At 64.0% G+C, this 50,524-nt stretch carries 40 protein-coding genes, 3 rRNA genes and 1 pseudogene (1 of these 44 running past the window's edge); 17 read left to right on the top strand and 27 right to left on the bottom strand.

Annotated features, from left to right (window positions below):
• Positions 1-322 precede the first annotated feature (322 nt).
• From QFZ30_RS21905 to QFZ30_RS21860, 10 genes are all read right to left on the bottom strand, one after another.
• On the bottom strand, positions 323-3,337 hold the full coding sequence (locus QFZ30_RS21905) for a glycoside hydrolase family 2 TIM barrel-domain containing protein (protein WP_307079943.1): 3,015 nt from the start codon (positions 3,335-3,337) through the stop codon (positions 323-325).
• Positions 3,338-3,457: 120 nt separating this feature from the next.
• Positions 3,458-4,468 carry a LacI family DNA-binding transcriptional regulator gene (locus QFZ30_RS21900; protein WP_307079941.1) on the bottom strand — a complete coding sequence of 337 codons (1,011 nt, stop codon included), beginning with the start codon at positions 4,466-4,468 and terminating at the stop codon, positions 3,458-3,460.
• 422 nt (positions 4,469-4,890) lie between these two features.
• Positions 4,891-5,007, bottom strand: a 5S ribosomal RNA gene (gene rrf, locus QFZ30_RS21895).
• A gap of 224 nt (positions 5,008-5,231) precedes the next feature.
• Positions 5,232-8,357, bottom strand: a 23S ribosomal RNA gene (locus QFZ30_RS21890).
• 558 nt (positions 8,358-8,915) lie between these two features.
• A 16S ribosomal RNA gene (locus QFZ30_RS21885) occupies positions 8,916-10,439 on the bottom strand.
• Together the 16S, 23S and 5S rRNA genes form the textbook arrangement of a ribosomal RNA operon.
• Positions 10,440-11,122: 683 nt before the next feature.
• A complete protein-coding gene (gene rpsN, locus QFZ30_RS21880; RefSeq protein WP_307079939.1) occupies positions 11,123-11,428 on the bottom strand; it encodes a 30S ribosomal protein S14 in 306 nt (101 codons plus the stop codon).
• A gap of 3 nt (positions 11,429-11,431) precedes the next feature.
• On the bottom strand, positions 11,432-11,599 hold the full coding sequence (gene rpmG, locus QFZ30_RS21875; protein ID WP_011693743.1) for a 50S ribosomal protein L33: 168 nt from the start codon (positions 11,597-11,599) through the stop codon (positions 11,432-11,434).
• Entirely contained in the window at positions 11,599-11,835 is a 237-nt protein-coding gene (gene rpmB / locus QFZ30_RS21870; protein WP_108598676.1) for a 50S ribosomal protein L28, read from the bottom strand. The genes rpmG and rpmB overlap by 1 nt, the downstream gene beginning before the upstream one ends.
• A 250-nt stretch (positions 11,836-12,085) precedes the next feature.
• Positions 12,086-12,850 (bottom strand): SGNH/GDSL hydrolase family protein, encoded by a 765-nt coding sequence (locus tag QFZ30_RS21865; RefSeq protein WP_307079937.1) that lies wholly within the window; start codon positions 12,848-12,850, stop codon positions 12,086-12,088.
• A gap of 72 nt (positions 12,851-12,922) precedes the next feature.
• Positions 12,923-13,408, bottom strand: a complete 486-nt coding sequence (locus QFZ30_RS21860; RefSeq protein WP_307079935.1) for a MarR family winged helix-turn-helix transcriptional regulator — start codon at positions 13,406-13,408, stop codon at positions 12,923-12,925.
• A 71-nt stretch (positions 13,409-13,479) separates the two neighbouring features.
• Between QFZ30_RS21860 and QFZ30_RS21855 the strand changes: the two genes are divergently transcribed.
• Positions 13,480-13,767 (top strand): YciI family protein, encoded by a 288-nt coding sequence (locus QFZ30_RS21855; RefSeq protein WP_307080429.1) that lies wholly within the window; start codon positions 13,480-13,482, stop codon positions 13,765-13,767.
• Here the strand turns inward: QFZ30_RS21855 and QFZ30_RS21850 are convergent.
• Positions 13,764-14,612, bottom strand: coding sequence for an SGNH/GDSL hydrolase family protein (locus tag QFZ30_RS21850; protein WP_307079933.1), 849 nt, complete (start codon positions 14,610-14,612; stop codon positions 13,764-13,766). The genes QFZ30_RS21855 and QFZ30_RS21850 overlap by 4 nt on opposite strands.
• A gap of 647 nt (positions 14,613-15,259) precedes the next feature.
• Here QFZ30_RS21850 and QFZ30_RS21845 point away from each other — a divergent pair.
• Positions 15,260-16,081 (top strand): glycoside hydrolase family 16 protein, encoded by an 822-nt coding sequence (locus tag QFZ30_RS21845; protein WP_307079931.1) that lies wholly within the window; start codon positions 15,260-15,262, stop codon positions 16,079-16,081.
• Between the two features lie 166 nt (positions 16,082-16,247).
• Here QFZ30_RS21845 and QFZ30_RS21840 read toward each other — a convergent pair.
• The 6 genes and pseudogenes from QFZ30_RS21840 to QFZ30_RS21815 all read right to left on the bottom strand — a co-directional run.
• Positions 16,248-17,315 (bottom strand): annotated as a pseudogene (locus QFZ30_RS21840) (IS110 family transposase); the annotation flags it as partial.
• A gap of 366 nt (positions 17,316-17,681) precedes the next feature.
• Positions 17,682-18,722 (bottom strand): siderophore-interacting protein, encoded by a 1,041-nt coding sequence (locus QFZ30_RS21835; RefSeq protein WP_307079929.1) that lies wholly within the window; start codon positions 18,720-18,722, stop codon positions 17,682-17,684.
• Complete coding sequence (locus QFZ30_RS21830; RefSeq protein WP_307079927.1) at positions 18,719-19,546, bottom strand: ABC transporter ATP-binding protein; 828 nt, start codon at positions 19,544-19,546, stop codon at positions 18,719-18,721. Before QFZ30_RS21830 ends, QFZ30_RS21835 begins: the two co-directional genes overlap by 4 nt.
• A gap of 1 nt (position 19,547) precedes the next feature.
• On the bottom strand, positions 19,548-20,621 hold the full coding sequence (locus QFZ30_RS21825; RefSeq protein ID WP_373462905.1) for a FecCD family ABC transporter permease: 1,074 nt from the start codon (positions 20,619-20,621) through the stop codon (positions 19,548-19,550).
• An 89-nt stretch (positions 20,622-20,710) separates the two neighbouring features.
• Complete coding sequence (locus tag QFZ30_RS21820) at positions 20,711-21,811, bottom strand: FecCD family ABC transporter permease (protein ID WP_307079923.1); 1,101 nt, start codon at positions 21,809-21,811, stop codon at positions 20,711-20,713.
• Positions 21,812-21,820: 9 nt separating this feature from the next.
• On the bottom strand, positions 21,821-22,912 hold the full coding sequence (locus tag QFZ30_RS21815) for an iron-siderophore ABC transporter substrate-binding protein (protein WP_307079921.1): 1,092 nt from the start codon (positions 22,910-22,912) through the stop codon (positions 21,821-21,823).
• A 431-nt stretch (positions 22,913-23,343) separates the two neighbouring features.
• Between QFZ30_RS21815 and QFZ30_RS21810 the strand changes: the two genes are divergently transcribed.
• The 3 genes from QFZ30_RS21810 (at position 23,344) to QFZ30_RS21800 (ending at position 25,303) form a co-directional block, all read left to right on the top strand.
• A complete protein-coding gene (locus QFZ30_RS21810; protein WP_307079919.1) occupies positions 23,344-23,838 on the top strand; it encodes an FBP domain-containing protein in 495 nt (164 codons plus the stop codon).
• 290 nt (positions 23,839-24,128) lie between these two features.
• Positions 24,129-24,452, top strand: coding sequence for a helix-turn-helix domain-containing protein (locus tag QFZ30_RS21805; RefSeq protein ID WP_307079917.1), 324 nt, complete (start codon positions 24,129-24,131; stop codon positions 24,450-24,452).
• A gap of 47 nt (positions 24,453-24,499) precedes the next feature.
• Entirely contained in the window at positions 24,500-25,303 is an 804-nt protein-coding gene (locus QFZ30_RS21800) for an IS3 family transposase (RefSeq protein ID WP_307080427.1), read from the top strand.
• A 44-nt stretch (positions 25,304-25,347) separates the two neighbouring features.
• Here the strand turns inward: QFZ30_RS21800 and QFZ30_RS21795 are convergent, their stop codons facing one another.
• The 4 genes from QFZ30_RS21795 to QFZ30_RS21780 form a co-directional block, all read right to left on the bottom strand.
• On the bottom strand, positions 25,348-26,598 hold the full coding sequence (locus QFZ30_RS21795) for an IS256 family transposase (protein WP_307080003.1): 1,251 nt from the start codon (positions 26,596-26,598) through the stop codon (positions 25,348-25,350).
• Positions 26,599-26,950: 352 nt separating this feature from the next.
• Positions 26,951-30,412 carry an ATP-binding protein gene (locus tag QFZ30_RS21790; protein WP_307079916.1) on the bottom strand — a complete coding sequence of 1,154 codons (3,462 nt, stop codon included), beginning with the start codon at positions 30,410-30,412 and terminating at the stop codon, positions 26,951-26,953.
• Positions 30,409-31,290 carry a DUF4194 domain-containing protein gene (locus QFZ30_RS21785; RefSeq protein ID WP_307079914.1) on the bottom strand — a complete coding sequence of 294 codons (882 nt, stop codon included), beginning with the start codon at positions 31,288-31,290 and terminating at the stop codon, positions 30,409-30,411. Before QFZ30_RS21785 ends, QFZ30_RS21790 begins: the two co-directional genes overlap by 4 nt.
• Positions 31,283-32,752, bottom strand: a complete 1,470-nt coding sequence (locus QFZ30_RS21780) for a DUF3375 family protein (RefSeq protein WP_307079912.1) — start codon at positions 32,750-32,752, stop codon at positions 31,283-31,285. Before QFZ30_RS21780 ends, QFZ30_RS21785 begins: the two co-directional genes overlap by 8 nt.
• Before the next feature lie 251 nt (positions 32,753-33,003).
• Here QFZ30_RS21780 and QFZ30_RS21775 point away from each other — a divergent pair, with 251 nt between their 5' ends.
• From QFZ30_RS21775 to QFZ30_RS21765, 3 genes are all read left to right on the top strand, one after another.
• Positions 33,004-33,306, top strand: a complete 303-nt coding sequence (locus QFZ30_RS21775) for a hypothetical protein (RefSeq protein WP_307079910.1) — start codon at positions 33,004-33,006, stop codon at positions 33,304-33,306.
• Between the two features lie 62 nt (positions 33,307-33,368).
• A complete protein-coding gene (locus QFZ30_RS21770) occupies positions 33,369-35,354 on the top strand; it encodes an acyl-CoA dehydrogenase family protein (RefSeq protein WP_307079908.1) in 1,986 nt (661 codons plus the stop codon).
• A 51-nt stretch (positions 35,355-35,405) separates the two neighbouring features.
• Positions 35,406-36,206, top strand: coding sequence for a hypothetical protein (locus QFZ30_RS21765; RefSeq protein WP_307079906.1), 801 nt, complete (start codon positions 35,406-35,408; stop codon positions 36,204-36,206).
• Here the strand turns inward: QFZ30_RS21765 and QFZ30_RS21760 are convergent.
• On the bottom strand, positions 36,203-36,604 hold the full coding sequence (locus QFZ30_RS21760) for a YchJ family protein (RefSeq protein ID WP_307079903.1): 402 nt from the start codon (positions 36,602-36,604) through the stop codon (positions 36,203-36,205). The genes QFZ30_RS21765 and QFZ30_RS21760 overlap by 4 nt on opposite strands.
• 231 nt (positions 36,605-36,835) lie before the next feature.
• On the opposite strand from QFZ30_RS21760, the gene QFZ30_RS21755 reads away from it, so the two are divergent.
• From QFZ30_RS21755 to QFZ30_RS21740, 4 genes are all read left to right on the top strand, one after another.
• On the top strand, positions 36,836-37,624 hold the full coding sequence (locus QFZ30_RS21755) for a hypothetical protein (protein WP_307079901.1): 789 nt from the start codon (positions 36,836-36,838) through the stop codon (positions 37,622-37,624).
• Positions 37,625-37,836: 212 nt separating this feature from the next.
• Positions 37,837-38,886, top strand: a complete 1,050-nt coding sequence (locus tag QFZ30_RS21750; protein WP_307079899.1) for an aldo/keto reductase — start codon at positions 37,837-37,839, stop codon at positions 38,884-38,886.
• 81 nt (positions 38,887-38,967) lie between these two features.
• Entirely contained in the window at positions 38,968-39,972 is a 1,005-nt protein-coding gene (locus QFZ30_RS21745; RefSeq protein ID WP_307079897.1) for an aldo/keto reductase family protein, read from the top strand.
• Between the two features lie 102 nt (positions 39,973-40,074).
• Positions 40,075-41,184, top strand: coding sequence for a sulfite oxidase (locus tag QFZ30_RS21740; RefSeq protein ID WP_307079895.1), 1,110 nt, complete (start codon positions 40,075-40,077; stop codon positions 41,182-41,184).
• 13 nt (positions 41,185-41,197) lie between these two features.
• On the opposite strand, the gene QFZ30_RS21735 is transcribed toward QFZ30_RS21740, so the two are convergent.
• Positions 41,198-42,154: an SDR family NAD(P)-dependent oxidoreductase gene (locus QFZ30_RS21735; protein ID WP_307079894.1), complete on the bottom strand. Its 957-nt coding sequence runs from the start codon at positions 42,152-42,154 to the stop codon at positions 41,198-41,200.
• Between QFZ30_RS21735 and QFZ30_RS21730 the strand changes: the two genes are divergently transcribed.
• A complete protein-coding gene (locus QFZ30_RS21730) occupies positions 42,153-42,536 on the top strand; it encodes an RNA-binding S4 domain-containing protein (protein WP_307079892.1) in 384 nt (127 codons plus the stop codon). The two genes, QFZ30_RS21735 and QFZ30_RS21730, sit on opposite strands and share 2 nt — an antisense overlap.
• A 16-nt stretch (positions 42,537-42,552) precedes the next feature.
• Here QFZ30_RS21730 and QFZ30_RS21725 read toward each other — a convergent pair whose 3' ends face one another.
• Together QFZ30_RS21725 and QFZ30_RS21720 are read right to left on the bottom strand one after the other, a co-directional pair.
• The gene (locus QFZ30_RS21725) at positions 42,553-43,059 is read right to left on the bottom strand and encodes a hypothetical protein (RefSeq protein WP_307079890.1); all 507 of its coding nucleotides are present in this window, start codon (positions 43,057-43,059) and stop codon (positions 42,553-42,555) included.
• Positions 43,060-43,119: 60 nt separating this feature from the next.
• Positions 43,120-45,078: a glycoside hydrolase family 32 protein gene (locus tag QFZ30_RS21720; protein ID WP_307079888.1), complete on the bottom strand. Its 1,959-nt coding sequence runs from the start codon at positions 45,076-45,078 to the stop codon at positions 43,120-43,122.
• A 387-nt stretch (positions 45,079-45,465) separates the two neighbouring features.
• Between QFZ30_RS21720 and QFZ30_RS21715 the strand changes: the two genes are divergently transcribed.
• The gene (locus QFZ30_RS21715) at positions 45,466-46,083 is read left to right on the top strand and encodes a uracil-DNA glycosylase (RefSeq protein WP_307079886.1); all 618 of its coding nucleotides are present in this window, start codon (positions 45,466-45,468) and stop codon (positions 46,081-46,083) included.
• 65 nt (positions 46,084-46,148) lie between these two features.
• Here the strand turns inward: QFZ30_RS21715 and QFZ30_RS21710 are convergent, their stop codons facing one another.
• Both QFZ30_RS21710 and QFZ30_RS21705 read right to left on the bottom strand, forming a co-directional pair.
• Positions 46,149-47,393: a type II toxin-antitoxin system HipA family toxin gene (locus tag QFZ30_RS21710; protein WP_307079885.1), complete on the bottom strand. Its 1,245-nt coding sequence runs from the start codon at positions 47,391-47,393 to the stop codon at positions 46,149-46,151.
• The gene (locus QFZ30_RS21705; protein ID WP_307079883.1) at positions 47,390-47,656 is read right to left on the bottom strand and encodes a helix-turn-helix transcriptional regulator; all 267 of its coding nucleotides are present in this window, start codon (positions 47,654-47,656) and stop codon (positions 47,390-47,392) included. The genes QFZ30_RS21710 and QFZ30_RS21705 overlap by 4 nt, the downstream gene beginning before the upstream one ends.
• Before the next feature lie 192 nt (positions 47,657-47,848).
• Here QFZ30_RS21705 and QFZ30_RS21700 point away from each other — a divergent pair, with 192 nt between their 5' ends.
• The 3 genes in view from QFZ30_RS21700 to QFZ30_RS21690 are tightly spaced (at most 18 nt apart) and all read left to right on the top strand, a layout consistent with a single transcriptional unit that may run on beyond the window.
• Complete coding sequence (locus QFZ30_RS21700) at positions 47,849-48,607, top strand: FadR/GntR family transcriptional regulator (protein ID WP_373462875.1); 759 nt, start codon at positions 47,849-47,851, stop codon at positions 48,605-48,607.
• 18 nt (positions 48,608-48,625) lie between these two features.
• Positions 48,626-49,744: an asparaginase gene (locus QFZ30_RS21695; RefSeq protein WP_307079881.1), complete on the top strand. Its 1,119-nt coding sequence runs from the start codon at positions 48,626-48,628 to the stop codon at positions 49,742-49,744.
• A 7-nt stretch (positions 49,745-49,751) separates the two neighbouring features.
• A protein-coding gene (locus QFZ30_RS21690) for an aspartate ammonia-lyase (protein ID WP_307079878.1) crosses the window boundary here: on the top strand, positions 49,752-50,524 show its 5' portion. 655 nt of this gene lie beyond the right edge of the window; 773 of the gene's 1,428 nt are visible here — the first part of the coding sequence; its start codon is at positions 49,752-49,754; its stop codon lies beyond the right edge, outside the window.

The following is a 50,524-nucleotide window of genomic DNA, read 5'->3' as shown; positions in this document are numbered from 1 at the left end:
TACCCGGTTTCCAGGAGCTTTGCAAATCAGCGTTTCCGCAATTCTGCGCTTCGGCAAAACGGCCCCACCTGCATCCGGCACGCTAATTTGCGTGCCATTTTCAGGCTGTTGAAGAGGGGGTTGGTCGCTATTTTTCCGCTTCAGCGGCGGCGACTCAGAAAACAATACACGGCCGGAACCCCCACCGCAAATCCGGGCCCGGGGCATGCAAAAGGCCTCCAGAATCCCTGAATTGGCGGGGATTCTGGAGGCCTCGAGAGCCGCCGGGAGGAAGCGATCGGCGAAAGCTCTTCCCTGCGGACTGGGTCACATCAGGCGGTACTCAACGCCGCACGCGTAGCACCACGGTGAAGTCCGCTTCGCGGGGCTGCAGCCGGTACGGCTCCAGCACTCCTGGTCCGCAAGCTGCGGTACCTACGCCACGGAGGGCGTGGTCCACGTAGACGTAGCTGCGCCCATCGGGAACCAGGTCGGTCCGGTGCCGGGCGGCAGCCAGGACATCCTGACTGTAGGGGCGTACCGTCAATGCGAAACGTGCGCCGGAAACGTCAAGCGTGCCGGCGTCGAGCTCCAGAGCTGCGGTGCGCACTGCTGACCGGGCGCCTGACTCCTGCGGGCGCACATAGTCCACGTCCAATTCCTCCAGTGGCAGCTCGAACCAACCCATTCTGGTGCCCTGGCCGGTATCCGCGTAGCTCTGGTGCGGGCCCTGGCCGAACCATGCCACAGTCTTGGTCTGCGCGCCCAGCACGATTTCGAGCCCGATCCGCGCCCATTCCACGGCGTAGCCGCCATTGATCCATTCGCCGTCCGGACGTACCTCGGTCCGCAGGGCCACGGACTGACCGTCGCTGGACCACGAATAGTCCACCAGCACACCGAACTGCTTGCCGGCAGCGCCCATTCGGGTCCGCACCGTCAGCACATCACCACCGTCCGGTGATGGAGCGGCCGAGATGCCCAGCAGACGGGAATGGAGCCGGTCGAGCCCAGCCTCCACCCACTGCGTAGCCAGGGGCCTCTGGTCAGGATCGGTCCATTCGCGGCCAAAGTCGTTGTCAGTGGGCGCCCACCAGAGCACCAGCCGCAGATCCTCCACAGGCACTTCGCCGATGGAGGCCGGCAGGCCTGAGACACGGTCGAAAACCACCGGCCCCAGCCGCAGTTCGGCTGCCTGGACGTCCACCTGTTCGATAGCAACAGGCTGCTCGGCCACCGCCAGGTCACGGGCTCCCTGGCCCCAGGCAAGCTCATGACCCGCTGCTGCCCATTCCGTGTCTGTAGCAAGAACTGCGCTGACGGTGAGTACCGCCGGGCGTCCGGCGCCGAGTCCGGCAAGGCCGGCTGGGAGTTCCATCTGCGCCTCCGCACCAGGCGCCAACGGCGCAACGTCCACCGTGCCGCCGTCGAGCGTAACGCCGTCGGCCTCCACCACGTAGCGGAAGCTGAGCGTCGACGTGTCCGCGAAGTCAAAGCCGTTGCGCAGGGTGAAGCCGGACCAGTCCTCCGCCACGGCAATTTTCAGCGGCGCGATGACCTTCTTGAAGTCCAGCAGGCCGGGCCGGGGCTTGCGGTTCGCGTCCACCAGCCCGTCAGTAACGAAGTTGCCGTCGTGAATTTCCTCACCGAAGTCACCGCCGTATGCGAAGTGCTCCTGGCCATCCGCGGCCGTGACGGTGATGCCGTGCTCCAGCCACTCCCACACGAACCCACCCATCAGCCGTGGGTAGCGGTCAAACAAGTCCTGATACTCAGACATGCCACCGGGGCCGTTACCCATCGCGTGGACGTACTCGCAGAGGACGAAAGGCATGGCGCGGCGCCGGGCATCCAGCGCCGGATCCTCCAGCGGCTCCTCAATGCCCTGGCCGATGAGCGCGGTTTCAGCATGGCTGGCATACATCCGGGAGTAGACATCCACATAGGCCGAGGTCGAGTCGCCCTCATAGTGAATGGGCCGTGATGGGTCGCGGTGCTTCGTCCAGCGCGACATCTCAGCAAGGTTCCGGCCGGTGCCTGCCTCGTTACCCAGGGACCACATGATCACGGCCGCATGGTTCTTGTCGCGCTCCACAGTGCGGCGCATCCTGTCCACCAAGGCGGATTCCCACTGCGGGTCGTCGCTCGGGTTTTGCTTCCAGCCGCCGCTTTCAAACCCATGGGTTTCGAGGTCGCATTCAAGCACGACGTAGAAGCCCAGCTGGTCCGCAAGCGCGAGGAAGTCAGGGTGCGGGGGATAGTGGGAGGAGCGTATGGCATTGATGTTGTGCTGCTTCATGAGGCGCAGCTCATCCTCCATCACGTCCCGGGGCACGGCCCTGCCAAGGCGCGGATGGTGCTCATGCCGGTTGACGCCGCGAAGCAGGATCCGCTGGCCGTTGACTTTGAACTGGGCGTCCTCGATGGTGATGCTGCGGAAGCCGAGCTGCAGGGCCACTGTCTCGCCGGGCGCGCTGACGGTCGCCTCGTAGAGCCGCGGCAGCTCAGCGGACCAGGGCGAAATCTGCGGAACGCGGTGTTCGCTGCCTGCCGCCAGTTCCAGCCCCAGTTCGGGGATTCGTACGACGGCGTCAATCGCCTCGCCGCCTCGGCTCGCCTCAACGCGCAGAATGCCGTCACCGGTGTGGTTGTCGTAGTCAGCGTGGACGAACACGTCGTCAATGCCGGAGTCGGGCCGGGACTGCAGTGTGACATCCCGGAAGATGCCCGGCAGCCACCACATGTCCTGGTCCTCCAGGTAGCTGGCCGCGGAGAACTGGGCAACGCGCACGGCCAGGATGTTCCTGCCCTGGACCAGGATGCCGGTCACGTCGAACTCATGCGCCAGCCGGCTGCCCCGCGTGGTTCCGAGCTCCGTTCCGTTGAGCCACACTGTACCGGCGGACTCGATGCCGTCGAACCGGAGGGCGGCCCGCGGGAAGAACTCAGGTCCCGCCTGGAACTCCACCAGGTGGTCACCGACCGGATTGGCCTCCGGCACATGGGGCGGCTCCACAGCGAACGGGTACTGGACGTTGGTGTACCACGGCGAGCCGTGCCCGTGCATGGGCCAGCTTGAGGGAACGGGAAGCCCTTCGAAGCCTGCCGTGTCACCGCCGCGCTGCCAGCCGTCCTCCGGTGCCTGCCGGATGCCGGAGCTGAGGCGGAATTGCCACTCACCGTTAAGGGATTTCCGGGGGGCGTCGCTGTGCAGATATGCGCGTGCCGGCAGGGTGCCGCGGGCAGGCGCCACAGAGGCCAGCTCCTGAACTGCTCCTGCAGCAAGCTCCAGGGCGCGGCGCTGAACCGCGGTGTCCGGGCTGCTCTCCACCGGCGCGGAGGGTGACTGTACTGACATGGATATTCCTTGCTCCAGAGTGTTGGGGAGTGCCGCCTCAGACGCGGACTTGGACGCCTCGTGAACGTTCACGATTCACAAAATTCTATCCCGTGGTGCGGCGTTTGGGTAGGCCGATTCTTAGGCGGACTGACGGATGACCAGTTCATGCCGCAGCCTGAGATCCGCTTCCGCACTGCCTGCCACCACTGCTCCGGAAAGCAGCCCGTCGAGAAGGTCGACGGCGGTCCTGCCCACATCGCGCAGGTTCAGCGACAAGGTGGTGAGCTCAGGAGTCACCAGTTCACCGAGCGGGATGCCGTCCATTCCGATCACCGCACAGTCATCCGGGACGCCACGGCCGCTTCCGGCCAAGGCCTTCAGGGCGCCGGCGGCCATTAGGTCGTTAAAGACCAGCAGTCCGTCCAACCCGGCATGCCGTGAGAGCAGGCTTTCAACGGCCTCACGCGAGGCATGGGCCGAGTCCTCGGAACGGAAAACCGTGAGATCGATTCCGAGATCTGAAGCCACACCTGCAACGGCTGCGCCGCGCGCGGTCAGCGAACCCTCCTCCGTGACGGAATCCATGTAAGCGATGCGGCCACTCCCCACCGCCAGCAGTCGGTCCAGAGCGAGCCTGGCCGCATACGGGTAGTCAAAGGAGATCCCGCCGGCCGTCAGGCCCGCAGGCTCGTCCAGCACCACCACGGGGCGCCTGCCGAGCATTGCCTGCGCTTCCTCCGCGTCCGGGCCCAGGTATCCGATGACGGCATCCACCTGAGGGGCCAGGCGCGCCACGGCATCCAGCGCACTGCCGGAGCCATGGCCGAAGTCGTCCATCACCACATTCCACGCACGCTGGGTGGCCATCTCCACAACACTTGAGGCAAAGGCCGGAAAGTACGGATTGGTGAGGCCCGGGATGGCCAGCCCGACGGAAGTATGGGCACCCTGGACCAGGCCTTTGGCGAACCTGCTGGGCGTGTAGCCCAGCTCCCGCGCCAACTCCTGGACTCGCTCACGCGTTGCCTGCCTGATGCCCGGCATCTCGTTCATCGCCCGGGTGACGGTCTGCCGCGAAACACCTGCGGCGGCTGCCACATCGAGGATGGTGGCCCGCTTCGCAGGCCGGTTGCGCGGAGTGGAGGTCATAGACCGTAAGTCTAGGCCGCCGGACGCTCTCTCACTTGCTGCGGGATTCTGGGTGACGCTCTCTCAGTTGCTGCGGGGTCTTGGGTGACGCTCTCGCAGTTCTGGGTGCGACGGCGGTGTCAGGGTGTGGGGGCGGGGCCGGGGCCGGTTTGCTGCAGGGTTTGGGGGAGGGTTGCCTGTTCTTCTGCAGGAACTGAGAGAGCGTTGCCTGATCTTCTGCAGGAACTGAGAGAGCGTTGCCTGATCTTCTGCAGGAACTGAGAGAGCGTTGCCTGATCTTCTGCAGGAACTGAGAGAGGGTTGCCTGATCTTCTGCAGGAGGTGTGAGAGCGTTGCGTGGTCTTTTGCTGGATGTGAGGGGGGTTGGGGTTTTTTAAATGGGTCAGGCCCCAACCTGTGGTTGGGGCCTGAGCCTAATGTGTGTCCGGCGGTGACCTACTCTCCCACACCCTCCCGGGTGCAGTACCATCGGCGCTGTGGGTCTTAGCTTCCGGGTTCGGAATGGGACCGGGCGTTTCCCCCACGCTATGACCGCCGTAACCCTTGTACCCGGCACGCGCCCCGGTGTGGGGGTGGTGTGGGAAGTCTGGTTACAACCTGTCCCCGCAGCTTGTGTGGTGCGGGTGTGGTGTTGTTTATTCAGTTGTGTTCTCAAGCAACGGGTTTGTTGGTTGGGAACCACATAGTGGACGCAAGCAGTCTTGTTATCTTTTTACCGCCCCTGGGTGTAAACCCCTTTTGAATGGGTTTACAGGGGTGGTGTGTGGTGTAAGTTATCGGCCTATTAGTACCGGTCAGCTTCACGAGTCGTTAGTCCTCGCTTCCACATCCGGCCTATCAACCCAGTGGTCTGGCTGGGGGCCTCTCACACACAAGGTGTATGGAAATCTCATCTCGAAGCGAGCTTCCCGCTTAGATGCTTTCAGCGGTTATCCCATCCGAACGTAGCTAATCAGCGGTGCACTTGGCAGTACAACTGACACACCAGAGGTTCGTCCGTCCCGGTCCTCTCGTACTAAGGACAGCCCTTCTCAAATTTCCTGCGCGCGCAGCGGATAGGGACCGAACTGTCTCACGACGTTCTAAACCCAGCTCGCGTACCGCTTTAATGGGCGAACAGCCCAACCCTTGGGACCTACTCCAGCCCCAGGATGCGACGAGCCGACATCGAGGTGCCAAACCATGCCGTCGATATGGACTCTTGGGCAAGATCAGCCTGTTATCCCCGAGGTACCTTTTATCCGTTGAGCGACGGCCATTCCACAATGTACCGCCGGATCACTAGTCCCGACTTTCGTCCCTGCTCGAGATGTCTCTCTCACAGTCAAGCTCCCTTGTGCACTTACACTCGACACCTGATTGCCAACCAGGCTGAGGGAACCTTTGGGCGCCTCCGTTACTTTTTAGGAGGCAACCGCCCCAGTTAAACTACCCATCAGGCACTGTCCCTGACCCGGATTACGGGCCGAAGTTAGATGTCCAAAGTGACCAGAGTGGTATTTCAACGATGACTCCACCCGAACTGGCGTCCGGGCTTCAACGTCTCCCACCTATCCTACACAAGCCACTCCGAACACCAATACCAAACTATAGTAAAGGTCTCGGGGTCTTTCCGTCCTGCTGCGCGTAACGAGCATCTTTACTCGTACTGCAATTTCGCCGAGTTTATGGTTGAGACAGCGGGGAAGTCGTTACTCCATTCGTGCAGGTCGGAACTTACCCGACAAGGAATTTCGCTACCTTAGGATGGTTATAGTTACCACCGCCGTTTACTGGGGCTTGAATTCTCAGCTTCGCCGTGAGGCTAACCGGTCCTCTTAACCTTCCAGCACCGGGCAGGAGTCAGTCCGTATACATCGTCTTGCGACTTCGCACGGACCTGTGTTTTTAGTAAACAGTCGCTTCCCCCTGGTCTCTGCGGCCCCGATCCCCTCCCGGTCGCTAGTACCGTTCAAGGTTGGGGCCCCCCTTCTCCCGAAGTTACGGGGGCATTTTGCCGAGTTCCTTAACCATAATTCTCTCGATCGCCTTAGTATTCTCTACCTGATCACCTGTGTCGGTTTGGGGTACGGGCGGCTAAAACCTCGCGTCGATGCTTTTCTCGGCAGCATAGGATCACCAAATCCCCCCGTGAGGGGGTCCCATCAGATCTCAGGCATCATGAACAGCGGATTTGCCTACCGTTCGCCCTACATCCTTAGACCGGGACAACCATCGCCCGGCTTGGCTACCTTCCTGCGTCACACCTGTTAATACGCTTACCTCCCAGGATCAGGTCCCGCGCTCCACCAAAACCCTCACACCACAAGGGTGATCGGGCAGGTCTCGGGCAGTTAGTATCCCCTGTTCAGCATGGACGGTTTTTCGCCGGTACGGGAATATCAACCCGTTGTCCATCGACTACGCCTGTCGGCCTCGCCTTAGGTCCCGACTTACCCAGGGCAGATTAGCTTGACCCTGGAACCCTTGATCATTCGGCGGACGGGTTTCTCACCCGTCTTTCGCTACTCATGCCTGCATTCTCACTCGTGTAGGCTCCACCGCTGGTTTACACCGCGACTTCACTGCCCACACGACGCTCCCCTACCCATCCAGACGCCTGAACCACAAGGGCTTAGCAAATATCTGAATGCCACAACTTCGGCGGTGTACTTGAGCCCCGCTACATTGTCGGCGCGGAATCACTTGACCAGTGAGCTATTACGCACTCTTTTAAGGATGGCTGCTTCTAAGCCAACCTCCTGGTTGTCTTCGCAACTCCACATCCTTTCCCACTTAGCACACGCTTAGGGGCCTTAGTTGGTGGTCTGGGCTGTTTCCCTCTCGACTATGAAGCTTATCCCCCACAGTCTCACTGCTGCGCTCTCACTTACCGGCATTCGGAGTTTGGCTGACGTCAGTAACCTTGTAGGGCCCATTAGCCATCCAGTAGCTCTACCTCCGGTAAGAAACACGCAACGCTGCACCTAAATGCATTTCGGGGAGAACCAGCTATCACGAAGTTTGATTGGCCTTTCACCCCTACCCACAGCTCATCCCCTCCATTTTCAACTGAAGTGGGTTCGGTCCTCCACGACGTCTTACCGTCGCTTCAACCTGGCCATGGGTAGATCACTTCGCTTCGGGTCTAGATCACGCCACTGCAACGCCCTATTCAGACTCGCTTTCGCTACGGCTTCCCCACACGGGTTAACCTCGCGACGTAACACTAACTCGCAGGCTCATTCTTCAAAAGGCACGCCGTCACCAGAATCAGACTGGCTCCGACGGATTGTAAGCACACGGTTTCAGGTACTGTTTCACTCCCCTCCCGGGGTACTTTTCACCTTTCCCTCACGGTACTGGTCCGCTATCGGTCATTAGGGAGTATTTAGGCTTATCAGGTGGTCCTGACAGATTCGCACGGGATTTCTCGGGCCCCGTGCTACTTGGGATACTTCCCAGGCGGTACACAACATTTCGGTTACGGGGCTCACACCCTCTCTGGCCGGCCTTTCAAGACCGTTCACCTATGCCTGCACATCACACCTCACTGTCCCGGCAGAGACAGTACGGAAAGTCCCACAACCCCGACCATGCAACGCCCGCCGGCTATCACACATGGAACGGTTTAGCCTGATCCGCGTTCGCTCGCCACTACTGACGGAATCACTATTGTTTTCTCTTCCTGCGGGTACTGAGATGTTTCACTTCCCCGCGTTCCCTCCACGCACCCTATGTGTTCAGATGCGGGTCACCAGGCAGCTCGCGCCCCTGGCGGGGTTTCCCCATTCGGACACCCTGGGATCACAGTCCGGTTATCGACTCCCCCAGGCTTATCGCAGATTCCTACGTCCTTCTTCGGCTCCTAATGCCAAGGCATCCACCGTGTGCTCTTAAAAACTTGACCACAAAAGATCAATTACGCTAATTTTCGAGAGAACCACGAAAACCAACCACACCCAACAACACCACCCCCAAGGGGGCGACACCATCACGCGCAGCCAGATCCAGGTTCATATTCTTGGAAATTGCTTCTTATAAAAGATGCTCGCGTCCACTATGTAGTTCTCAAACAACAACCCCAAACCACACACCCCACACGAACCCCCACAACAGGGGACAAACCGTATGATCGGTGCAGCCAGGAAACCAGAAACAAACAAACACCAGGAAAAACAGCCCACAACCCGTAAGCTGCGAACCCCTCCCGGCACTGTTGCCTCAGGACCCAACAGTGTGCCAAACACTACCCAGCAATCCGTACCAGCTCCGTTCCAAGACACCCCCAACCCCAAAGGGAAGAAAGCGTCCGTACTAACAACCGGTCCGTGCCACCAGGCACCTATTTGTTGATATTCCACCCATGAGCACCCGCCGCAGAACAATCGCCTGCGCAACGGGCATATACTCCTGACAAACCCCCACCAACGCATACACGCGGCAGACATCTGTAGGTGCTCCTTAGAAAGGAGGTGATCCAGCCGCACCTTCCGGTACGGCTACCTTGTTACGACTTAGTCCCAATCGCCAGTCCCACCTTCGACAGCTCCCTCCCACAAGGGGTTAGGCCACCGGCTTCGGGTGTTACCAACTTTCGTGACTTGACGGGCGGTGTGTACAAGGCCCGGGAACGTATTCACCGCAGCGTTGCTGATCTGCGATTACTAGCGACTCCGACTTCATGGGGTCGAGTTGCAGACCCCAATCCGAACTGAGACCGGCTTTTTGGGATTAGCTCCACCTCACAGTATCGCAACCCTTTGTACCGGCCATTGTAGCATGCGTGAAGCCCAAGACATAAGGGGCATGATGATTTGACGTCGTCCCCACCTTCCTCCGAGTTGACCCCGGCAGTCTCCTATGAGTCCCCGCCATCACGCGCTGGCAACATAGAACGAGGGTTGCGCTCGTTGCGGGACTTAACCCAACATCTCACGACACGAGCTGACGACAACCATGCACCACCTGTGAACCGGCCCCAAAGGGGAAACCACATCTCTGCAGCAGTCCGGTCCATGTCAAGCCTTGGTAAGGTTCTTCGCGTTGCATCGAATTAATCCGCATGCTCCGCCGCTTGTGCGGGCCCCCGTCAATTCCTTTGAGTTTTAGCCTTGCGGCCGTACTCCCCAGGCGGGGCACTTAATGCGTTAGCTACGGCGCGGAAAACGTGGAATGTCCCCCACACCTAGTGCCCAACGTTTACGGCATGGACTACCAGGGTATCTAATCCTGTTCGCTCCCCATGCTTTCGCTCCTCAGCGTCAGTTAATGCCCAGAGACCTGCCTTCGCCATCGGTGTTCCTCCTGATATCTGCGCATTTCACCGCTACACCAGGAATTCCAGTCTCCCCTACATCACTCTAGTCTGCCCGTACCCACCGCAGATCCGGAGTTGAGCCCCGGACTTTCACGGCAGACGCGACAAACCGCCTACGAGCTCTTTACGCCCAATAATTCCGGATAACGCTTGCGCCCTACGTATTACCGCGGCTGCTGGCACGTAGTTAGCCGGCGCTTCTTCTGCAGGTACCGTCACTTTCGCTTCTTCCCTACTGAAAGAGGTTTACAACCCGAAGGCCGTCATCCCTCACGCGGCGTCGCTGCATCAGGCTTGCGCCCATTGTGCAATATTCCCCACTGCTGCCTCCCGTAGGAGTCTGGGCCGTGTCTCAGTCCCAGTGTGGCCGGTCACCCTCTCAGGCCGGCTACCCGTCGTCGCCTTGGTGAGCCATTACCTCACCAACAAGCTGATAGGCCGCGAGTCCATCCAAAACCACAAAAAGCTTTCCACCCCCCACCATGCGATGAGGAGTCATATCCGGTATTAGACCCAGTTTCCCAGGCTTATCCCAGAGTTAAGGGCAGGTTACTCACGTGTTACTCACCCGTTCGCCACTAATCCCCCCACAAGTGAGGTTCATCGTTCGACTTGCATGTGTTAAGCACGCCGCCAGCGTTCATCCTGAGCCAGGATCAAACTCTCCGTTGAAGTAAAACAAAAACGAACACCACCCAGAAACCACGGGAAAACGCGGAAACCAGGCAGCAAAATTTGAAACCAGCTGTAAAAACCAGACCACACCACAGGGGCGGCATGACCCGGCAAATTCAACCAATTCATATAAAATAAACCAGTATCAACAAACTTGGCACACTATTGAGTTCTCAAACAACAGACACACCCGACACCACCCAAACCAAACGGTCCAAGATCGCTCCGGAGCAACTTTTCAAACTTACCCGGTTTCCGGCCCTGTTGCAAATCCATCTTTCAGGATCCGCACCGGCCAAAAACACGTTCTCAACCTGATCTGCAGCACTCTAAAGAGCTACCAGAATCTGGTCTTGAATTTGGGGGTTTCGCCGCCCCCGGTAACCAGCTCTTCGCTGTCTCCCTCGCGGCGACTAGAAAAACAATACACCCACTCCGCGCCCATCGCAAATCCCCTCGGGAGGGCCCAGGAACCCCGCCGTTCCGGGCCAAAAGGCGTCATTTAGGGACAAACCCAGGCGCCGGCGTCGTGATGGCGATCTGTGGGCTGCGGCACACTGGCTGCGCCCGCCCCGAAGCTGCGGACCAGCCGGTCCAGGGGGTCTCCGTTAACGCACAGAAGGGCCGGCAACCAAACGGTTGCCGGCCCTTCTCAAGCAGCTGGAATCAGCTGTGCTGGATTACCAGGAAGACTTGGTGATGCCCGGAAGCTCACCACGGTGAGCCATGTCGCGGAAGCGAACACGGGAGATACCGAACTTCTGGAAGGTACCGCGGGGACGGCCGTCGATGATGTCGCGGTTACGCAGACGGATCGGGGACGCATTGCGGGGCAGCTTCTGCAGGCCGAGGCGTGCAGCTTCGCGTGCTTCGTCGGTGGCGTTGGCGTCGACGAGGGTCTTCTTCAGTTCGAGGCGCTTTTCAGCGTAACGCGCAACAATGACCTTGCGCTGCTCGTTGCGAGCAATCTTGGACTTCTTAGCCATGGTTTAGCGCTCCTCTCGGAATTCGACGTGCTTGCGGATGCGGGGGTCGTACTTCTTCAGAACCATGCGGTCCGGGTCGTTACGACGGTTCTTGCGCGTCACGTAGGTGTAACCCGTACCCGCGGTCGACTTGAGCTTGATGATCGGACGTACGTCCTTGTCCTTAGCCATTAGAGCTTCACTCCCCGAGCAAGGATGGAGGCGACGACGACGTCGATGCCGCGCACGTCGATGGTCTTGATGCCACGTGCAGAAACCTGCAGCGTGACGTTACGGCGCAGGGACGGAACCCAGTAGCGCTTCTTCTGGATGTTCGGATCGAACCGGCGCTTGTTGCGACGGTGCGAGTGCGAAATGCTGTGCCCAAAGCCCGGCTCGGCTCCGGTCACTTGGCAGTGTGCTGCCATGACTTCTCCTCAAGAATTGAAAGTAATGATCCGCATATCTGCTGCTGGATCATGCGTCCAAGTGCGACCCAAAGTGATCAGGGTGAACGGTTAGTCACGCAACTTGAGCCCCTAACTACCGGCTACCCTGGAGAATTTACCGGGCCACCGGAGCAATTGCGCACGCTCCGCGCACTTAGCGCCTACCAAGTCTACGAGTTCACGCAATTAAAGACCAATCCGGCCTCCGGCGGTGTATAAGGGGCGCCCCTTACTGTAGGCGTGTGAGCTCGCCGTATCTCGGCCTCAGGCCGTCGCCGGAGGACTTGCCGGTGACGCGGCGGACCACCCACGGGGCGGCAAACTCGCGCACCCAGCGCGCGTTGGCGCGGAAGGCTTCGGCCGGGCTGGGCGCCGGCACCGGCGTCATGGGAGGGACCTCGATCGAGTGATCGTGTTCCAGGACCGCCAGTACCCTCTTGGCCATGTTCGTGTGGCCAGCAGGGGACATGTGCATCCGGTCCCGGGCCCACATCCCCCAGTCGTAGTATTCCCTGAAGCGCCAGTAGTCCACCAGCAGAGCGCCGTGATCCCCCGCAATGCCGCGGACGAGCTCGTTGTAGATGGCGGTGCGGCCCCGTGTGGTGCTGAAGACCTTGGAACCCCGTGAGTCAAAGCCCGTGAACATCACGACGGTGGCACCGTTGGCACTCAACTTGCGGATGCCGGCGTCGTACTCCACCAGCAGGTCATCGATGTCGATCTTCGGGCGGAGGATGTCGTTGGCCCCGGCGTAAATGGTCACCAGTGTGGGGTTGAGTTCGACGGCGGCATCCACCTGCTCTGCCATGATCTGGCGGAGTTTCCTGCCGCGGATGGCGAGGTTGGCGTAGCCGAAGGACGGGTCGGCGGCGCCCAACTGCTCCGCCACCCGGTCCGCCCAGCCGCGAACGCCATTGGGGCGGGTGGGATCGTCATCGCCGACGCCTTCCGTGAATGAATCTCCAAGGGCTACATAGCGGGTCGAAAATTCCATAGCGTCAGTTTGTCATCTGTTGCTGGGAGCAACCAAGTGTGGGCGCGGACGTCGGTCGGGACGGGTGCCGCACTACGGCTGGTTTTCGCGCAGGATCCAGTGGTCATCATCGAGGCGGGCCACGATCTTCTCGCCGATCCGGGCGAGGTCCGCGACATCACGCGCCGTCAGGGCGTCCAGGAACTTTGTGCGGACCGCTTCCACATGCCCCGGTACGAGGGCCACCAAAGTGGCCATGCCGGCGTCGGACAAGTGGGCTGTGGTGACGCGTGCATCGCCGGGGTGCGGCCGCCGCTCCAGCCAGCCGCGCTTCTCCAGCTTGGTGACCACATGCGATAACCGGGACAGTGAAGAGCTTGTGCGGGCGGCAAGTTCACTCATGGGAAGGAATCTCCCCTCCGCCTCAGAGAGCATGGCCATCACGTTGTAGTCGAACAGGGACAGCTTGCCGGCAGTGTGCAGCTGCGTGTCCAGGGCGGCAGGAAGCATGGTGTTGATGCTCAGCAGGGCCAGCCAGGCACGGCGTTCGTCGGCATTGAGCCAGCGCGGTTCGGTCATGCGTACATTCTAGGTTCCTTGCGTGCTTGACGCTTCAAGTGACCTCGCAGCCTGCCGGTATGCTGAACTCCATGTATGTTGTGTCGCTGAGCTACAAGGTGCCCGAGGACATAGTGGACTTCCATCTGGAGGCCCACGTCGACTGGCTGAAGCGTGCTTTTGACGACGGCGTCTTTGTTGCCGCCGGACGCAAGGTGCCCCGGACCGGCGGACTGCTGCTGTCAAGGGCAGACCGTTCCACGCTGGACGCCAGCCTGGCCAAGGACCCCTTCTACGTGAACGGCGTGGCTGAGTTCGAAGTCCTGGAGTTCGCGGCCAACAGGGTTGCACCGGGCTTCGAAAACCTCTTGGACGCCTAGGACTCCGCCGGATTGGTCCGGGCCTGTTCCGCCAGCTTTTTCAGCCCGCCCTTCTTTGGCACCTTGACCGGTTGGGGCCAGCGCGGGCTGAGGGCATCTCCCAAGGTGGTGCCCCTGATCTTGCGGCCGAACAGTGGCAGGACCCAGTCGTGGACCCAGCGCCGTTGCCGCCTTTCCCATTCCCGCAGGCTCAGCCGCGCCGGCGGCTCCCATTCCTTCGGGACGAACTTGTGCGGTACACCGAGTTGATCCAGCACCTGCCCGGCAAGGTACTTGTGGCCAGCTTTGGACATGTGCAGGCGGTCAGAATCCCACATCCGCCGGTCATGGAATGCTTCCAGGCACCAGTAGTCCACCAGCACGGCACCGTACTTCGCCGCAATATCACGCACTCGCTGGTTGTAGCTGGTGTTGCGCTTCTTCAACGGCTCCAGGACGGCGGAAACTTTGACATCGAAGCCCGTGAACAGGACAACAGTTGCTCCGGATCCGGCGAGCCTGGCCACCAGGTTTTCGTAGTCGGCCATCAGGGCGGCCATGTCTGTGCCGAGGTCCAGGATGTCGTTCCCGCCGGCGTACAGGGTGACGAGCGTGGGCTTCATTGCCAGCGCAGGTTCCAGCTGTTCGTTGATGACATGCCGCAGCCGCTTGCTCCGGATGGCCAGGTTGGCGTATCTCCAGCCGGGGTCGGCCTTGGCCAGCTTTTCCGCCACCCGGTCTGCCCAGCCCCGGACTCCGTTGGGCAGCCGTTCATCGCGGTCCCCCACACCCTCGGTAAACGAATCCCCCAAAGCAACGAATACCCGCCGGCCCTCACGGTCCGAAAGTAAAGGATTAGAACCCATCCACTGAACATAACCGCCCAAAGAAACGCCAAGGTAAACGGACAGCAACAGGATGTGCAGAAGGGTTGAGATCCAGAAACAGAGTGCGAGGGAGCGTGTGCGAACCATGGCCGGGTGCACGGTGTGTCCATTACGCCGCCGCCGCTGGCTTGAGCCGAATCCCCGCCCAAGTTGCGCCGGCTTGGCTGGGTTCCAGATAGTGGCAGCACATGGCTGGCCGCAGGCAACAGCTTCAGGCGAAGTCCACGAATCGGGCCAGATCGGGCTGATCATCAGCAGCTGCTCAGCCCTTGTCACATTTTTGCGGCCGAAGGTCACGATCAGGTAACGTTGGCGGCTGGCCCCAAAGCAGGGCCCCGGAGGCCGAACACTGAGCCCCGGCGCGCCCCTTCGGCGCCTGCTAGCTCCGGCCCTGCCAAGGGGCCGAAGGATGCTTTGCGCACTCGTCATCGTCTTAGGTGCACCAGTCGTTTCCCAGCCCTACGCCCGGAGGTATCTTGTTCAAGAAAATAGCCATCGTAATGACCATGGGTGCTTTGTCCCTGACAGGATGCAGCCTAGCCCCTGCGACCAATGGGGCATCTGCCCCATCCTCGACTGGCCGCGCGTCCGCACCTGCCACCCCAGCCCCAACCACCGCAGCCACCGTGTCTTCAGCCGCCGCATCGCCCGCGCCCACGGCTTCGGGCAGCGGCCCGGCCCCCGCCGCGGAGGCGGCAACCCCGCCGAAACCCGTCACCCCGCCCCCGGCGCCCGCGCCCGCGCCTGCCGCGGCCCCGGCCCCGGCGCTGCCCGCAGCGGGCCAGGCTCTCGCCACGACGGGTGACGGTGCGCAGGCAGCTACCGCCTTCGGTTGGGGCCCGGTCCTGACGGGCGACGAATTCTCCAACACCGGCGCACCGGACCGGACAAAATGGAGTGTCTACAATAGTGCAGGGCATGCAGGCAAAGGCGTACGCAGCCCCCAGGCTTGGTCGGTTGCCAACGGCGTGGCCACCGTCAGAGGAGACGCAGCCGGCACCACGGGCGGCATGTCGGCAAAGTTCGCGCAACAAAAGTATGGTCGCTGGGAAACGCGCATGAGAACCGATGCACGGGACCCGAAATACCACCCGGTCCTGATCCTCAATAACAACGCTGCCCCGAACTGTGCCGAGATCGACTATGCCGAGGGCAGCAAAGACGCCGCCTTCATGAGGTTCTTCCTGCACTACGCCTGTGATGGAGCGGATTTCCAGACCACAGCGGCTACGCGCCTCGATAGCACACAGTGGCACAACTACGCGGTGGAGTGGACCCCGGCCGCCATCACCGGATACGTCGACGGAGTGAAGACCTTCACCGACACGAACCCGGCGCACCAGCCCTCGGTGGCCATGAAACAGACATTGCAGCTGGATTGGTTCCCGGACGGCTCCGCCACCAAGCCCTCGCAGATGCAGGTCGATTGGGTCCGCGTCTACGGATAAGACAGCCCTTTCCGGCTGAGGGCCCGCCCGCGGAACGGTTGGAATAGCCGCGGGCCGACTCGCGGAGTGCCGCAAGACTCTGAGCGGCAACGAACTGAATGAGAAAGACCCACTCGCACCCTGGCGAGTTCCAGCGGTCGACTCTTCTATGTCTGTCAAGCCGCGTCATCGCTATTGCCGCCGCGCTGAGCGTGCGGTAGATGCGGCGGGCCAGGTAGCGTTTGATGCAACGACGAATTTCCTTGTCCGTACGACCCTCGGCGCGGCGCTTCTCCACGTACCCGCGGGTATCGCCATCATGGGCCATCCTGACGACCGCGACCATGTGCAAGGCACTGTTCAGGGACCGGTCACCGCCCCGGTTCAACCGGTGCCGGACAGTGTTCCCGGAGGACGCGGGGATCGGATTTACCCCGGCCAGGGAGGCAAATGCTGCCTCGTTACGGACCCTGCCCTCGTGCGACCACGCGGCGAGACACTTCGCGGCGCTGATCGCTCTGAACCCCGTTTCCTCCAGTAACGGTGAGGCCTCGCTGACCTTCACCAGCTCGTCCAGCTGGTTCTCGTTGACCGTGAGTTGCTCATCCAGCGCCAGGACGTGTTTGGCCAGCCGCACGGCCTCAGCACGGGCAATGGACAAGGAAAGCTCTTCCTCGCGGGAACGCCACTTTGAGACCTCGGTGATCTGGGCGCCTGTGAGCTTCTGGCGGGCATCGATGCCCAGGTCGTTGCCGCGCACCAGTGCGTTGAGCGCGTTGACCGACCGGGTCCGGTCCTTGCTCATGGATCCCCGCGCCGTGACCAGGATCCGCACGCCCTGGCGGACCCCGTCATGAAGGCGTGGTCGGCGCAGCTTGTCCACCGGCAGGGGCAGAACGGCCATGGCGATCCGATGGGCGTCCAGGGCATCGGACTTGCCCACGCCGAGGCGCTTCTTGGCATCCATGCCCGGCGCCTCGGCGACTGGGAATCCGTGGGTGGCCACGGTGCCGGCGAGGATCGCGCCGTAGGATGCGGCTCCTTCGATGACCCAGAGGGTGTCTGCGTCGGCGTTGGTGCGGCGTGCGACCCATTTGATGGCCCGGTTGATCCCGGCTGCGGTGGTGGGGAATGACCGCGTATCCAATAGTGCGCCGTTGGTGGCGTCGAGGATGGCGTAGACATGGTTTCGGGCGTGCGTGTCGACGCCCACGACAAAGGGATGGGCATGCGCGACGATAGACATGGCGGTCATTCCTACCTTCCTCTTCACGGATATGGTCATGGCCGTCACCGGCCGTCACCAGTCCGGGTAGAGGTCACCAAAGGAACAGCACTGTGATGGGTCACGCCCCGCAAGGGGTGGACAATCTTCTGATCAAGCTACCGAGGTGGGCCGGACAGGTACCGGCCGGACCACCCCGATGGACGGACAAGTCGATCGAATGACACCTGGGGGTCAGTCGCAACATGAGTCACGTCCACGGGATGGAACGGCCGGATATCTATCCGGCCAGCCAGTCCCAGACCAGCTACAACCAATACTCACAGTTGCAACACCCTGACTTTCGGGAGTTGCAACGACCGCGGTTCGTTAACGTGATGATTCATCAGGAAGCGCCTAGACCTCGGCCTTGCCCTGACGCCAGTACCCCATGAACGCAACCTGCTTCCGGTCGATCCCCACATCCCGCACCAGGTACCGCCGCATGTCCTTGATGACGGCTGCTTCACCGGCGATCCAGGCGTAGAAAGGCATGGCGCCTGCCGGCATGTCCGGGTTCTTGGTGGCACCGATCGCCGCGGTGTCCATTCGCGCAGGGGTCTCCCAGAGGATGTCCACATCCACGTTGACGTCCTCCGGCTCGGGGCCTGCGCCGCCGTCGGAGGCTTTGATCGCCACCCAGCCCGGCACCGGAACGGCCAGGCGGACGGCTTCTTGGAGCATCTCACCGTGCGGGCGGGAGCGGCCGATGGCCGCGCCGCGGGCAAGCCAGGTGATCTCGACGTCGGCGCGCGTCTTGAGATCCAGGAAGTCACCCGCCTCCGGCACCTCAAGGAATGCGTGGCCGGTCATGTACGCGGGCAGGCTCTCGAGGATGGCGGAGATCGCGGGGATGGCAGTTTCGTCGCCGGCAAGGAGGACACGCTGGGCCATTCCCGGCCGCCATTCGATGCCGGAGTAGATCTCCGCGGTAACGCAGTGTGCGGCCCGGTTGTTGGGTCCGATGATGTTGATGGCATCCCCCGGCTTGGCGTTGAGGGCCCAGTTAGCGGCCGGGCCGCCGTTGCCGTCCGAGTCAAAGTGCATCACGAAGTCCACGTCGATCTCCGGGTACACCGAATCGAGCCGGGACCGGCGCACAGTGTAGGTGCGCATGGAGCCGCGGACTGCCGGGTCCATGGCCAGCCACTCCCGGTACCAGCCCGACTGGGACATTTCGAAGACCGGGAGCGGAAGTGGGGTGCCGTCCTCGGCCAGGGACGGGATCATGAGTTTGATCCGCAGGTCCATGGTGTCCCCGTGGACGCCGAAGTCACGCAGTGAATAGCCGCCGAACGTGATCCGGCGGAAGTTGGAGCTCAGCTCCTGTACGGAGGAAACGGTGACCTCGAACGCCAGGGTCATGGGCTCGGTGGAGGCAATATCGCGGGTCTTCATGAAATGAGCTCCAGTTCGTTGACGGCGGCGTTGACGGCGGCGTGGTGACGGCCGATGGGGATGATCAGGGGCGTGCCCGAAACGGGATCCGGAATCACCCGGGACTCCAGTCCGAAGACCTCCCGAACCAGCTCCTCGGTAACAACGTCCCCCGGCGCGCCCAGTGCCACCACCGCGCCGCCCTTCATGGCGATGACGTGGTCCGCGTACCGTGCAGCCAGGTTCAGGTCATGCAGGACGATAGCCACGGTGGTGCCGCGCGTACGGTTCAGGTCTGTGACCAGGTCCAGGACCTCAACCTGGTGGGCCAGGTCAAGGTAGGTGGTGGGTTCATCCAGCAGCAGGATGTCGGTCTCCTGGGCGAGCGCCATAGCAATCCAGACGCGCTGGCGCTGTCCGCCGGACAGCTCGTCAACGTTCCGGCCGGCGAGTTCCAGGGTTTCCGTGGCTTCCAGCGCACGCTGCATCGCGGCGTCGTCCTTCTCGGACCAGCTGCGGAAGAAGCCTTGGTGCGGGTACCGCCCGCGGCCCACGAGGTCCCGGACGGTTATGCCGTCCGGGGCCGTGGGGTGCTGCGGGAGGAGGCCCAGGGTGCGGGCAAGTTCGCGGGCAGGGCGGGCATGGATGTCTTTGCCGTCCAGCGTCACAGCTCCCGCGGCGGGTTTGAGAAGCCTGGACAGGCCTCGGAGCAGCGTGGACTTTCCGCACGCGTTGGCGCCAACGATCATGGTCACCTTGCCCTCGGGAATCTCCGCCGTGAGGCCATCGACTACACAGCGCTGATCGTATTTCAGCGTGAGGTCCCGGGCGTTGAGAACTGCCATGTCAGGCATCCTTTCGGTTGGCGGTGACCAGGAGCCACAGCAGGAACGGGGCACCGAGGGCGCCGGTGATCACACCGACAGGCAGCGCCGTGCCGTCCAGCAGCAGGGGGGCGAGGTTGGCCGCGAAGTAGTCCGCCGCCAGGACAATAACGGCACCAACAAGGGCCGACGCCGGAAGGCTGGCCTTCCGGGTGAAGCGGCGGGCGATGGGGCCGGCCAGGAAGGCGACGAACGAGACCGGCCCGGCGGCCGCCGTCGCCACTGCGGCGAGTGCGACGGCGGTGACCACCACCGCGAGGCGGGTGAACCCGACGCGGATGCCCAAGCCGGCAGCGGCATCGTCGCCGAGTTCGAGGATGCGGAGCGGCCCGGCCAGGGTCACGACGGCCGGGATGAGGATCAGCAGCGCGAGGGCCAGCATTCCGGCACGATCCCAGCTCGCGGAGTTAAGTGAGCCGTTGAGCCAGACCAGTGCGTCAGCGGCTGTGCGGATGTCAGCGCGGGTCATGAGGAAGCTGACTACGGCGTGGAGTGCGGCGGCGATGCCCACTCCGGCCAGGATCAGGCGGTTCCCCGCTGCGTTGCCCGTGTTCCCGCCGCCGGATCCCAGGGACCGGCCGCGGGAGACGGCGTAGATAAGGGCGGCGACGCCGAGTGCGCCGCCCAAGGCTGCCCCGGACACCGCCGCGCCGGACGCTCCGAAAATCACAATGGCTGTGACCGCTGCTGCACTGGCACCGTAGCTGATGCCGATAACGTCGGGGCTGGCCAACGGGTTGCGGAGCATGGTCTGGAACAGTCCGCCGGCCAGGCCGAATGCCACGCCGATCATGGTGCCGATGACAGCCCTGGGCAGCTTGTTCTCCATCACAATGAAGCTGGCGCCGGGGATTTTCTCGCCCCCGGTGAGGTGGGCGATGAGGATCTTGAAGAAGTCCGGGACTGTCACCGTATAGCTGCCGAGCAGGACGTAGGCGGCAAAAAGGGCCAGGACGCCGAGGGCCAGGACGCCGAGGGCCAGGACGGCGGTGCGGTTCAGTATGGTCCGGCCCAGGAGGTTGGCGCGAACAGGCAGGTAATGCCCTGTTTTTGGAGTGTTGAGGGCATTATCTGCCTGTTCGCGCGGGCTGGTGGCAACGGCATGGTTGGTCCCGGTCTTAATACTCACAGCCCTGCCCCCTTGCCACGCCGGATCAGCCAGACGAACACCGGCGCACCCACCAGGGCGGTCATGATGCCTGCGGGGACCTCGCCGGGCAGCAGGACTACCCTGCCGATGATGTCCGCGCCCAGCAGCAAAGCCGGGGCCAGGACCAGCGAGAAGGGCAGGATCCAGCGGTAGTCGGGGCCGGTGAGGGAACGGACGGCATGCGGAATGACCAGGCCGACAAAGCCGATGGGTCCGGCCAGCGCCGTAGCGGAGCCGCACAGCAGCACAATTCCCAGCGCGGTGATTCCGCGGGCCAGACCCACACGCTGACCGAGGCCCCGTGCGATGTCGTCGCCCAGGGCAAGGCCGTTGAGGATGCGCCCGCTCAAAAGCACAATGACAGCACCCACGGCCAGGAAAGGCAGGCCGGGCAGAACCACTGACCAGTCCCGGCCTGCGATCCCGCCCACCTGCCAGAACCGGAAGCGGTCCAGGGTGTCCTGGCTGGAGACCAGGATGACATTCATCAGCGAGTAGAGGCCGGCACTCAGCGCGGCGCCCGCGAGGGCGAGCTTAACCGGTGTCGCACGTTCCCTGCCCAGGGAGGCAACGAGGTAAACCACGACGGCGGCCGCTGCGGCGCCAATGAAGGCGAACCAGATGTAGCCGGTGAGGGAGGTGACGCCGAAAACGTAGATTCCGGTGACCACGGCCAGGGCCGCTCCGGCGTTGACGCCCATGATGCCCGGGTCTGCCAGCGGGTTGCGCGCCACGCCCTGCATGGCCGCGCCGGCGAGGCCAAGGGCTGCGCCGGCGAGCAGTCCCAGGACCGTGCGGGGGATCCGTGCGTGGACCACCGCGTGGTCGCCGCTGGAGGGTTCGAACTGCATCAGGGCCTGCCACACGGTGCCCAGGGAAAGACCCCGTGCACCGACGGCCAGTGATGCGGCGGCGAGTAGAGCAAGTACGACGACGGCGGCCAGGAACCAGGCGGCCTGTCTGGTTCCGGCTTTCCCCCCGCCGCGAACTGGCAGATAATTCCCTGTTTTTGCGGTTTTGGGGGCATTATCTGCCAGTTCGCGCGCGATGGCGGGCGCCGTCGTCGTACGTTGCATTGGTGGTGCTTACTTCACTGCATCCGCTGCAGTGGCCAGCTGCGGCAGGAACGTGTCCAGGGACCACGGCAGGCTCAGCGGCGAGGAAGCGGAGATGGACAGGGTGAGGGTGTTGTCCGAGTCGGCGACCAGGGTGCCGTTCTTGATGGCCGGGATCTGGCCAAGCAGGGGGTCGGACTTAATGGAGTCTTTCGTGGCAGCGTCCGGAACCCACGTGACGAAAATGTCGGACTCGAGTTCGTTGGCCTTCTCCGCGGACCACGGAAGGTAGAACGCTTCGGAACCCTTGGAGTTCTCCTCCACGACCGGCGCCAGCTTCATGCCGATTTCGGAGAGGAAACGGGGGCGGTTGTCGTTCGCCGTGTAGACGTTGACACCGTCAGCAGAGGCGGGCTCCAGGTTGCCGTAGATGAAGCTCTTGCCGGCGATCTGCGGGTACTTGGAGGCCTTGTCCTTGATGGTCGCCTCGGTGTCCGAGATCAGCTTGGTGGCCTCGGCGTCCTTGCCCAGAGCCTTGCCGATGATGGAGGTGGAATCCTGCCAGGACGTTCCGTAGGCCACCTCGGGGTGGGCCACCACGGGCGCGATCTCGCTGAGCTTCTTGTAATCCTCTTCGGTCAGGCCGGAGTAGGCGGCCAGGATGACGTCGGGGGCCAGTTTGGCGATTTCCGTGGAGTTGATGCCGTCTGCTTCGGAGTACTGGACGGGAGCCTTAGCCGAGCCGAAGCCTGCACCCAGCTTCTCCAGGGCAGCATCCTTCCAAGGTGTGGAGCCCTTCTCGTTGCCGCCCCACTCGTTCTTGGGGACGCCTACGGGAACGACACCCAGGGCAATGGCAACGTCGTCATTGACCCAGGAGACGGTGGCCACGCGCTTGGGCTGTTCCTTGATGGTGGTCTCCCCGAAGACGTGCTTGATGGTGACAGGGAACTGCGAGCTGCTGGAGCTGGGGGCGCTGGCATCCGTAGCGGAGGATGCGGGTCCGGTGGAGCAGGCGGACAACGTGAGCGCCGCGGCGGCCAGAACGGCTGTGGCCTTGCCGGCTGACTTGAACAGCGTGCGGCGTGTGGCACTCGGGCCGGAGAAGAGGGGGGAAGTCACGGAACTCCTTAGGTGAATGATGCGAACCCAAGTAAGGCTAGCCTACCCTTTTGTGCATTACGCAAGGTTTGCGTAACTTAATTGCCCTAGGTGACAAAGGACACACTCTCGCGGGCTGATGGACAGGCTAATTTGCTTTTGGCAAGATGAGGTGGCCGGGTTACAAGCCGGCTGAACATCGATGGAACGAGGGCAATGAGCATGCAGGGGACCTCCCAGGTCGTCGCTGCCATGGTGAGCGGGGTGGCCGTTCTGGCCTGCCTTGCGCCGGCTAATACATCAGCGTCCACGCTCGACGGCGGTCGTCCCTAGCTTTTCCCGGGCCGCCTCGAACGCAATGCGCACAGGGTTTCCTTGCTGTGCGCGGAACCGCTGACACTCATTGCCGTCCCCGATACAGGGGAACCAGACTCCTTCGAGAAAGTTCAGCCATGCAGCAAATCACGCCGCAACAAATCCGCTCCTCTTTCATTAACGCCAGCCGCTCGGAAGCCACCAAACTCAACCTGCCCAAGGAATTCGACGCCCTTGAATGGGACAGCCTGGACTTCCTGGGCTGGCGGGACCACAAGATGCCCCTCCGCGGCTACCTGGTGGTCCCCGGACCCACGGGCTTGACCGGGATTATGCTCCGCGCCCCTGAGGGCGGCGCCAAGAAAAACCGTTCCGTGCTGTGCGAGCTGTGCCGGGACGTTTTCTCCAAGGAAGACGTAGTCCTGTGGGTGGCCAAGCGTGCCGGCCAGTCCGGGCGTGACGGCAACACAGTGGGTACGTTGATTTGTGCCGATTTCCTGTGCTCCGGCAACGTCCGCAAGGAACCGCCGGCCAACGAGATCAACCCGGACCCGGCCGCCGTCGTGCTCCGGCAGATTGACGGGCTGCAGGCCCGGACTGCGCAATTCCTGGGCCGGGTCCAGGCCTTCTGACCTCTCCCGTCACGACGCTCCCTCACATTGAACTGGTGAGGGAGCGTCGGGAGAAAACGCACCAAAAGTGAACTGCTCCCCGGAAGTTGGACTGAGAAATTCAGTTTCGATTTCCGGGGAGCAGTTTTATGCGTGCATGTAGTTCATTGTCTGAGGCGCAGCGTGAGGCGGCTGTAGCGTTGTTTGAGAGGGGCATCGGGTATCGGGCGGCGGCCCGATTGCTGGATGAGCCTTGGGTGCCGGTCAGGGCACTGTATGGGCGATGGAGGATTCATGGGCAGGGAGTGCTGGTGAGCAGGCCGGCGAAGTCATACTCTTTCGAGTTCAAGCTGGCCTTGGTGGAGCGGTTCCTCGCGGGCGAGCCCGGCCCGGATCTGGCAGTGGAGGCTGGTTTGGCGTCCCGTGAGCTGCTGCAAAAGTGGGTCCGGGCGTATCGTCTGGAGGGTGAGGACGGGTTGCGGCCAAAGCCCAAAGGCAGACCGCGGAAACCTGATTCCCCGCCGCCTGCGGAACTGCCGGAGCTTGAGCGGTTGCGGCGGGAGAACGAGCGGCTGCGCGCCCAGGTGGCGTACCTGGGAAAACTGCGGGCCTTGAGGGAACAGGGACGACGGTAAAGGTTCAAGCCGTCGTTTCCCTCAAGGCTGACTATCCGCTTGCTGTCCTGCTGGACGTCGCCGGGCTGGCCAGATCCACGTTCTTCTATCACCAGCCCCGGCTCCAGGCGCCCGACCCGAAAGAGAAGCTCAAAGCGGCGGTCACGGAGATCTTCGAAACGAACCATCGCCGGTACGGGCACCGGCGGGTCCAAACGGAGCTGTTCAAGCAAGGGTGGACGGTCGTGAAGAAGACCGTGCTGAAGCTGATGCAGGCACTCGGGTTGGCCTGCAAGGTCCGGCGCAGGAAGCGCTACAACTCCTACCAGGGCGAACAGGGCGCGGTAGCGCCCAACGTGCTGAACCGAGAATTCGAGGCTGATGCACCGAACCAGAAGTGGGTAACCGATGTGACGGAGTTCAACGTCGGCGACCGGAAGCTCTACCTCTCACCGGTCATGGACCTCTTCGACCGGCAGATCATTTCTTACTCACTGGGCTTATCCCCGAACCTCGCGCTCACCAACGATTCCCTGCGTGAGGCCCTGACCTCTCTGAAGCCCGGTCAGCAGCCGCTGGTGCACTCGGACCAAGGTTTCCAGTACCGCCATGCCTCCTGGCGCACCCTGATCGAGGGCGCCGGCGCGGTCCAATCAATGTCCCGCAAGGGCAACTGCTACGACAACGCCGTCATGGAGAACTTCTTCGGCCACCTCAAGGAAGAACTCTTCCACCACGTCCGATTCCTCAACACCGACGCACTGGCACCTGCAATAGAGGAATACATCCACTGGTACAACACCAAAAGGATCTCAACAAAGCTCGAGGGCCTGAGCCCGGTGCAATACCGCGCCCAAGCCCTCGCAGCTTAGGAGGGACTGTCCGATAAACGGTGTGTGGGTCCGGCCGGTTTTCATTAGTGAGTGGTTCTTTCGAACCGACCGGCGAAGGTAATCGCGAACGCGTTCAGCGCAGGCTTCCACCTCATTACCCAGCGTGCCCGGCCGCCGCCGGTTGGATCAAGAGATCTGGTGACCAGATACAGGCATTTCAGGGCCGCGGCCTCGTTCGGAAAGTGCCCGCGGGCCCTCACAGCCCTTCTGTAGCGGGCGTTGATCGACTCGATCGCGTTCGTTGTGCAGATCACCCGGCGGATCTCCACGTCGTACTCCAGGAATGGCACGAACTCAGCCCAGGAGGACTCCCAGAGCCGCACGATTGCCGGATATCGCTGGCCCCATTCGGCCGTGAACTCGGCGAACCGGTCCTTCGCCGCCTGCTCTGACGGGGCCGTGTAGACGGGCTTGAGCGCCTTGACGATGCCGTCGCGGTGCTGGCGTCCGGCGTAGCGGAAGCTGTTGCGTATCAGGTGCACGACGCACTGCTGCACCACCGTTCGCTCCCACGTGGTCGTGATCGCCTCCGGCAGGCCTTTGAGCCCGTCACAGACGGCGATCAACACATCTTCAACGCCCCGGTTCTTCAGCTCGGAGAAGACCTGCAGCCAGAACCGTGCACCCTCGCCGCCGTCGCCTGCCCAGATGCCCAGGATCTCCCGCTCACCACTTGTGGTGACCCCCATGACGACATAGAACGGGGTGTTGCGCACCTGCCCGTCACGGACCTTGACCACGACCGCGTCAACGAAGAGCACCGGGTAGATCGGATCCAAAGGCCGGGCCGACCATTGGGCCAGTTCCCCGGCGACCTTCTCCGTGATGCGGCTGATGGTGTCTTTGGAGACCTTGGCCCCGTAGACCTCTTCGAAGTGCGCGGCGATTTCCCCCGTGGTCAGCCCCCGGGCGGACAGCGAGAGCACGATCTGGTCGATTCCGTCCAGACGCCGTTTCCGTTTGGGCACGATCACCGGCTCGAACGAGCCGTCCCGATCCCGGGGCACCTCGATCTCGACCGGGCCGATCTCGGTCAGCACGGTCTTTGACCTGGTGCCGTTGCGCATGTTGGCTGCGATCGGTCTCTGGCCATGCTCGTGCCCGAGGTGCTCGGTCAGCTCCGCTTCCAGCGCGGTCTCCAGCACATTCCTCGTGAGCTGGTTCAGCAGCCCACCCGGGCCTACCAGGCTCACACCCTGTTCCTTGGCCTGCGCGAGCAACCGCTCCGCAAGCTCCTTCTGATCGATGATCTCTCCCGTCACAGGATCGATCATCACCCCTGTCATCTCGGTCGTGGAATCTGACACGGCCATCTCCTTTCGGATCAGGCCGGACCCCACACACCGTTATTCAGACAGTCCCGCTTAGGATCCTATTTGGCCGGTCCAACTTTTGGGGACCAGTTCAAAGTGCGAGAGCGTTCGCGTTTAAGCCACAGGAAGTGAGAGAGGGTTGGGGAAAAAGCGGCAGGACGTGAGAGAGCGTCGGGGAAAAAGCGACAGGATCTGAGAGAGCGTCGGGAAAAAGCGACAGGATCTGCGAGAGCGTCGGGGAAAAAGCGACAGGATCTGAGAGAGCGTCGGGGAAAAAGCGACAGGATCTGAGAGAGCGTCCCGGAGGGGAGGGTTACCGGAGGACGATGTCCACGGGGTTCGCCTCGGACCGCCACGCCCCTTCGCTTCCCGGCGCACGCCTGATCACCGGTGCGGTCAGCACGCCCGAGCGGTTGGTGCGCTTGTCCCGCAGGATCTCGGTGACCGAACCCAGGTGCCGGGACAGATCGATCACGTTCTCCGGTGCGGCCAGGAGCAGTTGGAATCCGAACTCGTGCAGCGCCTTGATTCCGGCGCCGGCAAACTCCTCGGAGGCCAAGACAAACGCCTCGTCCATCATCACGGTGCCGTAGGTGGTGAAGCCCTGTTCTGCGATCCCCAGCTGGTAGCTCAGCGCAGCAGCCATAATGAACGCCGTGAAGCGCTGCCGCTCGCCGCCGGACATTGAACCGGTGTCCGCGTGCATGTAGACGTCAGTCTTCTTGCCACCTCTTTTGCCAGAAGCGGCTCCTTGGACTTCGCGGTGTTCCTTGCACTGGATGAACAGGTGCCCGCGGACGTCCAGCACTTCAGCACGCCAGCGACGGTCCTCCGGAGTCTGCGAGCCCAGGCGCTTCACCAGGGTCTCCAGGGTCTGGTAGCGGGCGGTGAGCTCAGCGTCGTCGCCTCGTTCAGTACCGGCGGTTTCAGCCTTGCCGTGCCGCGTGTGGCGGGCCTTCAGCGCATTCTGGATGGCGTCCTTGAACTGCTTGGCCGTGGCCGGCAGGGTCTGCTTGATGTCCAGCTCCAGGAAGCTGCCCTCATGGAAATTGACCTGCGACAGGATGCCGTTGAGCGGCAGGATGCGGCTGGTGATGGACCGCCGCTCCTCGTCCAGCAGATGCAGCAGCGTGCTGAAGGATTCATGCGTGCGCTGGTTGAAGAACTGCCGGAACTCGGCCTCCTGCGCCGGCAGGCCGTCGCTGACAATGGCGTGGTACCGGGACTCGAACTCGCCCGCGGCGCCGATGGAGGTGCCGTGGTCGGCGGAGATGGCGGTACCCCACTCGCGCACAAAGCCTTCGAAAATGCGCGTCAGCCGCTCCGAAGTGGCCTGTCCGCGCGATTCTGCGGCATAAAGCTCGCCAAGGAGGGCCGTCCGCACGCGGTTGGCCAGGTTGTCCAGCTCATGCATCTCGGTGACGTCGCCGAACTCCGTAAAGTACGGTTCCAGCGCGGTGACGGTGGCGTCCGACGGCGGCGCCTCGTTCAGGCGCGCCCGCGCGGCTTCCAGCAGCGAATCGGCAGTGCTCAGCTGGCGGTCCAGTGCCTTGTATTCGCTCTGCAACACTGCCGCAGCCTCGGTGCTGGACTGGTGTTTCTGCCGCGTCGCCTCGATGTTGGCACGCAGCGGCTCCAGGTCAGCCTGCGCCGCCAGGGCGTCCTTGAGCCGCTGTTCGATCCTGGCGAGTTCGTCTGTCCCGGCCGCCGCTGACACCTGCTCCCAGGGCCGGTGGTCCTCGGCGATGAGCCGCAGCGCCTCGAGCTGCCGGCTCATGCCCTGGTGCGACTCCTCGCGGCTCTGCGCCAGCTCCGCTGCCTTGGCCAGTTCCTGTTGCAGGTCCTCCACCTGGGCGCCAACGAGCTCCAGCTTGGAGGCGTTGTCGAATCCGAGCACGTAATCCTGCCGGCTGGTGAAACGGTCGTCCTTTTCCACGGTGTGGCGGTTTCGCTTGACCACACCGCCCAGGCTCAGGCCCTTGTCCAGGGTGGCCAGCTGGTCAGGGTTTTCGACGCACGAGTAGGCGAAATCGAGGGCAATCCGCTCACGGATCCACTCCCCGGCCTCCGCCGCTCCACCGCTGGTGAGGATGTCCAGCTTGGTGAGCAGGTCGCCGTCGCGCACGTCCTCCACAGCCAGGGCGCCGCCTGCGAGCGGCTTGGACACATCCACTGCCCGCAGGGCGCCGCGGACCTTATGGTCGTTAAGGTAGCGGGTCACGGTAGCGAAATGTTCGCCCGGGACAAGCAGGGTAGTGGCGAGGTTCCGGAGCGCCCGCTCCGCGGCCGGCCGCCACTGCTCCTCCCCCTCAGCGAGATCGATCAGCTCGCCCCCGAAGGGCATCTGGTCCTCGGGGACGCCGGTTGCCGCGGCGATCGCCGCACGGTTTTCAATGCTCGACGGCGGCAGCAGGGACTTGCGCGTCTTCAGGGACACAAGCTCCTGCTGGGCGGCCGCCAGCTCGCGTTTTTTGGTGGCATGACCATCAAAGGCTTCAAAGCGGAGTTCCTGAAGAGCCTGGGAATCGTCCTTCAGCTCGGCGGACCGGGCTGCTGCCTGATCGTGCGCCTGCTCCCAGCCCTCAGCGGTCCACTCAAGCTGCAAACCGGCATCGGCCAGGGCCTTGCGGGCTGCTTCCTCCACCTGCTGCCGCAACCTCAGGCCAACCCGGGCGTTCTCCAAAGACTGCTCGATCGCGGAGATCGCGTTGCCGCCCTGGTTGTTGTAGTCGGTCTCCAACTGGCGCAGTTCCTTGGCCAGGCCATCACGCACGGCGCGCTCGGCGCCCAGCTCCTTGGCCTTCGCCTGGGCCAGCTCCTTAAAGCGCGCCAAAGTCTTCTCATGAACCGTGACCGCGAGTTGTTGCTTATAGGACTCGAACTCCTCGCCGGCAAGGTCCCGGAGGCGGTTCGCATCCAGCAGCGACTGCGCGTACTCCTTGTTCAGGCCCGGGACCGGCGCCAACTGGTCACGCTGCTGCCGAACATCCTCCAGGCGCTGCCGGATGGACATAAGGTTGCTGAATTCCTCCACCACATCGTCCGCAGCGGTGAGGGTGGCCGGGGCATCCAGGACCTGGTCACGGAAGAAGGTGTTGACGCTGCCGCCCAGGCCCTTGCCGGCCTGGATAACACGCAGGAGCGGCAGGGCCTGGTCCGAGCTGATGCCCAGGAGCCGGCGGAACCGCTCCGCAAAGGCCTTATGGACGTCGAAGATCTGGGCGTCCGGGAAGATCGTCTCAAGCGCGGCCTTGGTGAAGCGTTTCTCCGCAATGTCCTCGATGGCGGGCAGGTCCAGCGGCTTGCCGTCGATCAGGTAAAAACGTCCAACGCTGGACTCTGTACCGTTCTTGGGCAGGTCGAACAGCGCTGAAACGGTGACCCGGGTGCCGGCCGCGTTATCGAACGTGAGGGCGATGGCGGACCACGTGGCACCCGGGCGCTGGAACGCACTGGCTGAGCCTTCGCCCACCGCCTTGTCACCCACCTTGCCGCGCATGTAGGTGAAGGTGGTCCTCTTGTCCTCCACAGCACCACCGGCACGCTGGGCTGCGGCCTCGTTGGAGCGCGGCCGGGCGTCGAAGACCCTTAACATGGCATCAAACAGCGTGGATTTGCCCACGCCCGAGTTGCCCGTCAGCAGCGTCCCGTTGCGGTCCACGTGCATCGTGTGGGCGCCATGGAACGTGCCCCAGTTGACCACCTGCACCAGGGCAAGGCGCATCTGGCCGGGGTTGGTGAGCTCGCCCATCGGCAGCATGGTTGCGATGCTCACTTGGCTTCCTCCGAGGTCGTGGTTGGGTACGACGACGGTGCTGCCGCCCCCGCCCCTCCGCCACCGTCGTCGTCGTTGTTCGCGTCACCTTCGGCGTCGTCCGGTTCTTCCTCTGTAGGAGTGTCGCCGTCGAGCTCAATCAGCGCTTCCGTTCCTGTGGGGTCTGTGGTGGCCGCTACCAGGGCGTCTATTTGGGCCGGGATGTCGCCGATGTTTTCGAAGGGGAGGGCCAGGGGCAGGGCGTTGGAGATGGTGTAGACGTCCTCCAGGCCGGTGGTGAGCAGGAGCCGGCGGGCCAGGAGCTTGGTGATGGCGCGGTTAACCACGTCTGAATCCCTTAACGCGTCCTGCTGGCCGGCGGGCTGGTAGTGCGCCACGAGGTCGGCAATTTCCTCGCGGGTGATGGTGGGATCGGTCTGGGCGGTGACGTGGCGGTCCAGCAGCAGGCGCAAGCGGAGCAGGACGATGGTCTCCACCCGGCTCAGCGCACGCTGTTGGCGGAGGATGCTGGAACGGGTGCTGCCGCCGATGGCCTCCGGGTCAACCGGGCGCAGGACCGCGATCTTACGCTCATGGTCGAGTTGCAGGGTGAGGAAGAGCTCTGAGAGTCGGCTGCGCAGGATCAGCTGATTGTCCAGCAGCGTCGTCCACAGTTTTTCGTCCCGGCCGCCGTCGATGTACGGCCCCTTAAGCAGCTTCACCAGGGCCTGGCGCACCTTCATGGACAGCACGCCCGTGTCGCCCGGGAACAGCGCGGCGCCGTCCACAAACGTGTCGCGGGGGGTGACTGCAAAGGGTCGTTCCGCAGCGAATCCTGCCCCCGCGGCGGCCACTGCCTCTTCAACCCGAGGCGCCGGCGTCGTCATTTCTTCAGTCATGGGAATCCTTTGCGAGGGTGACCACCGGCAGGTAGGCCGTGCGGGTGGTGCCGTCTATCTGTTCGAAGTCCAGTCCGTCCCAGGCTTCGCGGTCGAAGTCCGCCCCTGCCTGGAGGGCGTGCGAGAGGAGCGCACGGATGGTGTTGATGTGGCGCTCCTCCGGCGGCAGCTGGCCCCAGGCATCGGCCAGGGTGGAGGCGCCGGCAACCGCGGCCCGCACAACCTCCGGGCGGGCCTTGCCCGTCCTCGGCGAGCGCACGCGGTCTGAGTCGCTGAAGGCGATAGGGTCGGCGAGCTTGGGCGGGACGGCGAACTCGTCCGGATCGTAGAGCTTAACCATGGCCAGGGACTCAAATCCGGCGTTGAACAGCACGGGACCACCCACCAGTCCCGGACGCTCGCGCTCATAGGGCAGCGAACGGATGGCCTGCTCGGCTTCGCGCAGCACCGTGCGGAGCCGCACGGACTGGCGGAAGTCATCGCTCTGGACGTAGGTGTTCAGGCTTTCGCTGAGTTTGCCGTAGATGCGCTGGATCTGGCTGTGCTGTTGGCGGAGCTCGGCCACCAGGTTCTTCAGGGTTTCACGGTCCTCGGGCGAAAGGTCGTCCGCGAACTGCCGGCTCAGGACCTCGCCGATCGCCGAGCGGAACCGGAGCTGCTGCTGGGGGTCTTCGAGGAAGGCCGTGAAGGAGCGGAAGGTCCTGCCCTCGGGGCTCTGCCGCAGCCGTTTGTCCGCCTCCAGCACCTGGGCCATGGTGGCGCCCTTGCTGAGCGACTCTTCGATGATCTGGTTGCGCAGCTCGCCCACCAGTTCCTCGATCCGGTCCCGCATCTTTTTGTAGTCCGCGGGCAGGCTCGCGGCCAGGTCCAGGATGTTGCCGGCGGCCTCCACGGCCTCGTCGTCGTCAAGCAGGCCGTCAAAGTCGCCGGTGCTGATGTCCTGGATCAGCTGCTGGCGCTCTTCGATCTCTTCCTCAAGGGACTCCAGCCGGGCGCTCTGGTCCGGGTTGGTCTCATTGGCGAGCTTTTCCACGTCGCCCAGGAGTGTGCCCAAACGCGAACCGTTCAGCGTGGAGCGTTCGCTGGAAAGGCTGTCCAGGAACGCCAGTACGCGGGCAGCAGGTTCGGTGACTTCGTAGACGATCTGGCCCGACTGGTTGCGGCGGGTCAGGAACTGCTTGCGGGTCCACTCATCCGCATACTTTTTCCCGGAGGGCGCTCCGTTGCCCGCGCCTCCCAGCCCCGGTTCCTGGCGGCGGAGCTGCTCAAGGAAAGAGTCGACGTCGGCATGGAACTCCTCGAGCGGAAGCTGGGGACGGGTGCGGGTGAAGGATGCCTGCAGCACTGCAATGACCCACGGCGCGGAACGCGTCAGCGCACAGGCCGGCCCCTTGGTGAGCAGTTCGAGGTCCCGGAGCCGGCCGCTGATCGCATCTGCGGATGATCTGGCGGAGCGGGGCACACACTCTCCTTCAGCTGCTTGGGGGACGTTGGGCAGCAGGAATCCTGAAACTGCCAACTACAAGGTTAACGCAGAGCCCGTTGGCCACAGAGGACGGGTTCCCGCAACCGCCCCGTGACTTACCTCCCGGTAGTATTTCGATCCCATATCAACACGCCCCACGGGCGCGCCGCGGCTGGTTGGGCACGCCGGCCAGCCCCTACGCTCAGTCCTACTGAATCAAAGGAAGCAACGGCGCAGCAGGGGGAAGCATGCAGTTCGACTTAAGTGCAGTGGAGACCGCCACCATGGTGTTCATCGGAACGCTGGTGTTTGCCCTTGTCCTGGTGGTGTTTGTCCTGACGGCCGGGTTTGTCGCACTGGTCCTGGTGGGAGTGGGCAAGCTCGCCTGGTTCCTCGCGTCCAGCGCGCTGCTTGCAGTGGTCCATGGCATCAACCACGGCTGGGACAAGCTGGTGCACCACGCCTCCACGGTGGAGCTTCCCGGCGACTTCCAAGGACAGCCATCCCCTAGCACCGGAAGCTACCCGCGGGTAATATTGAGGGACAGCTGAAGGGTTCTCCAACCCGGCGGATCCAGGCTCGAACCGGCCATCCCGGTTAGAGGAGATACCCCATGAGCTCCGCCACTGACAGCCCCGCCGCAGAAACTCCCGTTGCCGCCCGCAAGATCGGCCCTGAGGTCACCGCAGAAGAAGCCCGGGCGGTTGCCGAGGCCGCCCGGGAGACCGGCTGGGACCGGCCCAGCTTCGCCAAGGGCCTGTACCTGGGCAGCTTCAACCTCAGCCTCATCCATCCGTGGCCCACGGCGGACGCGGATGACGTGGAACGCGGCGAGGCCTTCATAGCCCGGCTGACGGAGTACGCCCGCACCCTGTCCGGCCGCGTGATCGAACGTGACGCCAAGATCCCGGACGAATACCTCAGGGGCCTGGCCGAGCTTGGCGTTTTTGGCATGAAGATCCCGCAGGAGTATGGCGGTCTTGGGCTTTCCCTGGTGTACTACGGCCGGGCCCTGGGGCTTTTAGGCAGCGTGCACCCGAGCCTGGGCGCACTCCTGTCCGCCCACCAGTCCATCGGCGTGCCGGAACCGGTGAAGGTGTTCGGCAGCCCGGAGCAGAAACGCGAATACCTCCCGCGGTGTGCCGCCGGCGCCATTACTGCCTTCCTGCTGACCGAACCGGATGTGGGCAGCGATCCCGCCCGGATGGGCAGCACGGCTGTTCCCACGGACGACGGCGAGTCCTACCTTCTGGACGGCGTGAAACTTTGGACCACCAACGGCGTGATCGCCGAACTCGTGGTGGTGATGGCCCTGGTCCCGGCCCATACCGACGCGGATGGCACCCAGCACAAGGGCGGCATCAGCGCCTTCGTGGTGGAGATGGACTCCCCCGGCATCACCGTGGAGAACCGGAACGCCTTTATGGGTCTGCGCGGCATTGAAAACGGCGTGACCCGGTTCCACCAGGTACGGGTGCCCGCCGCAAACAGGCTGGGGCGTGAAGGCCAGGGCCTGAAGATCGCGCTGACCACCCTGAACACGGGCAGGCTCGCCCTCCCGGCCCTCTGCGTAGCGTCCGGCCGCTGGAGCCTGAAAATTGCCCGCGAATGGTCCAACGCCCGCACCCAATGGGGCCAGCCGGTAGGCAAACACGAGGCAGTGGGCAAGAAGATCGCGTTCATCGCAGCCTCCGCTTTTGCCCTTGACGCGGTCTTTGAGCTTTCCGCGGAGCTCGCCGACGCCGGCCAGAAGGACGTCCGGATCGAGGCCGCCCTCGCCAAACTGTGGTCAACGGAGATCAGCTGCCGGATCGCCGACGAGCTGGTGCAGATCCGCGGCGGCCGGGGCTTCGAGACCGCCGAATCATTGGAAGCCCGGGGCGAGCGCGCAGTTCCGGCCGAGCAGCAGCTGCGTGACCTCCGGATCAACAGGATCTTCGAAGGATCCTCGGAGATCATGAAGCTCCTCATCGCACGGGAGGCAGTGGACGCGCACCTGGCGGCCGCCGGCGACCTCGCCTCCGTGACCGCAAGCCTGTCGGACAAAGCCAAGGCCGCCGTCGGGGCATCAGGCTTTTACGCGAAGTGGCTGCCCAAGCTTGTGGCCGGGGCGGGGATGGACCCCCGGTCCTACAGCGAGTTCGGCCGGCTGGGCAAGCACCTGCGGTTCGTGGAGCGGTCCTCGCGACGGCTGGCCCGGCAGACCTTCTACGGCATGGGACGCTGGCAGGCCAAGCTTGAGTACAAGCAGGCTTTCCTGGGCCGAGTGGTGGACATCGGGGCGGAGCTGTTCGCCATGGCCGCGTGCTGCTCGCGGGCTGAGATGATGCTCCATACCGCGCCGGAAAGGGCCGCAACCGCCTACGAGCTGGCAGAAGCGTATTGCGAGCAGGCCCGAGTCCGCGTTGACGAGTACTTCGACCAGCTCTGGCGGAACACCGACGACGGCGACCATGACATTTCGCGCAAGGTCCTGGCCGGGGATTACACCTGGCTGGAGGCCGGCGTCCTGGACCAGTCGGAAGGCACCGGCCCATGGATCGCGGACGCGACGCCCGGGCCCTCAACGAAGGACAACCTGCACCGACACTACCGCTAGCGAATAGTAAGCATTCTTGTTATCCGCCCGGGCGAGTGGTTGAGTTGATCCATGAGCAGCCCAATAGAACCTGAGGACCGCCTTCCGCGACGAGCCGCGAATGAAAATCGACGGAGCGGAACGGCCCGCGATGAAGCATTCGCTGGCGGCGAGCCCACCCGTTCCTACGAACAGGCCCCGGCAGCCTATGGTGAAAAAGAGTACCGGCCGGAGCCGAACGTGACGGCCACCCCGGCGGCCTACCCGAATGTGACAGACCCCAACGTCACAGACCGGCAGACGGCCGTGGCCAGGGAGAAGGAACAGTTCGGTGGCATCAAAGTGGGTTCGGCCTTTTTCGGCTGGCTCGCCGCCACAGGGATGGGCGTGCTTCTGACGGCCCTGGTGGCAGCAGCGGGGACGGCGGTAGGCCTGGCAAATAACGCAGACGTCAGTGATGCCGTCAACCAGATGACAACCAACGGCACGGTGGGGCTCGTGGGGATCATCGTCCTCCTGGCTATCCTGTTCATCTCCTACTACTCAGGCGGCTACGTTGCCGGCAGAATGGCCAGGTTCAACGGCGCCAAGCAAGGCTTCATGGTCTGGGTCTGGGCGCTGATCGCCGCCGTGGTGGTGGCCCTGCTGGGGATGATTGCCGGCCAGCAGTTCAACATCCTGGCCAACCTGAACAGCTTTCCGCGCATCCCCATCAATGAAGGGGAACTGACCACGGCGAGCATCATCGCCGCCGTCGTCGTGGCCCTGGTTGCGCTGGCGGGCGCCGTGCTGGGCGGGCTGGCAGGAATGCACTTCCACCGCAAGGTGGACAAGGCCGGTTTCACCCCGGACGAAGCGTACGACGAGGGTTAGGCGAGCCAGGCGGCGCTGAGGTAGTACCAGCGGCGGTTCTCTCGCACAAAGCGGCTGGTCTCGTGATGGACACCGCGTCCGCCGTCGTGCACGAAATGGGCCTTGAACTCAACCGTCCCCTCGGTGTCCAGCGGCCCTCCGCGGCTGGTGGACAGGATGTCCAGCCTTCGCCACTCTGTCCCTGGGTCAAGTTCCAGCCCGGACGGAGCGGTGTCCGGATGCCAGGTCCGCATCAGGTAATCGGCGTCCAAAAGGACGAATGCGCTGTACCGCGACCGCATCAGCTGTTCCGCCGTGGCGGCCTCGGACTCGCCGTCGTGGAAACGCCCGCAGCACTCAAAATACTCCTCGCCGGAGCCGCAGACGCAGTTGCGGGCATTGAGCGGATTTTCAAACATGGTGCTCCTGTCCGGTGTGGTCCCGCCCACCTTATGGCGGCCTTCGGGCTCACTTCCGACTATAGGCGGCGGGGCTGCTGTCATATCCGGTAACAGGTTCGAAACAACCTCGGGCGAGCGCCGTCCAGGGGCGGCATGGCCCGAAAATAGTCCGTAAGGTAGTGGAGGGGCTGTTGCCCGTGGTGATGGGTGCCGGCACGGACTCCGCTGCTGGCAGATAGGAGAGGTGACATGGGAGATTCAACGACTATTGCCCTGAACCTGACCTTTTTCGGAACCCTCGGCCTCGCCTTCCTGATGTTTTTCGTCCTCTTCCTCCTGGTTGTTGCCACCTTGGTCCTTGCAGGGGTTGGCCGGCTGGTTGCGCTCATGGTGATGGCCCTTTTCGGCAGGCTGCCCAACAACGACACCGTCCCGCTGGTCCATCTTCCCGCCCCTGCTGCATCGGCCGCGCCGGAACCTCCGGCGCATCTTCCTGCGGTTTCAGCGCCTGCTGATCCAACGCCCGACGACGGTGCTGCCGCCGCCTCCCGAACGCCGGCGGCCGCAGGGGTGCTCAAGGCGGTCCGCGCGAAAGCTGCAGCTTCCCCGCGGACACCACGTGACTGGGGGACCCTCCTCAAGCCGGCCGAGCTCGGCTCCCGGCTACGCGCCGCCGTCGGACATCACCCCATGCTTACCGCCGCACGGCGGGAGCCGCCGGTGCTGGCACGGGACTGGGCTGCCGCCGTCGCGGAAGCAGACGCCCGGGCCATGGCACGGGCACGGGCAGCCGCTCCGGAAATCAAGATCTCAGTGCGTGACCTTCCCGGTCCCGCCGTTCCTGCGGAGAGGCTGGCGGCGGTGGCTCCGCTGGTGGAGTCGGCACTGCACCAGGACCACCCGGTGCGCGACGTTCCGAGGTCCTTCGAGAAGCCTCCTGCCGCCGCGCCGCTGTCCCTGCTGGACACGGGTTCACTGGTGTCCCTGTCCGGCCACGCCAAGGTGCTCAAGGGCAAGTTGCCTGCTGACCGGCACTGACTGACCCCTTCAGCCGCTTTGCCCCGCTGCCCGGGCGCCTACCCGGCGTCTGTCCGGCGCCTTCACAATTCGTCATTGCTGCGGGCTGCATTACCCGGTGCTACGAAAGGCTAAGTACTAATGCGGGGACCGGCCGCGCGCCGGCGAATTTGTGTAGCCTCGTGACGATCCACTGCAATCCGCGTGGGACATCGAATGTGAGGAATCCGGGGATGAGCCTCAACGAACTGCGAGTATTCGGGCGGTCAGGCACGCCCATCAGCCCGCTCACTTTGGGCACCATGAACTTTGGTGAGGGCCTGGGCGGCGCGCCGGGCAGCGCCCCCACAGGCGCGGACGAGGGCATCCGCATCATCCAGTCAGCGCTGGACGCCGGCATCACCGCGGTGGACACTGCCGATGTCTACTCCCAAGGGGAGTCGGAGCAAGTGGTGGGGCGCGCGCTCCGCGGACGCCGGGACGACGTCTTCCTGGCCACCAAGTTCCACGGGCAGATGAGCGCCAACCCTGCCCATTCCGGGAACTCCCGCCGCTGGATCATGCAGGCCGTGGAGGGCAGCCTCCGCCGGCTGCAGACGGACCGGATCGACCTGTACCAGGCGCACCGGCCGGATTACAACACCGATGTGCTGGAGACCATCACCGCGCTCAATGACCTGATCCGGCAGGGGAAAATTCTCTACTACGGCACGTCGGTGTTCACCCCGGCGCAGCTGGTGGAGGCCCAGTGGCTCGCCACCACCAACCACCTGATCCCGCCGGTTGCCAACCAGGTCCCCTATTCCATGCTGGTGCGCGGCAATGAGCGCGACGTCCTTCCCATTGCCCAGCAGTATGGGCTTGGAGTGCTCGCGTACGGCCCGCTGGCCGGGGGCTGGCTGTCCGGAGATTCTGTCCTGGACGCCGGCAAGCCGCCCACCCGGGTGCATTCCCTCCCGGGCCGCTACGACATCTCAGGGCCGGCCAGCGAACGGAAGCTGCTGGCCGCGGACTCCCTGGCCCGGCTGGCGGACAAGCTGGAGCTGTCCCTCGTGGAGCTCTCCGTGGGCTTTGCCCTGAGCCACCCCGCTGTCAGCAGCGTGATCATCGGTCCCCGAAATGAAGAGCACCTCCTGGCCTACCTGAAGGCTGCCGACACAGTGCTGGGCGAGTCTGTGCTGGACGCGATCGACGAGCTGGTGCCGCCAGGGACCAACTTCGTGGAGCGCGATGCCGGGGCCATTGTCCCGTCCTTGGAGTACGCGGAGCTCCGCCGGCGATGACCCTCTTGGCTTAGACACCGCCTGGCGCCGACTTCCGGAAAGCCCTTTCCGTTAGCCGCGTTGTCCGCTAGCGTGAAACCCATGGAATTCAGATACCTCGGAAACAGCGGCTTCAAAGTCTCGGAAATCACGTTCGGCAACTGGCTGACCCACGGGTCCCAGGTGGAAAACGACGTGGCCACCCAATGCGTGCGGGCGGCTCTCGACGCCGGCATCAGCACCTTCGACACGGCCGACGTCTACGCCAATACCGCCGCGGAGACGGTCCTCGGCGAAGCGCTGAAAGGCGAGCGCCGCGAGTCCCTCGAGATCTTCACCAAGGTCTTCGGCCCCACCGGCCCCAAGGGCAAGAACGATCTGGGCCTGTCCCGCAAGCACATCATGGACTCAATCAACGGTTCGCTGAGCAGGCTGCAGACGGACTACGTGGACCTCTACCAGGCCCACCGCTACGACTTCGAAACGCCGCTGGAAGAGACCATGCAAGCGTTCGCGGACATTGTGCGCCAAGGCAAGGCGCTGTACATCGGCGTCAGCGAATGGACGGCGGCGCAGCTCCGCGAAGGCCACGCCCTGTCTAAGGATCTCGGCTTCCAGCTGATCTCCAACCAGCCTCAATACTCCATGCTGTGGCGCGTCATCGAGGCGGAGGTGGTTCCGGCGTCGGAGGAGCTGGGCGTGTCCCAGATTGTCTGGTCCCCCATGGCGCAGGGCGTGCTGAGCGGCAAGTACCTGCCCGGCCAGCCGGCGCCCGAAGGCAGCCGCGCCACGGATGAGAAGGGCGGCGCCAAGATGATCCAGCGCTGGATGCGCGATGACGTGCTCACCGGCGTGCGGGAACTCAAACCGATCGCCGACGAGGCCGGACTGTCCATGCCCCAGCTCGCCGTGGCCTGGGTACTGCAGAACCCGAACGTGGCCTCGGCCATCGTCGGCGCTTCCCGTCCCGAACAGATCGCGGACAGTGTGGCGGCGTCAGGCGTGAGGCTTGAACCGCAGGTCATGAAGAAGATCGACGACGTCATCGGCCCGCTCGCCGAACGGGATCCGGCACAGACCAAGTCCCCCGCCACCCGCGAAGCCTAGCCGTCCGTTGTGGGTCATGGCCTGCGTTGACGGACGCACGGCCCGGGCGTAAACCTGTGAAGAGGGGAATCAGCCGGCCTCATCGAGCAGAATCGAACCGCCATGACCAAGCAGATCTACAGGCTCCGCCAGTCCACCCGCCCTGCGCCGACTGCAGGCGAGCCCACCTCCGGGCCCTTGACGGCGGAGGAACTCCAGTTGGCGGCCCGCAACCATTCGATGCCGCTGGAGGCCCTCCGCCAGGACGTCACGCCGCCGGGGCTGCACTATGTTCTCACCCACTTCGACATTCCCGACGCTGACGCCGCATCCTGGCACCTGCTGATCGGCGGCGCAGTGGAACGCGCGCAGGAGCTGAGCCTGGCCGCGCTGAAGAAGGATCCGGCCATCACGGTCCCCGTCACCCTGGAGTGCGCGGGCAACGGCCGTTCGCTGCTCACGCCCCGGCCGCTCAGCCAGCCGTGGGTCCTCGAGGCGGTGGGCACCGCGGAGTGGACCGGCGTGCCGCTGGCCTACCTCCTGGGGAAGGCCGGGGTGCTGGCGGAGGCCGTGGAGGTGGTCTTCACCGGCGCCGACGCCGGGATCCAGGGCGGCGTCCGGCAGCGGTATGCGCGGAGCCTGCCGATCCGGGAAGCGATGCGACCCGACGTCGTTCTTGCCTACCAGATGAACGGCAACGACCTGCCGCCCCAGCACGGCTATCCCCTCCGGCTGGTGGTCCCCGGCTGGTACGGCATGACAAGCGTCAAGTGGCTGGAGTCCATCGACGTTGTGACCTCCCCCTTTATGGGGTTCCAGCAGCACATGGCGTACCGGTACCAGGACACCGCGGACGACGTCGGAACGCCGGTTTCGCGGATCAGGATCCGTTCGCTGATGGTTCCGCCGGGCATCCCGGACTTCTTCACCCGCAAGCGGGTGCTGCCGCACGGCCCGGTGATGCTGCAGGGCAGGGCCTGGTCCGGCGAGGGCGCGGTGACCGGTGTTGAGGTGGGGATCGACGGCAAATGGCTGCGAGCCCAGCTGGAAAAGCCCGCGGGTCCGTTCGCCTGGTGCAAGTGGACGCTTCCGTGGGTAGCCGATCCGGGCGAGCATGAGCTTGCCTGCCGTGCCACGGATGCCACCGGGGCAGTCCAGCCGCTGGAGCAGAACTGGAACTATCAGGGGATAGGCAACAACATGGTGCATCGGGTGAGCGTCACAGTGGAGTGATGCCCGGCTGATGCTAGTAGTCCACGATGGCGCCGCTTGAGAGGTTCACCGTGGCATCCGTGATGGCTCCGGCCCTGTCCGAGGCGATCCAGGCTGCCACGTTGCCGACGTCCTCCAGGGTGGCGGTGCGGTTGAGGTGGGCGGCGGCGGCGATTTCCCTGACGACCTCCTCGCGGCCTTCCATCTGCCAGGGGAGCGTCTCGATGATGCCGCCGGTGACCATGGTGACCACCCGGACGCCATCCTTGCCAAGTTCTGTCGCCCACTGACGGCGGAGTCCCTCCATGGCGTCCAGCGCCACCTTGAATCCGCCGAGTCCAGGCAGGGTCTGGGGTCCGGAGCCGCCAAACATCAGCACCACGCCGGAGCGCTGCCTGATCATGTGCCGTGCCGCGGCGCGCGTGGTGAGGAAATGGGTCCGCACGGCGTTGCTGATGGGCTGCGCGAAGTCATCCGCCGCAATCTCCATCAAGGGCTGCTGGACGTCGCCGTAGGAAATCAGGTTGAACGTGATGTCGATCCGTTTCGCCTTCTTGGCCACCCCGTCAACAAAGGCGTCCACCTGCGTTTCGTCCAGGGCGTCGACGACGGCGGTGTGGGCCGTGCCGCCCGCCTCACCGATGTCCCGCGCAACTTTGTCCAGCCTGGATTGGGTGCGCCCGGCCAGATAGACCGTTGCACCCTCGGCGGCGAACGTCCTGGCGACAGCGCCGCCGATGGGTCCGCCGGCGCCATAGATCAGCGCGGTTTTGCCCTGCAGCGCCCCGGCCGGCCGGCTCTCGTCGCCCTCTTGGGGGCCGCCGTTCAGCTGGTTGGCGCGATTGGTCCGGTCTGCGTTGGTCGCCATGGCCAGGCCTCCCCTCAGGTTGTGGTGAGTCCCTTCACTATGTTCCTGAGCGCCGTGGGTGGCAAGGGCCCTCAACTGGCCAGGATTCAAGACGTCCGACGCCGTATACTCGGTGCCAGCCATGACCAGTCTTCCTTCCTCCCCCGCAAGCGTCCGCATTGACGCGTGGCTGTGGGCCATCCGAGCCTACAAGACCCGCTCCGCGGCCACGGCCTCCTGCCGCGCTGGACACGTCCGGCTTAACGGCAGTCCCGCCAAGGCGTCTGCCACGCTCGTGACGGGAGACACCGTCACTGTGCGGATGTCCGGGTATGAACGCATTCTGGAGGTCCGCCGGCTGATCGCCAAACGTGTCGGGGCGGAGGCTGCCGCGCACTGCTTCACGGACCACACCCCGCCGCGGCCAGTTGCACCAGCACTGGGCCTTCCCCAGCGGGACCGTGGCGCCGGACGGCCCACCAAGAAGGACCGCCGCGAAATGGAGCGGCTCAAGGGCACGGCATGACCAACGGCGGATTGGCTTAGTTCCGGACGCGGGCCTGTACGAGGTTCGCGAACGGCAGCCGGTCATGGACCGCGTGGAATTCCGCGTGGTACTTGGCCTCGGCGTCGTTTACTGCTTCTGCCGGCAGCTCTTTCCAGGCGATGAGCAATGACCCGGAGTCGGCGAGCTGCCAGACCAGCCTTCCATCCCAGTGGCCCGGCGGCTTTCCCTTGCCGAAGTCCAGAAACTCCTGGATCTGCCGCCGCAGCCCACGGTTGCCCTTGCTCCCGGGCCCCGCCTTGCCGAAATATAGAATGTCAGCGTCCTCAACCCATTCGTCAGCCAGGGCTGGCCCGGGAATGGAGGGGTCCTTCTTCTTGAAGATTCCGGCTGTGCTCTTCTTCAGGAAGCGCGGCTTGAACCCTTCGGGCTGCAGCACGGCGAAGACACCCGTCCCTTGCGGAATCCTCATGATCTCAAGGCTCCCGAAGGTCCTGAATCCGGCAAACCCGTCGTCCTTGAGCGTCTTCTTGTTAATCGGCAATGGGGTTCCTAGACATCGGACTGCTGGCGGCCAACTGGATCGGCGACTGCGTTTGAGGCATCAGCGCGTTGAAGACAGCGGGGCGTAGGTCAAGGTCTTGACGGTGAGATTGCCCCCGCCGGTCACCAGCTTGATGCTCTGCTGTCCTGAATTGGGGAAGACGAGCGATGTAAGCGTCTGTTCGCCGCCGTCGACGAACACCTCAACGGAGGAGTGGTCGACGAATACCGTCAGATCCACGGTACCGTTCCTTGCGGATACGGAGGCTGCACGCCGTTCCGTGAAAACCGCACCAAGGTCTGCTGCGGTTGCCGCTGGTTCTTCGCGTCCAACGAAGGCGGCCCCGTCCTGGAAGTTGTAGCCCACCGTAGCGAAGGCCTCTCCCCCACTCTCCAGCAGCAGGCGGGCCTCTGATCCCTCGTCAGTGCCGGCGCGTTCAAGAGTCAGGTCCAGCCGGTAGGCACCGCCTTGCACGGGCGGCAACCGCGGAGTTCCGTCCGGGGTGATTGTTTCCGGACCGTGCGTTGATGCTTGGCCTTCGAGTCGTGCCAGCGCCTTGGAAGGAGTTGAAACGACGGTTGGCCGGCCCTGCACTGTTTTGAGCCGGAGATCCCGCACGATCGAGTCCATCCCGCCGTGCCAGTCCTGGGTGGGGAGTTTGCGGGCGTAATCCCAGTTGTTCATCCAGGCGATCGCCTGCCTGGACTGCATCCGTTGGCCCTCAGTGAGTCTGGGATCATCCCAGGTCACGGCGGCGTAAAAGTCTGATCCGGCGTCGAGCCACTGGTGCTTCTCATCGGCGGGGGTAAATCGGTTTCCGTCCCAGGTTCCGGTCCAATAGGCGACGCCGGTGGTTCGTCCCTCTTCGGTTCCGTTGGCGCTGGCTGCGAGGACCCAGGTTCTCTTTGCGGGGTCGCCGTCGAGGTCCATTTGGAAGAGGTCAGGACATTCGAGCAGACCGAGCCCGGTCCGGTCGAAGCCTGAGGCGTAGTTCCAGCGTTTGAGGTCCGTTGAGGTGTACATGCCCAGCTTGTTGCCCTCGGCCAGGACCATGACCCACTGTCCGTTGGCTTCGTCGCGGACGATTTTTGGATCGCGCCAGTGCTCCGCTCCGGGATTGTCCATGACAGGGTTGCCTCCGTACGAGGAAAAGGTGTAGCCGCCGTCTGTCGAGTAAAAAAGCGACTGCCGTTGAACGCCCTGGTCCTGTTGCGTCAGGACCGCGATGACGGCTCCCTTTCCGAAGCCAGCCGTATTCTCGTCGTCCACCACGGCACTGCCGGTTTCGATGTCACCCAGTCCGTTCCTGAACTTGTGAATGGCAACGCCCTCGTCCTTCCAGGTCAGTAGGTCTTTGCTGGTGAGGTGGTACCACTCGGTCCCGTTGCCCTCCGGATAATCCGGGTTGTAAAGGTAGTAGTAGTGCCAGAGCCCATCGAGGAAAAAGGGCCGTTGCGGGTCATTCATCCAGTCCCGCTCAGGCGTGATGTGGTAGCTCGGGCGGTATTGAGACGAGCCGGCAGGCCGTTCAGGTGATGTTCCGGGCACAGGCGACCGGTCGATTCTGCCCAGGTCGCTGAGCATGGAATGAACAGCTTCAGGAGTAATGCACTCCGGGCGGCGGATTTCCCCGGCTCCGGCCTTTGTTGTCGTATCGTCAAGGCTCGACCGAAGGTAGATGTCGCTGCCGATTTTGGCTGCAGCCACCCAGCCGTCGGCGCAATCGATGCTTCGCAGATCCTCTACTCCGGTGGCCTGGATTGGATGTCCGGCGTCCAAGGTACGGTCGCCGCCTGACAACCAGTAAGAACCGTACGCGCCCCGGGATGTCTTCAAGGCGGCCTGGGCTGTCGCCACGGCGCCGAGAGCGTTCTCTGCCTGTACTTGCGGCCCGTCCGGCTTGTGGACGCTGGGAACGATGGCCACTAAGGCCACGAGCAGGGCGGCGCCGGCCGCTGCAACGGCAACCCACGTGCTTCGCTTTTCAAAGAGCGCGTGCCAGTTTGGTTTTTCGGACATGGTGGCCATTCAGATGTGGACGGGATTCCCGCAATGGAGTGGGGACGCCAGCCTGACGCCCCCACTCCATGCTACTCAGCAGGGAGCAGCATCAATCAGTCACGGACTGCCAGCTGCGGATCACTTGTAATGGCCGCCACCGCCGACCCTGACGTTGGTGGGCAGGTAGCCGAACGGCCGAGGCCGTTTTGGTTGGGGGTGGGTGCCTCCGGGGACTCGGAAAGAGGCGTAAAGGTGCTTGCGCCACGCGATACCCTAGACAGGCTTTCGGGCAGCTTCAACCCTTGACAACACCGGAAAACTATTCCCCCGCGCGCCCCAACGCCCAAAAGCGTAGAGTGGCCTAAGACGCCTGATTCTGGACGCCGTGCTGCTGAGGGAGAGATCGTGACGATTGACTGGGACGAAAAAAAGGCCCTGCTGCAGGAACCGAACATCGCGGCGGTAACGCAGCTTTGCGACGAACTGATGGAAAAGAAGCCAGGGTCTGTCGTCCCCTACATCGATCCCGTGCATGACGAGGACGAATGCCGGATCGTCAGCCTCCAGGTCAGCCCCGGCAAGGGCACGGAATCCGGATTCATCTCCCACTACAACGATGACGAAGCCGCCCGCCGCGCCACCCAGATCTACGAACTCGCCGAGCTTGATCCCCGTTACGTGATGCCCTGGAACGCCTACCCGTGGGTCCGCGATCCCGAACTCCCCTCAGCCCTTAATGTCCAGGAAAAGACTGACGGCCTGCGCCCCTTCCGTCAGTTCCTGAAAATCAACCGCCGCGTTTCCGCCGTAATCGCCCACGGCACGGACGCCTCCACGTTCCTCACCCTCTTCGAGAAGACCTACCATTCGTCGTTGAGGAACAGTGGCATCAAGATCTACAAGGCCAGCGCGCTCGGCGGGCGGGCCTTTGCTGTTTCCGAGGCCAAGCAGGAGGACCTGTTGGCCAAGAGCGTGGAGATCTACAGGGACGCCATGCAGCGTGCAGGCATCCAGCACCTGTAGTCCTCAACTCCACCGGAAAGCCCGACGCCGGCACGCGCCGCCGCGCGCACCCCGCCTCGAGTGCCTCATCCCTCCAGCAGCCTCCGCCGGTGCTTCAGCTCCCTGACCCACACCCGGGTGACGATGTCCGGAAACGGCGAGCCGCCGTCGTCGTCCATCCCCGCCGCGTTGAGGGCGCGGAAAGCGGTGCCCGCCTCCAGGTCCGCGATCAGCGGACCCGACGCCTTCAGTGCGAGCTCCACAACCTGCGCCGCGGCACGGTCCGTGAGCCCCAGTTCCGTGGCCCACCCCAGAAAATGCCGCCGCGAGATCCCGCTGCGTTTGCCGGCCAGTGTCAGTGCCAGCGTCTTGTCCCCGTAGACCACTGTTGAGGGGATGTCGTACACCGGGGCGATTGTCCACTCGCCGTGCGGCTGCTGGATCATCGACACGTTCTTGGCATGCAGGTCCCCATTGCCGCTCAGCCACGCGAACGCCGCCTGGATGGCCAGGTTGCGGAGGGCAGGCAAAGGCGCGGAGCAATACTCGGCCAGCGCATGGCAGACCTGCCCGAATCCCACGTTGTACTTGTCCGCCGGGTAGAGCCGGAGCACCTGGGCCCCGTCCTCCACCGCCAGGCGCCGGACCTCGTCGGCGCCTCCGCCCGCAACAGGAACCCGGTCAAAGCGCTCCACCAGCAGGCCCGGCCTGCCCGCCACGTCACGGATCAGCTGAACCGGGCTCAACGGGATCCGCAGCCTGGCGGCGTAGCGGAACATCACCAGTTCGTTCTCCACCACGTGCGGGAACTCGGGGGCGTTGAGCTTGAGGATGAACCGCTTGCCGGCGCTGGCCACGGGCAGCGAGATCATCCCGGCGGACAGCTTGTCCTGCACCCCCGCCAGGGCCACGGGGTCGATGAGGTCGGGATCCCCCAGCAACTCGTCGAAGTCCACGGGCAACTTGGGGTCCAGCTCGACCGCGTGCTCGTCCGGGTCCAACGGTTCGCCGTGCCCCACAATCTGGACATCACCCACGGGGTTGCCTCCGGCCGCGATGAGCAGCGAAAGGTCATCGTCCGCGCTGGTCTTGATGGACCGCCGCAGCGCATTCAGCCGGCGTCCCTCCGGCAGCAGGCCGGTGAAGTAGGGCGGCGCCGCGCCCGCCGAAGACAGCACCGGTTCCGTGGTGAGCGGCAGGGAACTGGCGACGGCGGGCCCTCCGGACGCGAGGTACGCCGGCAGGTAACTGAACCGTGTACCGCCACCGTGCCTTTCCAATTTTGCGGCCAGCACGCCGGCCTTGTAGACGTCTGCGATACGGTGCTTCACCGCGGGGCTTCCTGGTCACCGCTTTGCCCGGTAAGCGCGTGGGCGGCCTGGCTGGTCCTGGTGGCCAGACGGAGCTCAAGCCCCAGGGTTTCCAGGATGGCCGTCAGGGAATCCAGCTGGACGCTCGGCTTGCCCTGCTCCACGAAGCGGACAAAGCGTTCGGAGACACCGGCCATGTCCGCGAGCTCCTGCTGGGTCAGGCCCAGGCGCACGCGTCGGGCGCGGACCTCTGCCGCCACCGCGCCGGAGAAAGAGTCCAGCATTGGTCTCCTTATAGGAACGAACGTACCGATTGGCCCTTTCAATCAGTATATGGCGCAAGGTATGCGGGACGAAAGATCCACCTTCGGTACGAACGTACCGCCAGCCTTCCTTGCAGTCGGCGGGTTCGCCGGGTCACCGTCTTGTTCGGTACAAACATTGACACTTTGTGTGACCCGTGCCATATTTTAAGCGTGAACCTGTCAGACAGCAGGACAGCAGGACAGCCTGCAGAGTCCGCAACCGCGTATCCGCCGGTAACGCCGCCACCGGCCCAGGCCTCAGCCCTGCCTCTGGCCCGGCTAAGCGCCGCCGAGGCAGTGTTCAACGCGATCCGAACCGACGTCGAGTCCGGCAAGGTTCCGGTGGGCGGCAAACTGAATTCCGAGGCCACGCTCTCCCAGCAGTACGGTGTGAGCCGCTCGGTCATCCGGGAAGCCCTCCGTTCCTGCACAGCCCTGGGCCTCACTGTCACCAAAACGGGCAAGGGCACGTTTGTTGTGGCCAACAAGGTAGCCAACGACCTCACCCTCGGGCAGTACTCCGCCCGGGATCTCACCGAAGCGCGGCCGCATATCGAGGTACCCGCGGCAGGACTGGCCGCGGAGCGCCGCACTGAAGAAGAACTGGAGACGCTTCGGCACATCACGGCCGCCATGTCCACGGAAACCGACCCCGAGTCGTGGGTGGCCCTGGACTCCAGCTTCCACGCGGCCATCGCCCGCGCCAGCCGCAACAAGGTCTTCGCCAGCGTGGTTGCCGATATACGGGACGCCCTGGCCCACCAGTCCGAAACGCTCAACATGGTGGCGGACCGGCAACATGCCTCGGACGTGGAACACCAGCACATCCTCGACGCCATCGAAGCCGGCTCCGCTGAAGGGGCCAGCGCGGCCATGGCCGCCCACCTGCACGCGGTGGGCGTTGCGCTCGATTCCATCCTCAACAAGTAACGTCACCCCAAGGACGCCATGCGAACCCCTGCCTTTCCCGCCGCCCGGACAGCTGCCCGCGACGCCGCAGCGGAAGCTGTTACCACCCGCGCTCTCCCGCAGCACGAACCCCTCGCCGTGGCCACCCGCGACGGCCTGCCGGAGAGCATCCACTACGGCTCGGTGATCGCCACGGCAGCGGACGGCTCCACCTTGGCGACGGCCGGCGACCCGCTGGCGCCCTTCTACCCGCGTTCCTCGCTCAAGCCGCTGCAGGCGGTGGCCATGGTCCGCGCCGGTCTGGAGCTGCCTGCGGAATTGTTGGCCCTGACCGCGGCCAGCCACTCCGGCGGAGTCCGGCACCGCAATGGCGCCCTGCGGATCCTTGAGCTTCACGGCCTCTCTCCGAGCGACCTGGGGAACAGCACCGACCTGCCTTACGGCGTCAGCGAACGCGAGGCATGGCTGCGTTCGGGCGGGCACGCCACACAGCTGACGCAGAACTGCTCCGGCAAGCACGCCTCGATGGCCGCCACCTGCGTCATCAATGGCTGGCCGGTCAAGGGCTACCTGGACCCGTCCCACCCGTTGCAGCAGCTCGTGGCCAACACCGTCACCGAGCTGACCGGCGAGGAGCCGCTGGGCTTGAGTACTGACGGCTGCGGCACTCCGCTCTTCGCCCACACCCTGCGGGGCATGGCCCGCGGCTTTGGACGCATCGCCGCCGCCAGCAGCACGGCATCCGGCAACACGGCGTCCAGCAACGCAGCTGCCAACACGTCCGACGACGGCGGACCCGCGCCGCTGTCCGCGGAAGCCGCCGTCGGCCTGGCCATGCAGCAGCACCCGGACATGGTGGCCGGCGAACGCCGGGACGTCACCGAGCTGATGCGCTTGGCCCCCGGAATGGTGGCGAAGGACGGCTTCGAGGGTGTGCAGCTGGTGGGCCTGCCGGACGGCCGCGCCGTTGCGGTGAAGATTTCCGACGGCGGCGACCGCGCCCGGATGCCCGTCACCGTCCGGGTCCTGGAGGCGCTGGGTGTGGACACTGCGCCGCTCGCCGGCATCGGCACCGTGCCCGTCCTGGGCGGTGGCCATCAAGTAGGCCTGCTGCAGGCCACCGATTTTCTGTCCACGCCCGTCAATGAAGTCTTGTGAGGACCCCATGACCACCACCGACACACCCCCTGACACCTCAGCGAACACCAGGTCCGAGCACGATCTGCTGGGTGACCGCGAGATCCCCGCCGACGCCTACTGGGGCGTGCACACCCTGCGCGCCGTGGAAAACTTCCCCATCACCGGACAGCCCCTGTCCTCCAACATGCACCTGGTCCGCGGCCTGGCCGCGGTGAAACTCGCAGCCGCCCGCACCAACCACGAACTCGGCCTCCTCGACGCCGAACGCGCCACCGCCATCGAACAGGCCTGCACCGACGTCATGAACGGCCAACTGGCCGACCAGTTCATCGTCGACGTCATCCAAGGCGGCGCCGGAACCTCCTCGAACATGAACGCCAACGAGGTCATCGCCAACCGCGCCCTGCAAATCCTGGGCCACCCCAAAGGCGACTACACCCGCCTGCACCCCAACGACCACGTCAACCTCTCCCAATCCACCAACGACGTCTACCCCACCGCAGTGAAACTGGGCACCATCTTCGCCGGCCGGGAACTGCTGGACGCACTGGCCGAACTCGAAGAGGCATTCGCCGCCAAAGCACTGGAATTCCGCACCGTCGTCAAAATGGGCCGCACCCAGCTCCAAGACGCCGTCCCCATGACGCTGGGCCAGGAATTCGGCACCTACGCCATCACCATCGGCGAGGACCGGCTGCGCCTGGCCGAGGCGGAACTGCTCATCCACGAAATCAACCTCGGCGCCACCGCCATCGGCACCGGACTGAACGCCCCCACCGGTTACGCCGAGGCAGCCTG

It is taken from the genome of Arthrobacter pascens (assembly GCF_030815585.1).
Classification (GTDB): Bacteria; Actinomycetota; Actinomycetes; order Actinomycetales; family Micrococcaceae; genus Arthrobacter; species Arthrobacter pascens_A.
This window is presented reverse-complemented; position numbering and strand designations above follow the sequence as displayed.

Coding starts and splice junctions, on each gene's coding strand:
- QFZ30_RS21900 (WP_307079941.1), bottom strand. CDS start 4,468: ATGACCTCCACTCCGCGCAACCGGCCTGCGAAGCGGGCCACCATCCTC.
- QFZ30_RS21905 (WP_307079943.1), bottom strand. CDS start 3,337: ATGTCAGTACAGTCACCCTCCGCGCCGGTGGAGAGCAGCCCGGACACC.
- QFZ30_RS21745 (WP_307079897.1), top strand. CDS start 38,968: ATGGAATTCAGATACCTCGGAAACAGCGGCTTCAAAGTCTCGGAAATC.
- rpmB (WP_108598676.1), bottom strand. CDS start 11,835: ATGGCAGCACACTGCCAAGTGACCGGAGCCGAGCCGGGCTTTGGGCAC.
- QFZ30_RS21705 (WP_307079883.1), bottom strand. CDS start 47,656: ATGCTGGACTCTTTCTCCGGCGCGGTGGCGGCAGAGGTCCGCGCCCGA.
- QFZ30_RS21765 (WP_307079906.1), top strand. CDS start 35,406: ATGAGCAGCCCAATAGAACCTGAGGACCGCCTTCCGCGACGAGCCGCG.
- QFZ30_RS21785 (WP_307079914.1), bottom strand. CDS start 31,290: ATGACTGAAGAAATGACGACGCCGGCGCCTCGGGTTGAAGAGGCAGTG.
- QFZ30_RS21860 (WP_307079935.1), bottom strand. CDS start 13,408: ATGACCGAACCGCGCTGGCTCAATGCCGACGAACGCCGTGCCTGGCTG.
- QFZ30_RS21695 (WP_307079881.1), top strand. CDS start 48,626: ATGCGAACCCCTGCCTTTCCCGCCGCCCGGACAGCTGCCCGCGACGCC.
- QFZ30_RS21850 (WP_307079933.1), bottom strand. CDS start 14,612: ATGGGTTCTAATCCTTTACTTTCGGACCGTGAGGGCCGGCGGGTATTC.
- QFZ30_RS21820 (WP_307079923.1), bottom strand. CDS start 21,811: ATGCAACGTACGACGACGGCGCCCGCCATCGCGCGCGAACTGGCAGAT.
- QFZ30_RS21810 (WP_307079919.1), top strand. CDS start 23,344: ATGCAGCAAATCACGCCGCAACAAATCCGCTCCTCTTTCATTAACGCC.
- QFZ30_RS21770 (WP_307079908.1), top strand. CDS start 33,369: ATGAGCTCCGCCACTGACAGCCCCGCCGCAGAAACTCCCGTTGCCGCC.
- QFZ30_RS21775 (WP_307079910.1), top strand. CDS start 33,004: ATGCAGTTCGACTTAAGTGCAGTGGAGACCGCCACCATGGTGTTCATC.
- QFZ30_RS21835 (WP_307079929.1), bottom strand. CDS start 18,722: ATGAAGACCCGCGATATTGCCTCCACCGAGCCCATGACCCTGGCGTTC.
- QFZ30_RS21720 (WP_307079888.1), bottom strand. CDS start 45,078: ATGTCCGAAAAACCAAACTGGCACGCGCTCTTTGAAAAGCGAAGCACG.
- QFZ30_RS21795 (WP_307080003.1), bottom strand. CDS start 26,598: ATGATCGATCCTGTGACGGGAGAGATCATCGATCAGAAGGAGCTTGCG.
- QFZ30_RS21750 (WP_307079899.1), top strand. CDS start 37,837: ATGAGCCTCAACGAACTGCGAGTATTCGGGCGGTCAGGCACGCCCATC.
- QFZ30_RS21830 (WP_307079927.1), bottom strand. CDS start 19,546: ATGGCAGTTCTCAACGCCCGGGACCTCACGCTGAAATACGATCAGCGC.
- QFZ30_RS21865 (WP_307079937.1), bottom strand. CDS start 12,850: ATGGAATTTTCGACCCGCTATGTAGCCCTTGGAGATTCATTCACGGAA.
- QFZ30_RS21730 (WP_307079892.1), top strand. CDS start 42,153: ATGACCAGTCTTCCTTCCTCCCCCGCAAGCGTCCGCATTGACGCGTGG.
- QFZ30_RS21855 (WP_307080429.1), top strand. CDS start 13,480: ATGTATGTTGTGTCGCTGAGCTACAAGGTGCCCGAGGACATAGTGGAC.
- QFZ30_RS21755 (WP_307079901.1), top strand. CDS start 36,836: ATGGGAGATTCAACGACTATTGCCCTGAACCTGACCTTTTTCGGAACC.
- rpmG (WP_011693743.1), bottom strand. CDS start 11,599: ATGGCTAAGGACAAGGACGTACGTCCGATCATCAAGCTCAAGTCGACC.
- QFZ30_RS21740 (WP_307079895.1), top strand. CDS start 40,075: ATGACCAAGCAGATCTACAGGCTCCGCCAGTCCACCCGCCCTGCGCCG.
- rpsN (WP_307079939.1), bottom strand. CDS start 11,428: ATGGCTAAGAAGTCCAAGATTGCTCGCAACGAGCAGCGCAAGGTCATT.
- QFZ30_RS21735 (WP_307079894.1), bottom strand. CDS start 42,154: ATGGCTGGCACCGAGTATACGGCGTCGGACGTCTTGAATCCTGGCCAG.
- QFZ30_RS21760 (WP_307079903.1), bottom strand. CDS start 36,604: ATGTTTGAAAATCCGCTCAATGCCCGCAACTGCGTCTGCGGCTCCGGC.